Genomic DNA, 57,513 nt, shown 5'->3' with positions numbered 1-57,513 from the left:
CTTCGCCGTGAGCGTAGTCGAACGGGAGATGGGAGAGATGGAGTAGGCGAGGGAGATGGGGAAGGTAGGGGAGGTAAGGGAGGTAGGGGGCAGGGGTTGACGGAGAACGGAAAATCTAAGGCGCAAAATTCTCCGGCTCATTTGTTGCCGGGTGCGCCTGATTTGTATCTGTTGCCGGAAATTGATCTAGAGACAATCTTGTTGGAGTTGGAGTCATTGCGGCCGCAGGTGGCGGTGATCGATAGTATTCAGGCACTTTATTTTGCCACGCTGAATTCGGCTCCGGGGTCAGTGGCGCAGGTGCGTGAGTGTACGTCGGCACTGATGCAGGTGGCAAAGCGGCAAAGTATTAGCTTATTTATTGTTGGGCATGTGACCAAGGAAGGGGCGATCGCCGGTCCTAAGGTGTTGGAACATCTGGTAGATACGGTGTTGTATTTTGAGGGCGATCGCTTTGCCAGCCATCGATTGTTGCGATCGGTAAAAAATCGCTTTGGTGCCACCCATGAACTGGGTGTGTTTGAAATGGTGGATAGCGGATTAGACGAGGTAGTGAATCCGTCAGAATTATTTTTGGGCAAACGTGATGAAGAAAATCCGGGAACTGCGATTATTGTGGCGTGCGAGGGCACTCGTCCATTAGTCGTCGAGTTACAAGCTCTGGTGAGTCCTACCAGCTATCCCTCGCCGCGTCGCTCTACCACAGGAATTGAATACAATCGCTTTTTGCAAATCTTAGCGGTGTTAGAAAAACGTGTCGGCATTCCTTTATCTAAGCTCGATGCCTATGTCTCGTCATCCGGTGGGCTAAATGTGGGTGAACCCGCTGCCGATCTGGGGGTGGCGATCGCCGTTGCTGCTAGTTTTCGCGATCGCGTCGTGGCTCCCGGTACAGTCTTAATCGGTGAGGTCGGTCTGGGGGGACAGGTGCGATCGGTGTCGCAGTTGGAAGTGCGCTTAAAAGAAGCAGCAAAGCTGGGGTTTAAACGGGCGATCGTGCCCAGTGGACAGACCTATCCTAAATTGGAGATGGAAATTGTTCCGGTGGCAAGAGTAGTGGATGCGATCGCCATGGCATTGAGCAAATAGATTAAACCCAGAGACAACTTCTACACCGCAAATTGTTAGAGCATTTTGTGAACAGAAATAGAGGGATTTTATGAACAAAAAACTAGTAGAATCTCTAGCCCAAATCATCCTTTCACTGTCAGTAGAAGAACGGCAATGGTTAGAGCATGAACTCCAACACTCTACTATTTCAAATCAGGTACCAGATTTAGAACTGCGCTTAAGAGAATTTGAAGAAAAATATCAAATGCCATCAGAGTATTTTTATCAGCATTTTCAGGCGGGTGAACTTGGAGATTCAATCGATTTCTTTGAGTGGAACACTTACTACGAAATGTTGAATTATGCCACAGTCAAAGCATCTTAAAATCGATGGCTTTAGTGCAATACATCGCTGCTGTCAAAGCAAAGCTGGTTGACAGTCCAATTATTGCTGCTATAGAAATTGTGGTTAAACATTTTCCAGATTTACCTAATTTTCCCCATCATATTCACATTGATTCAGAATCGAATGTAGAACCTGGAAAATCGCGAAATATGATCGAGTTCATCGAGTTCCTTGAATCTGAGTTGAGGTCAGTTTAGTTCGAAATAATTCGCGACAGGGCAGGTTTAACAAATCTCTGATCATCTTACAATCGGCGTTTCAGCACTTTTCGAATACAGCGCCCGCTTTCGACCCCATGCGACACCCCGTTTTAATTCTGGGTTAGGCTATATTCAATTTCAACAGCATTCTAAACCTGCATATCTTCCCATCGCATCCCCTCATCTCCTCATCTCCTCATCTCCCTCACCTTCCCCATCTCCCCCATCTCCCGTTCGACTACGCTCACGGCGAAGCCCATCTCCCTCATCTCCTCACCTCCCGTTCGACTACGCTCACGGCGAAGCCCATCTTCATCATCCCCACATCCCCCCTCACCTCCCCCTCCGCCCATGTCTGACCTTGACCTGATTCGCCAACTCGGAGACCGCCTGGGTCGCCCCCTGCAACACATCTCGGAAGACCAATTTGAACGGCACACCCAGGCAAACAATCGACGAGATTGGGGGAATCCAGATCTGATCACAGGGGATGCCTATACCCTAGCAAAAGATGGCACTGTCAGCGGACTGTTTTTGAAACCTGTGACCAGTCAGATTCTGGTTGACTTTCCCTTTGACCAACTTAGGCATTTAAAGTACCTTTATTTCAGGAAAGTTCATTTACCCAGCTTTAACTTTTTAAGTGAGTTAACCGAACTGACTACGCTTGATTTAAGTTCCAATGAAATCACTGATTGTTCTTTTTTAAGAGAACTCAAAGAACTCAAACAGCTTGACTTGAATTTTAATCAAATTAGCAATTATTCATTTTTAAGAGAACTTAAAGGACTCACATCACTTTCCTTAATTGGGAATCGATCTACTAATTTTTTATTTCTGAAAGATCTCAAAGAGTTTACATCACTTCATTTAAGTGCTGGTTACATAAGTAGCAATCACATTACTGATTTTTCATTCTTGAGGGAGATCGAAAGGCTCACTTCTCTTCATTTAAGTTCTAGTAAAATCACTGATTTTTCCTTTTTGGGGGAGCTCAAAAACCTTAAATCACTTAATTTAGATTTTAGTCAAATTACCGATTGCTCTTTTTTAGGGGAATTCAAAAGCCTTAAATTATTGAATTTGAGTAACACTCAAATCACCGATTTTTCCTTTTTGAGAGAACTCAAAAATCTCACATCGCTTGATTTGAGTAGTAATAGCATCACGGATTGTTCCTTTTTAAGGGAACTTAAAAGCCTTACATCACTTAATTTGAACCACAATCAAATCACTGATTGTTTCTTTTTAAAGGAACTCAAAAATCTTACATTGCTTAATTTAGGTAGTAACCAAATCACCGATTTTGCATTTTTAAGAGAACTCAAAAATCTCACATTGCTGAATTTGAGCAACAATCAAATCACCGATTGCTCCTTCTTAAAAGATCTCAAAAGTCTCACATCACTTGAGCTATGGAAAAATCACATCACTGATTGTTCCTTTGTAGGAGAGTTTAAAGAACTCAGACGGCTTGACCTGAGTGACAATCAAATCACCAATTTTGCATTTTTAAGAGAACTCAAAAATCTCAAATGGCTTAATTTGAATAACTATAGCATCACTAATTTTTCATTTTTGAGTGAGCTAAAAGATCTCTATTGTCTTCATTTGCAAAATAACGGTATCACTGATTGTTCTTTTTTGAGGGAGCTAACCGGGCTCATATCCCTTGATCTAGAGAACAACAAAATTACAAAAATTCCCCCGTGGTTGGCTGAAAGTAGAATGGCAGTCAAAATCAACGAAAAATATGCTTCCGACTTCATTAATCTCACCGGCAATCCCATCGAAGAACCCCCCCTGGAAATTGTCCGTCAGGGCAATGCCGCCATTCTCAACTACTACGCCCAACTCGCTACCCAGGGCAAAGATTATCTCTACGAAGCCAAAATGCTGATTGTGGGTGAAGGGGAAGCGGGTAAAACCACCCTGGCGCACAAAATTCCGCAGCCAAACTGTCCCTTGCCCCATGTGGATGACCGTACTAAAGGCATTAGCATTCAAGCCCATACGTTTCCTTGTCGGGATAGAGATCAATCTGAGACTTCTGCAACGCGAACCTTCCAGCTCAATATCTGGGACTTTGGCGGGCAGGAAATCTACCACTATACCCATCGTTTTTTTCTTTCCAAGCGGTCTCTCTATGTTTTAGTGGCTGACAACCGCAAAGACGATACGGACTTTAACTACTGGCTCAACATCATCGAATTGTTTGCCGGCAATAGCCCCCTGATCATCGTCCTCAACGAAAAAGGCGAGGTGCAGCGCAGCCTCAACCGGGCTGACCTGCTCAGCCGTTATCCCGACAGCATCAAAGACATCATCCCCATTAACTTCAAAACTCAGGAAGAACCCGATCCAGCCAAAGCCCAGCAACGCCTCAAACAGATTCATACACTGATTGGGCAGATCGAACACTGTGCCCAAAACCTGCCCCACATTGGCGAACCCGTTCCGGCTCGCTGGGTCGATGTGCGCCACGCTATCGAAACTGACGATCGCAACTATATCTATCGCTCTCAGTTTGATGAAATCTGTCAGGCTCACGACATCACCAGCAGCGCAGACATCGATACCCTGCTGGGCTACTTTCATGATCTGGGTATTTTGCTGCACTTTGCCGATAATCCCTTCCTACGCGATCGGGTTATCCTCAAACCTACCTGGGCAACCAATGCTGTCTATCGCATCTTTGATGACGACGGCATTAAAGCCAAAGCCGGACGATTTAGCCGCCAGGATTGCGCCCAGATCTGGAGCGATCCGCAGTATCGCCATATGCACGATGTCTTGATCGAGCTGATGAAAAACTTTCGGCTGGTCTACGAAATCGGCAACACTGGCGCACTGGTCGCGCCCCAACTACTGCCCCCCAACACCCCCACCTACCCCTGGAACGAAACGCAAACTAGCCAGATGCAACTGCGCTACGATGCCTTCATGCCCAAGGGCATCTTCTGGCAGTTTGCCGTCACCATGTATCGCTACATCGATAACCACGATTGGGTCTGGCGTAATGGCATGGTGATCCGTCGCGGCAACACCTGGGCAGAAATCAAAGAAGACCTGAACCTGCGCCGCATTTCCCTGCGTTTCTCTGGTCCCAGCATTGCCGAGTTTCGTGCCGTCATCGTCGATGAGCTAGACAGCATCAGCCAGTCTTACCATCGGCTGCACTACGACAAAATGATTCCCTGCCATTGCCAAGATTGCACAGATAGCAACCCACCGCATTTCTTCACATACACAGACCTGAAAAAGCGCCAAGAACAACGCAAAAAGACCACGATCGAATGTGTCAAAAGTGGAGAAGATGTCCCTCTCGGCAGCCTTCTGGAAGGCTACGAAGTTGAGGAAATTGTCGCCAGCCTGCCCGACAAACAAGGCGATGAACCCACCCCGCCACCCGACCCTTCACCTACCCCCAAACCTGCGATGCAAACCATCAAAATCTTTCTAGCATCTTCGTCCGAGCTAAAAAGCGATCGCGAGCAGTTCGAGATTTTTATTAGCCGTCAGAATGATTACTACATCGATCGCGGCATCCGCTTAAAGCTGGTGATCTGGGAAAACTTTCTGGATGCCATGTCTAAAACGCGATCGCAAGATGAATACAACAAAGCCATTTCAGACTGTGATGTGTTTGTCAGCCTGTTTCACACCAAAGTCGGGCAATACACCGACGAAGAATTTCTTACTGCACTAGAAACCTTTAAGAATAGCGATCGCCCCTTAATCTATACCTATTTCAAAGATGCAGCCGTCAACATGAGCCGCATTACATCCGAAATTGTGAGCTTGCTCACCTTCAAACAAAAGCTCTCAGATATGGGACATTTTTATCAAAACTACGCCGATATCAACGATCTCAAACATCAATTTGGTGAACAACTCGTCAAATTCCTCCCCAAATTAACCGAAACAGAACTGTAATCGGCTTTTGCAACAGATTGGCGATCGCGATCGATATCTACACCAAAAGTTTCTAGAGCATTTCGCTAATATATAGAACTAGTACTTTGTCAGCGTTAAATTTTAAGGTTGCGATCGCTGATCGCGCTCCCTCAGACCTCCGAGGTTTTGAAAACCTCAGAGGTCTGATGTCTCTATGGCTATGTTGGACTGATCGACCCGGCAAGGATCCGTCTTCGGGGTATCAGCTTAAAGAAATTTCACGATAAGATAAATAGCAAATGGGAAAAGGATTTGAGAGGAGCGCTGACACATGTTTCTGGATGAGTTTTCGCCATTATTTAAGGAAGTAGCGGGGCATCCGATCGCATTTCTGGGAGGGTTCTTTTCGGGGTTACTGCGTTTGAACTTAACCGAAGACCCCGTCAAAAGTTGGCTCGATCAGCAGTCTGGTGCTGCCTCCAGCACGACAACAAGCGATAGCTTCAATAACAAAAACAGTGGTCCACAATCGATCTCGATTGAGTAATTAACGCCCAATCAACAACAGAGGGGAGCGCTTTGCGCTCCCCTCTGTTGTTGATTAGATATTTAGCTCAATATTTTGACTGAGGACTGGGAAACCCTGGGTTTCGTAGTCTAATTTATCCTTGGATGCAGCTATTCCGCTAAGTATAGGGGGCTGATTAACTCGTCTAACCACATTTCGACGTGATTGTAGAGACGAGATGCTGTTTTAGTATTCGACCCCTCGGTTGCCAAAATGGCGATCGCCCGTTTGTAATCTGCGATCGCACAATTCCAGTCGCCGCGCAGATGATAAGCTCGTCCTCTTTCCGCATAAATATGTTCTTCTAAGCCATTCCCTAGACACAATGCCAAGTCAAAATTTTCGATGGCTCGGTCATACATTTCTAGGTCGCGGAACGTAATCCCCTGGTTGATCCAGGCGCGAATATTAGCAGGATTTAGATCAATGGCAGTGTCATAATCCAAAACGGCTTCCATAAACTGCCCTTGAGCCGCGAAATAATTCGCACGGTTATTGTAAACGCTATCTAACCAGGGACTAATTTCTAAGGCTTGGTCGTAATCCGCGATCGCTTTAGCGAGTTGACCGTCCTGGAAGTAAACCAGACCGCGATTGTTATAATCTTGCGCACTATTCGGATTGCGTTTGAGGACTTGGGTAAAAAGAGCGATCGCTTCGCTGCGATTTCCCTTTTGGGCTTCGATCAATGCCCGGTGGCGCATCATCGTTTCCCAGTCCGCCTGAGACATCGGGGATGCCGTTACTTTACAGGAGGTCTTATTAACAATCCGATGGCGCTTAGGATGCCAACCCTTGCTTGGACTTGAATCAGACTGGGACGAAGTCACGGTGGTTACTTCGGCAGCGTTTCTCAGGTTCTTATTGTTATCTCGGCGATTCGCAGGTGAGCGCATAACTATGGCATCCTCACAATGTTACAGAGCCAACGGCATCGAACTTTGGTTAGAGTGAACCCAGAGTTTTGGTAAAAAGAAAACCATCCTTAATCACTTCACTCATACGGAGGCTCTTTCCGCAAAGAACTCTAAAGTTGAACTCTAATTTTCTAATCTTTAGTTTCTAGTGTTTTTTGAAATGAGATGCAGGCACCTGTGTCACTTGATAATCTGTCTTTCTGTGGAGAAATGTGATGTTGAAACTACGGAATTGCAGATTCGCCGTGCAACAACATGTGAAATTCTCAAGCGGTTGATGAGCAATGGAAACACCCCTCTTATCAGTACCATTAAGGAGGTCTACTAGCCGTATGTTTTCGGAAAATTTACTGACCCATCATCAGAAAAACTACATATGACATTGCCGTTGCGTTCAGAATTAAAGCAATTTCATCCACCGCATTACCCGGTCTCATCAGCCCTAACAGGATGCGCAAATGAGGTAGGGCAAGCTTTATACGTCATGGTCTATTAATTTGTCTGGATCAATTATTCACGCATCATCTCACCTCAGAGATTCATGAATCTTCATCTTGACTTGATGAACTGTCTCTTCATGATGCTCACAGTTACGTTTGACGGACTAAACTCAATCCAATCGTTATGGGTGTGAGATGCATCACATTTCTCTCATAACTGACTCAATCTTTAGGATTTTCTTCACAGTAATCAAGCTTTCTTTACAAAGAAACTCTGAGGAAAAATCAGGCTTTCTGAACAAGTCTGAATCGCGGAGAGGTGACACGGTAGAATGCTGGTGAAACCGATCGATTTAATCCATCCATCGACATAACAAGTATCCATTGACATTTCACTATGACAACTGCAACAGCTTATTCCAATGCGCCAGATCTCTCTACAGAAGATTACTTGGTTGTCGGTTTAGCAACCTGTTTTATTAAAGAAGATGGTGAAATTCATCAGGTCAAGATTGTTGAACCGATTCCTTCAGCAGCATTAGAGGCGATCGCCAAAGGCATTCCCACGTCCTATCAGATGGTGTATGGAACCACTCTAGGCGCGGTTTTAGCGGGGGATGAATTGACGTTGCCCACAGCATTCCCAGACACGGCTCAGTTTTGTGATGAGTTTAGTACACGGGCGATCGCCGCTACTCGCACATACAAGTCTCGTCCTTCGGCTCAAACCATTGTTCCTTGCGGCACTGTTAAAGACGATTTCAACTTTTCTGTAGAACGGAAGCGAGTACTGAATTCAGAACGAATTATTCGCACCGAAGATAACGTCAAGCAGCATCCCCATACGCATCAAGTGCTGTAAACCACACTGCTTAATAGCGGCAAAAATTGACCGTGACACCTTCGGTGTCACGGTCAATTTTTTGCCCAAAATCAGCAACACCAGTGCTGTAAACCGATCCAGATAAAATGGGTAAACGGGTTGGCTTTACTGCCCCTTTTACAATACAAAAGGGATTGCGAAACCTGGGTATGAATTTTGACGGTGCCGAATGGCGTCCAAATCCATTCCTGCCAATCAGTAACGCCCTACGGATCGGGGACTGAGTAAGATCGAACATGGAATCATTTGTAGGGGCGAACGGCCGTTCGCCCCTACAACACATCATCGAGGTCACTTAATTCCCATTCCTACGGGGGGACTAAATAAAACCAAACATAAACATCCGGGTTTTATTTAAGTTGTCATCCTCAGTAAAAAACGTGTTAACGGGTCATTCTTGATGTTGAAACTCTATGGTGGTGCCCGGAGTCGGGCATCTATCGTTCAATGGTATTTGGAAGAACTTACGGTTCCCTACGAGTTCGTTTTGTTAGATATGCAGGCTGGCGAGCATCGCCAACCTGATTTTTTGGCAATTAATCCTGTTGGCAAGGTACCGGCGATCGCAGACGGCGACTTCAAACTATGGGAGTCGGGTGCCATTTTGCTATATCTGGCAGAAAAGTATGGTCCGAGTCTGACATTAGAGCAACGCTCAGAAGTAGCGCAGTGGGTGATTTTTGCTAACGCCACTCTGGGACCTGGGATGTTCTCAGAAGCCACTCGTGAAACTGAGACGCCGCGATTGTTAACGGCGCTAGATACGGCGTTAAGCCATCAGTCCTATTTGGTAGCAGCACAGTTTAGCGCAGCCGATGTTGCGATCGGTTCAATGCTGGCGTATGCCACGTTGCTGCTAAAGATAGAATTTACCGACTATCCTGCGATCGCCAACTACATGAAGCAGCTTGGCGAGCGACCTGCATTTCAAAAGATAATCGGGGGTCGATCGAAGTCCTAAACTATCCCGTTTACTTGTAAAGACGTGATCAATCGCGTCTCTTCAAGATTTCCATTAAAAAAAGGGTAGTCCTAAAAAAGTCATGATTTTTTGTGGCGCGGGCGACGCCCGCGCCACAAAAAATCATGACATGAATACCATTACCAAAAAAAGAGCGATGACGAATCATCGCTCTTCCCAAAAACCTCTTTTCTATGAAGCTTATCTAAAACCAACCGAAGCTTGCCAAACAAACGCCAGCAAGAAGAAAAATAAAGGAATTAGAGGCAGAACATCCACCAAGGGGTCGAAGATTGAGTAGGCTTCAGGTAACTTTGCTAACAGCAATGCCGCTTCCATGAATATGTAGACCTCTCCAACACAGATTTCATAATTGCTGCATATCTTAACATGACTGGGGATACAAGTTTAAGCTTTATAAAACGGGTTAACATCCCTCGCGATCGCTCAGGAAAACGATAAGCTGAAGGGTGTGCTGACTCTCAGGCTTATTTTCCCAGGAACAGGTTTTGGCATGACTGAGGTTTTCATCGTTGTAGGTTCAGTCATCCCTCAATTTTTTTGGAAAGGTGGCATGGATAACACTGCTTTCACGCAAGCAACTCGGTACGCTGTACTGATGGAATCCAAATTGCCCCTGGTTTCTAACAGCCGCCCAGTCAACGGATGATGGGTCTGAATGTGTGGGCAATGACGTTGAACCGCCTATAGAGTGAGTATTTCAAAATCATGATGACTCACACATTTGAACCACAACCAGTCAACGAATATGCAGCCTAGTGGTCTGTCAATTAAAAATTGATGGTTAAAACGGGCGATGTGCCGCGCTTCGCGCGGCACATCGCCCGTCAGAAAATACTTGATAAAGCACTAGCAGCTTGCCAGAGAAATAGATTTAGGGGGATCTCCGACACGCTCCTAATCTGAGGGTAATTTTGTAGTTTTCATTCTATTTAGCCTATGTCTTCCAGAGTTAGCGGCGTTTTACTCCATCCCACATCATTTCCAGGTCGGTTTGGGATTGGAGATTTGGGGTCAGCAGCCTACCAGTTCATTGATTTTCTCTATCACAGTGGGCAGCGACTCTGGCAGATTTTGCCGTTGGGTCCTGCTGCCTATGGCAATTCCCCTTATATGTGTTACTCGTCAATGGCAGGAAATCCGCTGTTGATTAGCCTGGAATCGTTGCAAACCCAGGGGTTGTTAGAGGCGTCGGATTTAGACCATCTGCCCCACTTTTCTGACGATACGGTGGACTACGAGCGGGTGATTGAGCTGAAAATGCCACTGCTGGTAAAAGCGGCTGAAACCTTTAAGGCAAATGCTGCGGAAGCCGACCAGACAGCCTATGAAGAATTTTGTCAGAGTCGGGCGTTTTGGCTCGATAACTATGCGCTGTTTATGGCGTTGAAAGGGGCGCACAACGGCATTGGTTGGAATCAATGGGGTGAGGCGATCGCCCAACGTCATCCAGATGAGATGGCTCAGTGGCGCGACAAGTTGAGCGATGAAATTTATCATCACAAGTTTTTTCAATTTGAGTTTTTTCGGCAGTGGTCACACCTGAAGGACTATGCCAACGAAAAAGACATTCAGATCATTGGCGACATTCCCATTTACGTTGCCCATGATAGTGCCGATGTTTGGGCATATCCCGAAAACTTCCACCTCGACCCAGAAACGGGCGAACCGGCGTTGATGGCAGGCGTTCCCCCCGATTATTTCAGCGAAACCGGACAACTGTGGGGTAACCCAATTTATAACTGGGAAACAATCCAGGAATCAGGTTTCCATTGGTGGATTCAACGTGTGCGGGCGTTGCTCGATTATGTAGATTGGGTGAGAATCGACCATTTTCGTGGATTCAGTGCTTACTGGGCAGTTCCGGAGGGCGAAACCACTGCGATTAATGGGGAATGGATGAATGCGCCGGGAACCGAGTTTTTTGAAGCACTGCTCAAGGAATTGGGCAAGCTACCCATTTTGGCAGAAGATTTGGGCGTAATTACTCCCGATGTCGAAGAATTGCGCGATCGCTTTCATTTCCCCGGCATGAAGGTGTTGCACTTTGCCTTCGGTTCTGATCCGGGCAATCCGTTTTTGCCCTACAACCACGGTCGCAATTTTGTCGTCTATACCGGCACCCACGACAACGATACAACCGTAGGGTGGTTTAATAGCCTCAACGACTGGGAACGGGGCAGAGTGTTGCAATATCTCGGTTGCACCTGCCCCTTTGGCATCCATTGGGATTTAATTCGGGTAGCAATGACCTCTGTTGCCGATCGAGTCATCTTCCCCCTGCAAGATATTTTTGGGTTGGGCACCGAAGCACGGATGAATTTCCCTGGATTGGCGACGGGTAACTGGGCATGGCGCTATCGTGCCGATATGCTGACTCAGGAATTAGGCGATCGCCTGCGGTCGATGACCGAAATCTACGGGCGGATGAAACAATAATGTGCAAGATGGTTGCTGGCACGTTGTGCCAGCAACCATCTTGCCTCGGCAAGAATTAGTAATTCCCAAAATTATGGATCGATTGGTGTGGCTGGCGATCGCAGCTGTCGGTGGCATAGCGGCGATTCTGGGTAGCTTGATGGTGCTGGGTTGTCTGGTACTATGGCTGATTCCTGCCAAAACGTTGGGGGCTGAGCCTGCTACGGTATGGCAAAACAAACTGAAACTCATGGCGATCGCGTTAGTCCTCTCGCTAAGTGGCATTGGCGTACTGGCGATCGTGCCGTTTCCGGGGCGATCGGCGTTCCTGCCCGAAGATTTTGATATTACGGCGTTGCTGCGTTAGGAACACATCCCGGTTTTACATATCCTCGTCGCCTAACTGTCCTGTCTCCGCGAAAACCCGATAAAGTAAAAGAATGTAAACATTTCTCATCCGGAAGGGTTGAACAGTTCATGCGCGTAATCTTGATGACTGGCAAAGGAGGCGTTGGCAAAACCTCTGTAGCAGCGGCAACGGGGCTGAGATGTGCAGAACTGGGTTATCGCACCCTGGTCCTGAGTACTGACCCAGCGCATTCTTTAGCCGATAGCTTTGATATGGAATTGGGGCACGATCCCCAACTGGTTCGCCCCAATCTCTGGGGGGCAGAGCTAGACGCCCTGATGGAGTTGGAAAGCAACTGGGGTGCGGTCAAGCGCTACATTACCCAGGTTTTGCAAGCCCGTGGGTTAGATGGGGTCGAAGCTGAGGAACTGGCAATTTTGCCTGGAATGGATGAAATTTTTAGTCTGGTGCGCATGAAGCGACACTATGACGAAGGCACTTACGATGTTTTGATTATTGACTCGGCACCCACTGGAACAGCACTGCGGTTATTGAGTTTGCCAGAGGTGGCAGGTTGGTACATGCGTCGCCTGTATAAACCGTTTCAAGCCGTATCAGTTGCTTTGCGTCCGCTGGTAGAACCGTTATTCCGCCCGATCGCCGGATTCTCTTTGCCCGACAAAGAAATCATGGATGCGCCCTACGAGTTTTATGAGCAAATTGAGGCGCTGGAAAAAGTGTTGACCGATAACACGCAAACATCGGTACGGTTGGTGACCAATCCCGAAAAAATGGTGATCAAAGAATCGCTGCGTGCCCACGCTTATCTCAGCCTGTACAACGTGGCAACAGATATGGTGGTAGCAAACCGGATTCTGCCCGATACTGTTGTCGATCCTTTCTTTCAGCGCTGGAAAGAAAACCAGCAAAAATATCGTCAGGAAATCCACGACAACTTCAGCCCCCTGCCGATTAAAGAAGTGCCTCTCTACTCAGAAGAGATGTGTGGTCTGGCAGCTTTAGAACGGTTGAAAGAAACCCTGTATGGCGATGAAGACCCCGCCCAGGTTTACTACAAAGAAACCACGATGCGGGTGTTGCAAGAGCAAAATCAATACAGTCTGGAACTCTATCTCCCTGGCATTCCTAAAGAAAAAATCGAACTGAGTAAATCGTCAGATGAACTCAATGTGCGGATTGGCAACCATCGGCGTAATTTGGTCTTACCGCAAGCCCTGGCAGCGTTACAACCCGCTGGCGCAAAAATGGAAGGAGACTATCTCAGAATCAAATTTGCTTGAGCGATCGCCCTTTTCCCTAGCTTGAAATGGAGGATACTGGTGAGAGCCGCACGGCGTGCGGCTCTCACCAGTCTTGAGCGTTTATTCCCCATGGAGCGATCGCCCCTGCCGATTAGACAAACGGATCGAGAAACCCTGACAGCCTGGTTATTTCTGTCACCGGCGCTGCTTCTCTTAGGTATCTTTGTTTTTTATCCAATTGGCTACCTCTGCTATCTAAGTTTCACCTCAGGCAGCTTTACCCGTGCCGGGGTGCAGTGGATTGGCTTAAACAACTATGGGCGATTGTTGATAAATCCCGATTTTTGGCAGGTCTTGGGGAATACGGTCTACTTTGCGATCGCCACTCTGCTTCCCAGCCTAGCCATTCCTCTCAGCTTAGCCGTCCTCCTCGATCGCACTGTTGCTTTACGGGGAATTTTGCGGACGGCTTACTTCATCCCCTCGATTACATCATTGGTTGCGGTAGGACTGGGGTTTCGCTGGCTGTTTCAACCCGACGGTCCAATTAATCACATCCTGGGTCAGGTCGGCATCGCACCAATCTCCTGGCTGAGTAGCACCACCTGGGCAATGCCCGTCATGATTGTCCTGAGCATCTGGACACAATTGGGCTTCAATCTGGTTGTGTTTTTGGCAGGCTTACAAACCATCCCGCAAAATCGCTATGAAGCAGCAGAGCTAGACGGAGCCAATGGCTGGCAACAGTTTTGGTATATCACATTGCCGGGATTGCGCCCCACCCTGATGTTTGCCACTATCACAACGGCAATTTTTACCCTGCGCAGTTTCGAGCAACCCTATATCATCACCGGAGGGGGTCCACTCAACTCGACCAATTTGCTGGTGTTCTATATCTATACCGAAGCCTTCGGCCAGTTCGATTTTGGCTATGCCGCCGCCGCCGCAACGGCTTTATTAATCGGGGCAATGCTTCTGGTCTATGTGCAACTGCGCTGGGTGGGCGATGATCCCTGAGCCAAATCTGACCTGCCCCACACCCCAACCGGGACGTTATGAGACATCAAACCCTTTATCGCCGTTTCTTTTTTGATTTGGGTTGAAACCCATGGCTGGGTTTAACCGTTGCAGGGCGATCGCCAGCTTTTGAATTGCCAGCTTTTGAATCGTTATTTTTGCGATCGCCAGCTTTTGAATCGTTATCACTCGATACGTCACTAGCGGATTGAGCCGCTTTTCCCGACTTCAACACCACATACTTAGCATTCTGCTCTCGCACCCGCGCATCATCATCGTTATAAAAGAAAGAGAGCAAAGCAAACCGACGCCCCTGGGTTACTGGCGTTGCCTCATGCAATAACGAACAGGAAAAAATCACAGCCTCTCCTGTTGCAGGGCGATATAGCCGCGAATCATATTCTGGGAAGCGCAAACATCCCCCCTCATAGTCACCCGTATTCAGATTGAGGCTCATGGCAAAGCGTCGATGGGCAGTGCCCTTCGTTGTATTGTCTCGATGACGATGAAAAAACCCTTGATCCGATGCTTCATAGCACGCCACCAAATGCCGCTCAAACCGGGTAATCGTAAATTGAAATACTTTTTCAATCTCTGGCTTGACTCGACGTAACACTAATTCATTAATCGTCTGTAATAGAGACGCCTCCATAATCGGAAAGTCACGCCGTTTTTTGAACCCATAGTCGAGAATCTCAACGGTTTTGCCCTCGACCTGCCGCATAAACCCAGAATCTCTGCCCCCATTAGCTTCATACAGCTGAATCAAATGCTGGCAAAACTCTGGCTCAAACACTTGAGGAATAAACAGCACAGGTGCTTGCCGATTTGCCAGAGTCGGTGGCTCAAATACAGGCAAACGCTTAGCAAACTCAAGGACTTGCCTTGCATGGTGGGCGGGCTCGTCAATCGTAAAAGTCCGAACAATATGCAAATTTTCGTCTAACACAAAGGTCGTTGGTGTATAGCTACCGCCCTGATGCTTCGCTTCAGCAAGTTGGCACACACCATACAACGTGCTGACCTGTCGTTCAAAATCCCACAGCAATTTAAAGAACGTAGGGTGGCTGATCTGGTCTTTAAATACCCGATCATCCGGATCGATCGTGACCCCAAAAAAGGGAATCTGGGCATCTGTCAATTCAGATTGCAATGCCAGAAAGTCGTTTAAGATCTGCTGGCTGCTACCAAACTTACAACTTCCCAGGAAACTCAAAATGACCCGATAGCCCCCTACCGTATCAAAGTTGTAATTTGCGCCTGATGTTGCAGCAACTGTAAACCAGGGAGCCGGATCACCTGTTGTTAGATGGGACATGGCAAAACGTCTTCAAAATCAATGCGATTCGTAACTAATTTGGGTGGAATGGTAGGTAGGAGGTTCAACATGAATACTGATTCTGACGGAACCATAGCGTTCTTCTAACCTCTGCTCAACCAGCTCAGTAATGTTATGAGCGGTCTCAACATCCGACGCATCCACAATCAGGTGCATTTCGATAAATACCTGACGCCCCAAAACGCCTCTAGACGCGATGCTGTGACAGTTAATCACTCCCGGCACTTGCATCACCAAATCATGAATCGCTTCCGGGGCGATCGCCATTTCATCGACTAACCAGGGCAAATTTTCCCGCAGCACATTCCAGCCACTCCAAAATACTAATAACGCAACAGGAAATGCCAACACAATATCAAGCCACTGGAAATCAAACACCCAGATGCCGACCAACCCTGCCAGCACACTGATCGTTACCCAAATATCACTCATCGTATGGTAAGCATCCGCAATTAAGATGGGGCTGCCCACCCGATTTCCCACCGCGCGTTCATAAAACGCGACAAAAATGTTCACGCCCAGCACGATGAGCAAAAGCCACAACTCTGTCGGCGAGATACTGACAGGCTCTCCACCCGTGAGAATGCGCTCCGACGTTCCCCGCAAAATCTCAAAACAAGCAATCCCTAAAAATGCAGCGATCCCCAAGGCACCTACGGCTTCAAACTTTTGGTGCCCGTAGGGATGCTCTCGATCGGGTTCGGGTAACGAAAATCGACTGGCGACTAACCCAAGAACATTATTGGCACTATCGGTGACACTGTGCAGGGCATCTGCCAGGATGCTCAAAGAGCCTGTCCCCAAACCAATGATTACCTTCAAGAGCATCACAAATAGATTCAGTACTAGCGTGATGATCAAAACCTTACGAACTTCAGAACGCTGATCGATATTCACAAAACCACCCCAAAATCAAGCATTTTATGATCTGTAATTTTTCTATAAAGACGCCGTACTCATTGATAGGTTGGGCTTAAATTTAAGTGGGCACAGATTATTCAGCAATGTTTCATCTTACGGTCTTGTGAGATGGTTGCAATCGATTTTGTCGTCGGTAGTAACCTTCGTCCATAGCTTATAATCCAAACCCTGCAAATGACTATAGCCATCCTCAAGCCGGTATGGATTTGGCTTTTCTAGAGGCACGTCACACCCCCAAAATTCAATCATCAAACTGGTTTATGGATGAATACCGATGGGCACACTAGTGTACCAGGGGCTTTGCTTCTGCACACACCCATCTCAACTTCATCCAGCAGCACTCGTTACCCATAGAGATTGGAATTGGGGATGCAGGGGGCACGGCTCCCAGGCAGGGGGCACAGCCTCCATACCCCATCATGACCAAACACTCAATCTCCATCGGTAGCTCAGGCTTAAGGAATTAAGAACAGTACCGAAATAAACGTGTGAGCCGTGGTTCGCACTTTCTAAAAATTAGATGAGTAATTATTTGGCTTCATCTACTTATAAGGTATGTTCTAAGATTCATTAGACATCGTAAGGTCAAACTGTTGGCAAAGTTTTGCAGAGAACCTAAATCCTTTCCTCGGCACTCAACAGTATGTTTACAGCTATTTAGGAAACTCATCAATTCTTTACCATCAAGCATTACCAATTGCCCGTTGAGTTGTACCTCACATGTCTGGATGTTTTTAATGGCGTTGCGATCGCAACGTTCTGCAAATTTATCCTTCAATGTTTAGCCACCCCCCATCGGTTCGAGATGGTCGTTCGTGAGCAGCGCAATTCAACTAATGCATCGTTTAAGAGGATTGACGAATGGCAACTAAACGCATTTTAAGAATAACTGACCCCAGAGCTGTTTTAAAACGGCGTCCAGTCTATGCTGGCGAGCTGACTGACGCAGAAAAATTCCCGGTCGCAGATGGAACAGAATATGCCATCGAGTCGTATGCCTATGCGGACTCGTTTGGAGATTTTGATGAACATATCAAATTTACGTTGCAAGGTACCAGCGTTAAAGGATTCAACACCTGGTTTGTGTTCAATCGCTTTGCAGAAGTAGAGTTTGATGGGCAAATTGTCTATCCCTGGGAAGAGCAAACGGCAGCTCAAGTTCTCAAAATTACACAAGATACAGTACTCAAGCGTCGCCCTGTGCAGTCATCTGAGCTGGCAGCCGATGAGATGTATAAAGTGCCCAAGGACATGACTTTTGATTTGCATTCCTACGCCTATGCGGATGCCAAAGGAGAGTTTAACGACCACATCAAATTTGCCATCAACAACCAGGAACAATACATCAAGGGCTTGAGTACCTGGTATGTATATGAGCTGCATGCTCAAGTGGAATATGACGGTAATGTCGTCTATCCTTTGCCCAAAGAAGCTACACCGACCGCAGCACCTGCCTCTACACCGGCACCGGCACCGGCACCGACACCAGGGTCATATAAAGGGCAAAAGCTAACCCTACCCGGAGGTAAAGGCACGGTATATACCGACCAACCGATTGTTGCAGGGGGGGTGTTTACGTGGGGTGAAGCCACCCATGGAGGCTCTCGCATTCCGCAAACACCGGAACACGCAGACAACATCATTGCTGCTGCAACTCAGCTAGAAAAGTTTAGGAAGCAAATCGGAAAACCCTTCCGTATTACGTCCTGGTATCGTCCTGAACCCTTTAATAGCCGTGCAGGTGGGGCAAAACGCAGCCAGCATCTGGCAGGCAAAGGGGTAGACATTGTCGTGGCTGGGTACATGGGGCGAGATTTGGGCAAACTGGCATTGCCCTGGTGGCCCGGTGGTCTTGGCATTTATCCCGGCAATAGAAAACATATTTTGCACCTGGATGTCGGTCCCAAGCGGAACTGGGGTTTTTAGTCCCCCATAGCGCTAGGCGATCAGACTCCAGCGGATGATGTGTTGAAAAGCGGCGCGAAGCACCGCTTTTCAACACATCACTTGTTTTAAATCGATTTGCAATTTTGGGGTGCGATCGCCCCCTGGCAACTTTCCGGATAGGTGAGAGCCGCCTGGGAATAATTGAAGAGATTGCACTTGACAATTTATCCCATGGCAGATCAAGAACAGTTTGAGCTACTCAACAAAGGCGTAGAAATTTGGAACAGTTGGCGACAAGTTGTTCAGGTGCAACCCGATCTGAGTCTGTCTGAGTTAAAGGGTGCGACGCTGAAACGAGTCAACCTCAGCGAGACCAACCTGAGTGATGCCAACTTAAGCGACGCCAATTTTACAGAAGCCAACTTCAGCCGTTCGATTTTAATTAACGCCAACTTTAGTAAAACAATTCTGCAAAAAAGTGATTTGTCCGAAGCCTATTTAATCGGAACTAACTTTTCGGATGCGGTGTTACACGAGGCAAATTTGGGTGACGCTATTCTCATCGAAGCCAATTTGAGAAAAGCGCATTTGAGAAAGGCAAATTTGTCGAAGGCGAACCTTCATTTAGTCGATCTGATCCGAGCAGTTCTCACAGAAGCCAATCTGGCAGGTGCCGATTTAACCGAAGCAACGTTAATCGGTGCCATTTTGATCGAAACGAATTTACTTCACGCTAACTTTTCTCAAGCAAATTTAAGTTTGGCAGATCTGAGTCGCTCTAACCTCAGCCAGGCTAATCTCACAGGTGCCGACTTGAGTAGCAGCATCTTAGTGGGTGCCAACCTGACAGGAGCAACCCTCAACGCCGCTAATTTTAGTGGGGCAAATTTGAGTGACGCCATTTTATTAGACACAAACTTACAAGATGTGAATTTTGAAGGTGCCAATCTGCAAGGCACGGTTTTACCCAGTGGTGTATCTTAGAGGCGATCGCTGTATGACTAGCCAAGATCTGGATTTACTCGAAATTTTGCTCAAAGGGGTAGATAGCTGGAATGAATGGCGACAAACCCATCTGGTGAAATTGGGCATCAAACCCGACTTTACGGGATTAATGCTGCGAGACACGGATCTTAGCGGCATTCATTTACCCAGAGCGATTCTTAACCAGGCAAACCTGCGCAAAAGTAACTTAAGTGGCGCGGACTTAAGCCGTACAGAATTACGCAATGCCAACCTCAGTTATGCCAACTTGCAAGGCGCAGACTTGCTCTATGCCGATCTGCAAGACAGCGATTTTCATAAGGCAAAACTGACGGGAGCAAACCTCAGCCTGATCATCGGCAGATCGCTAGATTTGCGCTGGGCAGATTTGCAAAATGCTAACCTCACCCAGGCAGACTTAAACCAGACAGATTTTCGCAGTGCGGATCTACGAAATGCAAATCTGAGCGAAACAAAGTTAAATGGCGCAAATTTAAGCCTGGCTGACCTCAGTAACGCTAACCTTTCGAGGGCAAGTTTGCGGGGTGTCAATCTGTGTGGCGCTGATTTGAGTAATGCGAATTTGACAGGTTCAGACTTAAGTGGGGCAAATTTGACAGAAGCGTATTTGAGCGGCACCAATCTGCGTCATGCCAATCTGCGAGATGCCAATCTCAAAAATGCCGAAGTTTATCAAACCGATTTGTCTGAAGCCAATTTGCAACATGCCAATTTAGATGAAGTAAATCTACACAAAGCCATCTGGTCTAACCGTAGCGGCATTTCAGGTCCCTTACGATGATCGTTTTGGCACAAAGTTTATGTGAGAACCCGCGTTCCGCGCGGGTTCTCACATGACCTCTTGATTTATATAGCAGTATGCAAGTTCGTTAAGTACAGAAACGGTGTTGTGGGGCGCTCCGCGCCCCACAACACCGTACTGAATCAACCTGCACAGCGCTATATATCGCCTTTATGCGCCAACGGTGGCTTCTGCCAGGTCAGAAGGAGCCAGGTTATTGTGCAAAATTTGACCATCCCGGAACCAGACAATACGCCGGGTCAGTCGGGCAACTTCGGGTTCGTGAGTCACCATAACGACGGTGATGCCGCTATTATTTAATTCTGAAAAAATCCCCATGACTTCCTGGGTCGTATGCGAGTCCAATGCCCCGGTGGGTTCATCCGCAAGAATCAATACAGGTTGGTTAACGATGGCACGGGCGATCGCCACCCGTTGTTGTTGCCCCCCCGATAGTTGATTGGGTCGATTGTTCAAACGATTTGCCAAACCCACACGGGTTAATGCAGCCGATGCTCGCTCTTTGCGTTCTTGGGGCGAAACACCCGCATAGACCATAGGCAACATGACATTTTCTAACGCGGTCAACTGGGGCAATAAATGAAATTGCTGGAAGACAAAGCCAATCTTGCGATTGCGGATGTGGGCTAACTCGGTATCCGATAACCCTGCCACATCAACCCCATCGAGATAATAAGACCCTGAGGTTGGGCGATCGAGACACCCAATCACATTCATTGCTGTCGATTTACCCGAACCGGAGGGTCCCATAATGGCACAATATTCTCCGGGTTCGACAATCAGATTGATGTTAGATAAAGCGCTGACTTCAGTTTCACCAGCACCATAGATCTTATAGATAGCTTCGAGGCGAATAATCGGTTGAGACATAGTGGGTGACAAACGGGAAACTTCATTAACGTGTGATTCTTTTAGAGAGGAGACGCAGAGCTGTGGCTCGCTTCAAAAGAATCAGGTTTGATTACATCATGACCTTAAGCACTGCGCAGTGCCACGATGGGGTCGAGTTTGGCAGCCTGGCGCGCCGGAAAGACACCAAAAAATAACCCGATCGCACCCGATACACCAACAGCCATGATCACGGCGACAGAAGAAACTCCAGCTTTAAGTGGCGTGATTGCGGAAATCAGGCTAATGCCACCGACACCAATCACCGTACCTACCGCACCGCCGAGGGCAGCAAGAATCACGGCTTCAATCATAAACTGCACCAAAATATCGTCTTGAGATGCGCCGATCGCCTTGCGGAGTCCAATTTCTTGAGTGCGTTCGCGGACAGAAACCAGCATGATATTCATAATGCCGATGCCGCCGACGAATAGGGAAATTCCGGCGATCGCCGCCAGCATCAAGGTCAGCGCTCCGGTGACATTGCCGACAATCGTCAGCGCATCTTTCTGAGTTCGCACGGTAAAGTCATTTTCATTGACGACTTTGTGGCGCAATCGCAGCAAGTTAGTGATCTGGAAGTCGGCAGCTCCAATGGAATTTTCATCTCTCGCCATGATCGAAATAAACGTGACTTCAGTGCCATAGGGAGATGTATTTCCCGTAATTCGACTGGTCATGGTGGTCACAGGAATGATCACAACATCATCCTGATTACTGCCCAAAAACGCTCCCTTCGACTCCATCACCCCAATCACTTGGAAGCTAATGTTTTTGACCCGAATCTGTTGACCAATCGGATTCGCATTGCCAAAAAACTTTTCTGCAACTTCGGAACCAATAGCAGCGACGCGATTATTCCGTTGCACATCCAGATCGGTAAAAAAGCGCCCCTGTGCCACGTCAAAATCACGGACGATCGTAAAATCTGGGGTGGTACCTACGATTAACGTACTGGCAGTACGATTGCGATAAATCACGGGTTGCTGGCTTTGCAGTTGGGCGGCAACAGCGTTGACCGAAGGCACCTGAGAGGCGATCGCATTGGCATCTTCTAACGTCAAATTACGCGGCAATTCAAACGTATTTTCTCGCGCCTCACTACTTCCCGGAATGATGAATAACACGTTGGGACCCAACGACTCAAACTGCTCAGACGCATAGCGTTGCGCCCCCTGCCCCACCCCCACCATCGTAATGACCGAGGCATTGCCAATAATAATCCCCAGCATCGTCAGGCTACTGCGCAGCTTGTTGGCAGTCAGCGTTTTTACCGCCATCTTGACACTTTCTAACAGATCCATGCGGCATCACCTTACTGGCTTTGTTGATTATTTTGCTGATTCCATTCCGAATCTTCCGGGATATCTACAAACACCTGCTCTCCGGGCTGAAGCCCTTCTAGAACTTGGGTTTGATCGCCCACCGCCGTACCAAGTACCACCGGACGAAACTCAGGTTGGTTACTGCGATCGGGCACCAGCACACCCGTTTCTCCATCTTTCGTCACAATCGCCACCGTCGGCACCACGATGGCATTGGGCATATCATCCCCAATAAACGTGACATCTACATTCATACCCGACAGCAATTTGTCTTCCCCGGTCACCAACGAGATCCGCACCTGAAAAGACGTAACATTTTGTTTGACCACCGCTTCCGGTGCAATCAGCTTGACTTCACCCTGAAACACCTGATCGGGATAAGCATCCGCTACAATTTCGACCCGTTGCCCGACTCGAAGCTGTTGAATATCAACCTCAGGCACCTCTGCCAAAATCTCTAACCCTTCTGCCAGGGCAACGATCGCCGTAGACGTGGCTGACGTTGCCTCCGACGCCGATGTTGTCGGTGTCACAAAGGCACCTTCGGTCGCATACTTTTGCGTAATGATGCCGTTAAACGGTGCGCGAATCACCGTATCTTCCTGACGCACCTGGACTTCCTGCAAGCTGGCTCTGGCTTCTGCTAATTGGGCGATCGCTTCTGCAACATCTTCTTGACGGCTACCACTCTGGGTTAAGGATAGAAGTTGTTGCGCTTCGCGTAAACTCGCCCGATTTTGTTCGAAACTGGCTCTCGCCGTTTGCGCCTCATTTAAGACAGCATCGAGATCATCTTGAGAGATGGCTCCTTCACTTGCCAGGGTGCGATTGCGATCGACTCTGGCATTGGCGAGTTCCAGGCGAGCTGCCGCTTCATTGACTCTCGCCTGGGCTTGCTCTACGGCTGCCTGGTTTTGGGCAATTTCCTGAGGACGATTTCCGGCTCTAAGCCTTGCCAGTCGGGCGTCTGCCTGCACAACTCTGGCATTTGCCTGCGCCAGTTCTGCGGCGATCGTGCTACTTTCCATGCGGGCAATCACCTGACCCTGGGTAACGCGATCGCCCTGTTCCACATACAGTTTTTCCAGAATTCCCGTGGTCTTAGGACTCAAGTTAACCGTCTGCACGGGTTGCACAGTTCCGCTTGCCGTAATCCGCACGGTCAATTTTTCCGCCTCAACGGGCACCGTCATCTGGCTAATATCGACAGGTGTGGCATTCTGGCGAATCATGACGACGGCAATTCCGCCAGCTCCAATCACACCCGCAGCAACCACCCCCAACAGCCAGGGAGCAGGTTGACGAACTTTACCAATCATAGGAAGTTGCATAAAACTAGACATTTTTGCTAGGGGAGGGGTTTGAGATGGAGATACGATCCGGGGGTTAAGGGTGCGTTGCTGAGGCTCAATCCGATCAAGGGGGTATTGAAGGCGGAGCAGTGGATAGGCGGCGTTTCAGACTGACGAAAAAGGGTTGAAGACGGCTTAAAGACTGAACGGATGCTGACCTGGCATTCTCATAGTGAGCTACTTAGGAATGAGAATTAAATAATGTCGATGATTGGTTGTACGAACGGTCATTCGCTCCTGAAAACGATTCAACCGTCGATTTGATTTAACCCACGATCCTTAACTTCTGGACTTTGCTTCACGTTCGCGCTCATCTTGCCATCGCTGACTTAGCAGAGGGAGTTCTCGTTCCCAAAAAACGTGGACGTCGTGCATTTCTTGCAACCGTCCCCGCAAATGGGGCGCGGTGTTTTCCATGAGTGTTAACCCTCGCTCAGCCAATTGACGAAACGCTGCAACTTGAGCCAACCGTTGTTCGGTCATTTGCATCCAGGCATTGGGCTTGATCTGGAAGTAGTCGCGGCGATCGCCCGGTAGGCTAATCCGTTCGATCAAACTGATCTGAATTAACAGACGAGTCATGGTGCTGATCGAACCTTTGCTGGCTTGCAGCACCTCGACTAGCTCAGCACTCGATTGCCAGGGTGGGTCAGAGATCAACAGCCGACCGAAGATACGCCCAGCCATGCGGGGTAGACCCACCAGCTCAAACATCAGTCCAACTTCTTCGATGAAGTGAATCAGCTCAAAGGATGGTTGATTACTCACTTGGAGTTGCATTTGCGTAACGTTTCTTAAACAATCATAACATATCATTTTGTTCAATAAATACTGAACAAAATGAACCTCTAGCTTACGAGACCACCCCCAAATTTCTCCCGATTCCTTGTTTTGCCTCTAGGGCTTTATCAATATCCAGATGGGGGGTGATGGTAGGACGTTAGACCTCGGAGGTTTTGGAAACCTCCGAGGTCTCAGGGAGCGTGATCAGAGACCGAAAACCCTGAAAGTTAACGCTGACGAAGTCTTAAGTCATTAATGCTATTGAGCTATGTTTCCAGTTTAAATCGGAGTCAGGCGATCGCACCTCCTCCGACCGGACTCATCCGAATGACCGACAGAGCATATAGCAACCGTCGAGACGGTTAAATCAGGCGGTTGTGTGAAACCCCTGCTCCGAGCGGGAGCAATCAACGCTACCCACTGACATCACTACCCCAATTTCTTTACCTTGACTGCCTAAGCTGCACGTATGGCGATCGCAAATTAGCCTCACGCAAAACCAGCATCGCCCAGACAGTTCACTTGCTTTTTGAGAATCGGAATCGGTTATGGATAGACGCACATTTCTTCTGATCACGGGGGTCGGGGCTTTGGCTGCTTATGCGCCAGAATTTCTTAAATCCAGTGATGCCGAACCCTCAACCCCAGGAACGGCGATCGCCCAGGTTCCGAGCTATCGAGTCGTGGGAACGCTCAGTCAACTCGATCAGGCGACTGCCAGCATCGAATCCAGAATCGGCAATACCCATCTGGTAGTGATTCGTAATGCTGCTGGCAACCTGGTAGCATTCAATCGCCGCTGTCCCCACGAAGGGTGTAGAGTCGATTGGCAAGCAGATCAAAATAAATTTGTTTGCCCCTGCCATGCAGCGGAATTTTCTGCTGCCGGTTCTGTTGTCAGAGGGCCCGTCCGTTCACCGTTGCAAACCTATCCCGTTAGAGTAGAAGGAAGCCAAGTTTTCGTCCAGGTTTAGCCCTGATAATGCGTGTGTTGAGCAGTGGGTTATGAAAATTCTTTTGGTAGAAGATGACGAACGCATCGCCAATGCTTTGGCAGAAGCCTTGACCGATCAAACCTATGCGGTTGATGTGGCAGGCGATGGTCAAGCAGGGCTAGATCTGGCGGAGGCGTATGAGTATGACCTGATATTGCTGGATCTGATGCTACCGAAGTTAAATGGTATTCATCTCTGCCAAAAACTGCGGCGATCGGGCAAACAACTGCCGATCTTGATGCTAACGGCAAAAGATACCAGCAGCGATAAGGTGGTCGGTTTAGATGCCGGAGCAGATGATTACGTTGTCAAGCCGTTTGATTTACAAGAATTACTTGCCCGAGTACGGGCTTTGTTGCGACGTGGCAATCAGGCATTACCCCCGGTGCTGGAATGTGGGCTATTGCGGCTTGACCCCAGTACCTGTCAGGTTAGCTATGCCGCAAATCCGGTGCATTTGACCCCAAAAGAATATAGTTTGTTAGAGCTATTTTTGCGCACCAATGGTCGAGTGCTCAGTCGTGGTGCCATTATCGAACATTTGTGGACGTTTGCTGATGTGCCCAGTGAAGAAACCGTCAAAGTGCATTTAAAGGAATTGCGTAAGAAATTGAGAAGCGCCGGGGCATCGGCAGATTTAATTGAAACAGTTTATGGTTTGGGATATCGGTTGAAAACAAGTGACGACTGATCAGGCTCAATTTCGATCATTGCGGTGGCGGCTACTGTTGTCCTTTTTGGGAGTGATGGCAGCTATTTTGGGCATCTCTGCGATCGCCGTCTATCAACTATTTGCCCGGAGTCTGTATGAACAACTCGACGATCGCTTGATGACACTGGCAGAAGCGGCTGCCCAGAGCATCAAAGACGTGAAAGAGGAGTATCAAGAGCACTATTTAGGCATCCAACCGGGTGACGAACCCGACGACCCAGACGATTCTGCCAATACCGCTCAAACTGAACCGACCGATATTCCCTGGCAAAACTTTCGGGCACCCCAAGGAGCTGAATGGTTTGATGAACATGGGCAACCACTGATTAAGTCAGGTGGGTTATTTCTCAGCAGCCGTACCGTTGAAAAAAGAAGCCTGGCAATGCCCCATACGGTCGGGCATATTCGCACTCTAACCATTGCCGTCTATGGCGATCGCTATCCAAACCATCAAACCCAGATTCAAGGCTATGTGCGCATCAATGAATCAATTCAACCCATCGAAGTTGTCCTTGAACACCTTCAGTGGGGCTTGGGGATTGGAGGCTTAGTAGCATTGGGTTTAACCGCCGCAGGTGGGATGTGGTTAACCCGACAATCATTGCAACCGATTGAGCAAAATTTTCAACAATTGAAACAGTTTACAGCCGATGCTTCGCACGAACTGCGGACGCCGTTAACCGCGATCAAAACCTCGGTTGACGTCATGCAAAGCCATCCCGAACGGATTCATCCAGCAGATGTCAAAAAGTTAGATGCGATCGCCAGTGCTACGCGGCAAATGACCCATTTAGCAGAAGATTTATTATTACTCACGCGCCTTGATACTGCCCAACCCAGTGCTCATCAGCGGTGGTTAGCCATCCCTGTAAATGAATTATTGCAAGAGTTGATCGATAACTGCGAGTTGCAAGCCCAGCTCAAAGGTATTGCCTTGCAAGCCGATCTAGCCGACGTCGGTTCTGTCATGGGAGATAGTAGCCAGTTGACACGATTGTTTAGCAATCTGATTCAAAATGCTCTTCAATATACATCAGCAGGGGGTCACGTTCGAGTGACGTTAAGTCGTAGCGATCGCTGTGCCCTTGTTCGCATAGAAGATACCGGCATTGGCATTGCCACCGAAGATCTACCGTTTGTTTTCGATCGCTTTTGGCGCGCAGACCGTGCCCGATCGCATCGAGAAGGCGGTCTAGGTTTAGGATTGGCGATCGCTCAACGCATTGCTCAGAGCAGTGGTGGCACCATTTCAGTCGGCAGCCAATTAGGCAAAGGCACCTGTTTTCAAGTCCGCTTACCGGCGATCGCCAAATTAGACTAACATCAGGCGATCCATTCCGACTCGATGGCGATGGCGATCGCCGAGCCTGTGAGACCTTACCCTAATCCCAAACCTCAGGTTCATCGGCAAGATTCCAGCTGCGATCGCCTGTTGTAGTGCGATCGCAAGTAGTGTTATGGACATACTTCAGATCACCTGCTCAACCGTCGCTCTATTATCCTCAAAGGAATGGAGTGAATCAGTCGGAGATGATGCGATCGGCACCTCAATCGGCAATGCTTGATCAAGAGCCAGAGCCTGATCCAACGGTTGCGCTACACCAGGTTCAAGGGCAAGCGGGCGGGGTTCATCCGGTAGATCGGTTGAACGTTGCACGGGGACTGGATACAACCATCCTGCAAAAAGTCGCGTCATTTGCGGCATGAGAAAATAGGTCATCGTCGGAACAGCGATCGCTGTCACCACCATGACACGCAACACCAGCGGCAGCAGCACCAGTTGATGTTGCAGCAATAGAGAGATACCCGTGATCAATGGAAAAACAGCTAACCACGTCACCACCGCCATTTTGTAGCGAGGTGGGGGAACAATGGCAGCCTTTCCGGGCAACGTAAACCAGGTTTCTAAACCCGTCAACACTTGAACGTTGGGCGGGCACTCCGTTAATGCTTCTGCTTCAGCAAACCATCGCTGGCGATCGTCTGACAGTTCCCAACGCCGGAGATTGCTAAGCCGATCAAACTTAAAAATGACCCGATATTCCGGATCATCGCGACTGGCGGGACGAAAAATACTACTGCCCAAATATCCTGAAAACTGGCTACACGCGGCTGTGACTCCCAGCAAAAATGTTTCAAATGCAGCTTCACATCCCGGCTTTACCCGACGTGAAATCACCACCGTAACCGAGGAATCTGGGGTGTTACTACTGATTTCAGACATGAGAGAAATCATCCCCTATTACAGGCACAGCTCTGGAGCTATCTTGCATATTATGGCAAACCCCTCTGTACCCTGTTGTATTCATTTCATCTTCAATTTCAGCACCCCCAAAGTTTTTAAATGCCCCGATCGCATACCAGGCATAGGCACGAATTGTGCCATGAATTTCTTTGAGTTTAGCGACCGTATCATCAGTAATACCCATCAATTCCCGTTCGTCCTCGTCAACTCCGGCAGGTGAAGGCAGGTCGGTTGGTAGGTCTACAGGCGTCTTAGATTCAACATAAATGGTGTAGGTCATGCCATCGTTCGGTTTCCAGAAGAACGGGTCGAATTTCGGACATACGCTGCCTCAAGGGAAAATTTAAGGCTATCGTATTGCTTAAATCCCTGCGGTGATCTGATTCATCAAGCAAATTTAAGCTCATGGCTTAATAGTGCGATCGCACTGTAGAGAGCAATCAAAATTCAGGAACAAACAATTCCCGTTTATTACCTGCATAGTGTTTGTAGATAATCTCTGGTGAATTACCGACTAACCTCGCTACATCTTTAGCATCTAATTTACCTGTCTCAAGTGCATGGGTAATAAAGGTATGACGTGTTTGATAAACCTTTCGGTATTCAATCCCTAACCCTTTCAGAACAGTCTTCCAGGTTCGATTTCTGAAGTTATTAAGGTCGATTGCTTTACCCTCAGGAGACAAGAACACCAAAGTTTCAGGCTCAGCATTTTCAGGTTTGATCGATCTCAACATTGCTTTAAGGGAATCATTACAGGGAAATTTTCGACGCTCTTGAGTTTTCAGACCTCTTCTGATCTTTCTGCCAGCATCAGTATTGATCATGACCTGCTCAAACACTACCTGTCTGAAATCAGAGGAGATATGCTTCCACTGAAGCGCGATCGCTTCAGACGGTCTACAACCCATCATGAACAGAAATTTGATCAGTGAAGTATAGCGACTGTGCTTAAATCCAGATGCCTTTGGACAAAATTAATTCGTTTCAATGGCTTGAATAATGGCATCTCGCTCTTCCAGGGTGAATGGGCTGATGTCATTAATTCCTTCACTCTTGGCTGATTTTGGCAGCTTGATCTCCGTTGCCATACCTGAGAAGGGATTTTCCGAAATCATGCCTGATTTCATCGCCCAATCACAGCACGCGGATAGTCGGGTGATAAACCGTTTTCCTGAATCGATAGGGATTGCTTTCAAAACAAAGTCTCGAATCTTTCCAGCCTGATCCAGGTCATGCGTAGGCAATTTTGCAACATAGCCAGAATAAACCCCATACATATATTTCATTGTGTTGGGAGAGCATTGAGGAGTTTTGTACTCAATAAATTTAGCCCATAGCTCATCCACACTTGGTTTTGGGGTAAAAATTGGGGTAATAGGATCAGCCGTGCTGAGAACAGATTGCGGTTTATACTTCTCAATCCCCTCAAAATGCCCAGATAGAATATCTAGCTCGATCTCTCTAGCTTTCATTTCTGCTAATTTCCGATGCTCTAAAGTATCGGAAAAACCAAGTGAAACGTAGTGACGCTTGCCAGCAAACCTGAAACGCAGTTGCAAGCGATTGTTAGAAACAAGAATCTGAACCGAACCCTTAGAAGCCTTGCCTGTCAGAGTTTTTGAGTACATGGGTGCAATCTTGCCAGTACGTTTGTCTTACACCCAAATTACACCCAAACACATCTAAAAAGCCCCAATCTTAAAGAGTTTCTGAGAAATTTTGAACTATTGACCGAGTAAGCACTAAAACACGAAAAGCCCTGAAACACTTGAATTTAGGTCTTTTCATCGTTAAAGCGGGTGATGGGACTCGAACCCACGACATTCAGCTTGGGAAGCTGACGTTCTACCACTGAACTACACCCGCACGAAAAACTATTCTGCGTATTCCAGGATAACATTTCAGGGGCGATCGCCTCACCTGAAAATCGTCTTCCCTTGAAATTCGTAGAAACTCACATAGACCTTTCTAAATTCGGTAGAATTAAAATAACTCGTACTGAATCCGCTTTATGGAATTATTTGTAGGAAAGGTCTGATCCCAGAAATATTTCTTCAAATAAACAGAAACGGATGGAATGCATTGGAACAGCTGATTTTTAAGCGTTTCCAGCGTAAGCAAGAGGCGATTAATACAAATCTTACAATTGCTTTAGCTCACATTCCATGATGCTCAGTTACGCTAAGTTAACAGTAGACGTGTGAACTGGTGCGTTTAATATTCACCAGCTCACTCGACTGTATAAGCCCAGATGATTTCTAGTTTTTCTCGGCACAAGTGAGTACCCAGGATGTTTAACGCAACTGAACTCTTGATTACGGACTTTGTTACGAAGCTCAAGGAGGGCTATCGCCATACCTACGGAGGGCTAAAGTCCGACTATGAGGACATCATCGGCTGGATTGGAGCCATGGCTCTAGAGAACATCGCCAACAGCGATGCTTTGTACCACAACGTCGAACATACTATTCTTGTCACGCTGGTCGGGCAAGAAATTTTGCGGGGCAAACATATTCGCGAGGGTGGGGTCTCTTGCGAAGACTGGCTGCATTTTGTCATATCCCTGGTCTGCCATGATATTGGCTATGTCAAAGGGGTTTGCCGCTCAGACCGGGATGGTTGGTATGCAACGGGGCAAGGAGACACGCGTGTAAACCTACCCCCCGGTGCATCGGATGCGAGCTTGACGCCTTACCATGTGGATCGGGCAAAGCTGTTTGTTGATGAGCGGTTTGGTAGCAATAAGCTAATTAGCTCGGACACGGTCAAGAAAAATATCGAATTGACCCGCTTCCCGGTACCCAGAGATGATGATCATCAAGACACCATGAACTATCCGGGGTTAGTACGGGCGGCGGATTTGATTGGTCAGCTTAGCGATCCCCGCTATCTTAAAAAAATTGGCGCACTTTACTACGAGTTTGAAGAGACTGGCGTCAGTAAAGACCTGGGCTATCGTCATCCTGGGGATCTGCGCAAAAACTATCCTAAATTTTATTGGAATGGGGTTTTTCCGTATGTTAAGGATGGGTTGCGCTATCTCTCGCTGACCCAACAAGGGCAACAGATCATTGCCAATCTTTATTCCAATGTGTTTGTGATTGAGCACGAACCGGAAAAGGAAGAGGAAAAGCACGAGCAAGCGATCGCCAGCTAAGCCCTCAAGTTACATTCTTGAAAGAGCTGATTTTTGATCCCCGCAGGGAAGGAGAAGTCAGCTCTTTGCATGTATAGCCATGCCAACTGGTTTGTGAGAGGCGCACCCCTGCGGGGTGCGCCTCTCATAATTTCGGGCTGCTATCGATGTCTTGATCGAGCAGATATCCCATCGCCAATGTTCGATAGGTGTTGATCTGATATTGTTGCCAATCATCGCTTAACCCCAATTCTTTTGCCAAAATAGCTACTACTCTGGGAGCCGCCTCAATGCTCGCCATTGCGTCCAATACTAGCGATCGCGTTCGTCGAGACAATATATCTTCGACCGTGCGTGCCATTTCATAGCGGACTGCCCAATAAACGGCAGCTTCGGTATAGGGTAAGCGGGGATGTAGCAAGCGATCGGCTCCAGGCAGTTGCCGAACTGCGATCGCATCACTGCCATAAACATCCCAAGGAAATGCGTCTGGGGTTTGCGTCCAGCCATGCAGGTGCAAGTGTTGGGTGATAGAGGGTCGCGCAGGTAGAAATCCCTGGCGAATCGCTTGATTGATCCCGTCTTCGCCCATTTTGCGGTAAGTTGTCCATTTGCCCCCTGTAATCGTTAACAGACCCGATTTAGAGCAGACGATGGTATGTTCGCGGGAGAGGGCTGCGGTTGATGTGGTTCGGCTGGCGTTAACCAGAGGACGCTGTCCGACAAATACACTCAAGACGTGCGATCGCGTCGGTGCAGGGCTGAGATAGTGAGCAACCGTTCGCAAAATAAAGTCAATCTCTGCTGCCAATGGACGTGGCTCATACTCTGGTTGAGTCACCGGGGTATCAGTCGTCCCTATCAACGTCTTGCCATGCCAGGGCAAAGCAAATAAAACCCGTCCATCGTCGGTGCGAGGAATCATTAAGGCGCAGTGATTGGGGAGAAATTTCGCATCGACTACCACATGCACCCCCTGACTGGGAGACAACAGATCAGGAGCCGATGAATCATCCATGCGGCGAACCGTATCGACAAACACACCCGTTGCATTCATGATGGTGGCACCTGTGATATCCAGAGACTCTCCAGTTTCAGCATCCTGCACCCGAACCCCCACAAGCGTTTCTCCCGACTTGATCAAGCCCATCACGGGTGCATAGTTCAGTGCCATACCTCCCAGATCGATCAAAGTTTGCATCAAGGTGATGGCTAAACGAGCATCATCAAATTGACCATCATGATACAAAATGCCACCCCGCAAACCAGAGGGATTCAACGTGGGCACTTGCTCCAACGCATCCTGTTGGCTGAGGAATCGACTTTGCCCAAAACTCAACCGTCCCGATAGCACATCATATAGCTTCAACCCAGCACCATAATAGAGCTGCGACCAGCTGGCATACCCCGGTACCAACAAGGATATATCCTGCACCAGATGGGGCGCATTACGGCGGAGCAATCCCCGCTCATGTAAGGCTTCTCGCACCAGTGGCAGATTGCCCTGAGCCAGATAACGTACCCCACCATGAATCAGTTTAGTCGATCGGCTGGATGTACCCTTAGCAAAGTCATACTTCTCCAAGACTAATGTTTGATATCCCCGACTGGCGGCTTCAACAGCAGTTCCTAAGCCAGTGGCACCGCCACCCACCACAATCACATCCCACTGACGATTCTGGCGGAGGGTCGCAAGACAGGTTTCACGAAGCAGTGGCGTTTTCACAACCATACGTTATCTCTTTCATTCCAGTCTGCCATAGTGTGAGCATTGCTGGCTTTGGGGATGAATGTGAACGTGAAACCTTCGGTTTCACGTTCACATTCATTCCTCTCTCAAGCAAGAGCACAATTCCCAATGGTTTTGGGGAGAGTGCGGCGGAGCCGCACTCTCCCCAAAACTATATTCAAGTTTATGAGGATCCATTAAGGTTTGGGTAGAGATACTTCAACCGGGCGACGACGAGCTTGTAACACCATCAGAGCCAATGCACCTGCTACCAAGCCCCAAAACGCCGAACCAATGCCAAACAGTGTTGCACCCGAAGCCGTCACCAGGAAGGTGATCAGTGCCGGTTCTCGTTCAGTTTCCTGTGCTAATGCAGTTACTAAGCCATTACCAATCGTGCCCAATAAAGCTAATCCAGCGATCGCCAACACTAATTCCTTGGGAAACGCCGCAAACACTGCCGCCACCGTTGCACCAAATAAACCAATCAAAATATAGAAACATCCAGCGGCGATCGCTGCCACATAACGCCTTGACGGATCTTCGTGGGCTTCTCGTCCCATGCAGATAGCCGCCGTAATCGCCGCCAGATTCAGCGCAAAGGCACCCAAGGGAGCCAGCAGCAACGTTGCGGCACCCGTCCAACCAATTAACGGCGAAATTGGTACAGAGTATCCAGATGCCCGAATCACGGCTACCCCCGGCACATTTTGTGACGCCATAGTCACCACAAACAGGGGTAACGCTACCCCAATCAATGCACTCAAAGAAAACTGCGGCATCGTCCACAGCGGTTTTGCCAGTTGTAAATGAATCGTGTCAAGTTGCAGCAGTCCTTGAATCGCCGCAATCACAATACCAAGCACTAAAGCAGCCACCACCGCATAGCGCGGCAAAACCCGACGCATGATCAGATAAGTACAAAACATAGCAAAGACCATGCCAAATTGCGTTTGCATTGATGTAAAAACATCTAACCCAAACCGCAACAGCACACCGGCTAACATCCCCGACGCAATCGACATTGGAATTTGATTGATTGCTCGTTCAAACCAGCCACTAAACCCGCAAACCGTGATCAATGCAGCAGAGATCAAAAATGCCCCGATCGCCTCCTGCATCGGCACCCCTGCCGCCGTTGTAATCAGCATGGCGGCACCCGGTGTAGACCAGGCCGTGACCACCGGAACCCGATAGCGCAGGGACAAGACAATGCAGGTCAGACCCATGCCGATCCCAAGGGCAAACATCCACGAAGCAATTTCAGCCGGTGAAGCATCCAGTGCTTGCGCTGCCTGAAAGACAATCACCGCTGAACTGGTAAACCCCACTAAAACGGTCACAAAGCCTGCGATCGCCGCAGACACAGAGAAATCTTTAAGTAACGTCATCGGTAATGTGTAGAACGCAGAGCATGTCCGCATCCTATCGCACACCCACCTAGCCGTATTGGACGAAATTGCCCTGACGATATTGCCCCGGTGTCATACCAAACGTCCGCTTGAAACAGCGATTGAGATGACTTTGGTCATAGAACCCATGTTCCATAGCCAGATCTGCAAGTGGTTTGGCAGTATGAAGCGATCGCTTTACTTGCAATAATTGCCAGTGCCGTTGATAGCTGTGGGGCGGCAAGCCAACTTGTTGATGAAACGTACGAATCAAATAATAGGGGCTGAGTCCGGCAACTTGTGCCAGCACATTGATAGAAATGGCTTCAGTATAGTGTGCTTCCAAATAATCTCGAATCATTGCCACTGCTTTCGTCTCAGATCGCCATGAAGTATGAGATAACGAGTGATGCGATCGCAACCCGCGACTCGACTCCGTATAGTTCAAAAACAAATGGGCAAAAAACTGGAGCAAATAAGATTGTTGTTCCAGCAATGACGTCGGTCCACTCAACCCTCGAAACAAGCGATGGAAAGAACATTGCAACACTTGATCCGACACCACAGGCTGATGAAAGTAAGGCAAACTGTTACCATCCCACTCCAGTTGAGCCAGGATGCATTCCACCCTGGATACACTCACATAAAGATTACGAAACGTCCAACCCTCAGTAGATTTAGCTTGTCCCGTATGCACGGCACCCGGATTAATCAAATTGAAACGACCAGGATAAGCACAGTGGGTTTCTCCGCCATGCAAAAAGCACCCCAGACCCGCATCATTCATCCCGATCGTATATTCTTCATGAAAGTGCTTGCCAAAGTGATGACGAATCAATTGAGCGCTAAACAACTCAATGCCAGATAGACCAGGGTTCCATAATTTGGCAAATTCTGCATGGGTAGGCATAGGACATGAAAGCAATGATTGAACGCGAGATATACTTTCCACTAGCAAGTTAGCGATCGGGAAAATGCTGTAAAGATAGCGGGAGGCACATCATCATTGTCACATTGCACGAGGTGTAGAGTGGCGGGAAGACGGTGACTCATATGGGATAAAGTTTGTGCGATCAGCTATTAGAGCCAAACAAATAGAGTGAATCTTTGATTCATTTTGAGAGGTTAGGGAGTAAGGAATTCCCGCACTATATTTACACAGAATTTGAATAACGAAGTATATTGCTTTACGCCTTCTTCTAGCCGAGTTTTAACGGAGCTTAAAATTGGGTAAATCAGTTTTATCTAACTCCTGAACTAGAGTTTGTATCACTCGACATATTTGAATGACTAGAGCTACCAGAATCTGGAGACGAAAAGCTTTCTCCTTTACTCTCAGACGACATATCAGAACGATTTGTATCAACAGATTGCAAGCTCGAATTTGATTCACTCCGAAAATCAGATGCATTGACACTATCAGGATCACTGCTGTTAGGGGAAGTGAAATCACTGGCACTGCAACTCTCGGTCATTCCATCGGTATCCGCATTGACAGCATCTGGACTTTCAGAGTTCAGATGCTCTGCATAGCTTTGCATTTCAGCATTATTCCAAGAAGCTAATACTGAATCAACGCTTGTTTCATGATGACCTCCAACAGTCGGATGAGCATGTTCCGCATATGTGCCCCCTGAGATTTCTCCTTCAACCCCTTTTGGAGAAGCTGCCTCCGTTGTGACGGCACACCCTTCCGCATTGGTCAGGTTGGCATCAGGAGGAATGGAGGACTCCGTGACTTCACCTTCCGATTGAATGGCTGACTCAGGCGCATCAGCATGAACGGCATTACCCTCTGCATCAGTCATGTTGGCATCAGAAGGAGTATAGGACTCAGTAACTTCACCTTCAGTTTGAACATCTGACTCAGGTGCATCAGCATGAACGGCGTTGCCTTCCGCATCGGTCATATTGGCATCAGAAGGAGTATAGGACTCAGTGACTTCACCTTCAGTTTGAACATCTGACTCAGGTGCATCAGCATGAACGGCATTGCCCTCTGCATCGGTCATGTTGGCATCAGAAGGAGTATAGGACTCAGTGACTTCACCTTCAGTTTGAACATCTGACTCAGGTGCATCAGCATGAACGGCGTTGCCCTCCGCATCGGTCATATTGGCATCAGAAGGAGTATAGGACTCAGTGACTTCACCTTCAGCTTGAACATCTGACTCGGGCGCATCAACATGAACGGCGTTGCCCTCTGCATCGGTCATGTTGGCATCAGAAGGAGTATAGGACTCAGTGACTTCACCTTCAGTTTGAACATCTGACTCAGGTGCATCAGCATGAACGGCGTTGCCCTCCGCATCGGTCATATTGGCATCAGCCGAGGTGTAGGACTCAGTAACTTCACCTGCGGACTGAGAACCCATATCGCCTCCAGTTTGAAAGTCAGACGCATTGACAGAATCAAGACTTTCACCATCAGGTAAGGCAAAATCGCTAGGATAGCAACTGTCAGCTATTCCATCGTTGTTTGCATCATGACCATCACAGCGATCGGAGTAATCAGCGCTTAGTTGCTGTACTGCATCTATAGAGGCATTACTTTCACCTATAGGGTTAGGAAAAACAAAGTTTGCAACTACGCCTCCAACTGCGCCTCCAACTAATTGTGCAATTGCTTTACTTGCACCAAGTTGTTCTGCAATCTCAACAACTACAGCCTTAACCGGCATAGAGACAGAAATTCTTTCTGCTACTCTCACTATCTCATCTGTAACTTTGTTTGGTTCACCCATAATTTACCTCCAATTAAATTTAAACAGTTTCAGTTTCATTCAAAGAGTTTTAGTTCATCTACACTAAAACAGGAAAATTAGGAAACACACCACTAGCTTGAACTGCAAAGCATAATGAAGCTTTTCGCTTCTCTTCAGCAGAGGCAAGATTAGATAAAACTCGGCTCCTCGCAATATTCGATAGCTTGGCAGCGATTTGTCCCACATCTTTTTCTGAAGAGCGCATTAAGGAGTCTTTACATTCTCGATAAAACCGTTCATCTCGAACTAAAAATTCAACATGATAACGATATCTGCATCCTTGACCGGAGCAAACTTTATCACATCCCTTAAAGGGATAAGTTGCACACTGAAACACCCGATTAAATTCAGCTTGAAGGGTTGCTGTATGGTCTAACGTTTGACCAGAATCTGACTTAGCTTTTAGCGAAAGGGGTAATACATCGTTGAACATGATTTCGGCAAAAAGTTGTTTAAGCCGTTCAATGTCAGTGTAGGTTGAACCAAATTGGCTGCCTCTGATTTCAAACAACCACTCAATACCGTAAACCAGGGTAGTCTCTAATAGTCCTGAAATATTGGGTTTTGAGGCATATCTACGGATAACCTGAACTAAACCAGGAAACTCGTCGTGCAGTGCTTGTGGGGCTACTATTCCAGAGATGACGTATCGTGCAAAAACCTCTTGAAACTCCCGATGACTGATAATTCGATGAGCCTGGTTATAGTTCTTTTGTAGAAGGTCAGCGGCGACGGAAGCCCAAGGGAAGAGACGAAACAGTGCTGTGTTTTGAGCTTTAAACACAGCCATTGCCTCATAAACCTTGGAATCGCTATTTCGACCAGTCACTGTGCCTTCAACTTTTTGATAAGGAAGTTTTATTCGGATTGGGCTATCATCACTTTCCCCAAATATAGCGGCTTCTCCAATGGAGCATGATCCCAACCAGCGCATTTGGTCTAACTCTAGGTTCATTGCACCGCCGATCAATTGGCGATCTTCTTCGGCGATCGTCCGGTGAACGATTTTAAGGTTGGTATTCTTCAGAATATCGGGGGTTAGCTTAGATGGAATCTGCTCTGCCACAACAATTCCCTCGCCGTATGCCCGAATCTCAGCGAGGATGTTAGAGAAGGATTCCACCGCCTTACCTGCCATGTTCGCTGTCTCCAAGTCAGTGACCTGGGGAGTTTTCTTTAACAGCCGATGGGCTTCCTCGACGACAGTAACGTGCTTCAGGTTCCCGTTTTCCGTATGCCCGCTGGAGCGATAATGCTCGTAAACTGACATCAGGATCAGACCGATCAAAAAAGCTTTCTCATCGTCATCCCCAACCGAATCAAGCTCAAGAACCGTGGGAGTCTGGAGCAGAATATCAATTGGCAACGAAGTGTGGGTGTCCAACATCATCCCCTTACCGCCAATCCGCAGGCTATTGATCCGGGTTTTGAGGGCTGCTTTAATATCCATTGTAATCTTTGCCTCGTAACCAAGCTTGTCAACCACTTCATCAACCTTGCTGTATAAGTCAGTAAGTGTTGGGTAAGCATTGCTACTATCTCCACGCCAATTATCGTTTGTTATCAGATCCCAACCCTTATCCTCGTAAATCTCATGGATGCACTGCTCCAGGACGTGGGGCATAGGAGCATACATGACAAAACTGGCATTAAAAACGGATTTTAGGTGATCGATATGAGTCTGCACTGCCACCCCAGGCAAAATCTGGAATGGATTGAGTCGGAATGGGGAAACGGTTTCCTTCCCCAATGTAAAAATGCGTAACTTGCCCTTCAGTTCATCGCTTTCGAGAAGGGCACGGTATTCAGTCTTGGCGGGTTCGATCACCAGGAATGGGATGTCACGGACTGCAAGTTGTCTCAAGAGGTGAAAAACAGTGTTTGTTTTGCCACTACCCGTAGTACCGACAACCATCGTGTGCCGCGTTAACGCATTTGGGCTGACGGTATAACTCACGCCAGTAGGCTGACCTCGATTGACAATCTCCCCAAGTTCGATTTCATGCTCTGCCTTTTCATTATGGGGAGTAACATCAAATTTAGCTTGAGGGCACACAAAGAACCCCTTAACCTCCTGAGTAGGCAAGTGGATCATTGCGGCTAACTCTGGGGAACTCAGAAGGCTTAAATAATAGGATAGATATTGAAACCTTGAATCTTTGATGGGTGGTTCTGGTGGTGACGACGGTAAAGCCATTGATGCGACTTGCTGACTGAGACCACCTAAATTCAGAGTCCTGATTGGATCAGGCAGAGATGCTGCACCACCGAAAACAGCAGTAGAAATTGCTTTAGCCCGGTCAAGAGTTTGTGGGGTGTCTGCCAGTAGATAACTGATGGTGTGCCACATGCCCTGAGATTTACCCGACTGAATCTTTACCCCGAAACGGTTTAGCAACTGCTTGTATTTCTCTGCAATTGGATTGCCAAACTTGTTGCTGCTGGACTCCTCAAAGTCAGAAACCTTCTTCAACTCACTAAGAGTGTTAACAGATAGTTGTTGAAGGCTTGATAACTCCAGTGGTTCGGCGGCAGTGACATAAGCCCAGTTCGTTCCATATAATCCTCGGATTAGGCGATCGATCTGCTGGTCTCCAACCTGATTAACTTTTGATTTATTGCTAGGGGTTCCCGTAATTAATGCACCATAGGGTAGCTTATTGAATAAACTTGCCCAGGAGTTAAGATCAATGGCTTGAAGTTCAATTCCTGGGTAGGTGCTATGTAGCAGTGAAGGCAAAACTGCTCCATCAGATTTTGAAGGATTAGATGTGCCAACAAACAAATGAACTTCTGCCTGTAAACCCACAACTGCAAACACAAGGGAATGCTTTACACCATGAATACCAGCCAGTAAATCGCTCATGTAAAACGCCCTGTTATCTTGAGAGCGTTCCAGATTATCAGCAGATGCAAATCGAGGTACGCTGATAATTTGGGACAGGTAAAAGGAAGCACCATTTCCAGGCTGTAGCCATTTAATACTGCTTGAGTTAAGGGATGAGATTTTCTCAAGAAAAACTCGCTCAATGTAGTTAATATGCTCTGTAGAAAAGCTCATTTTAGTTTTCTCAATCAGTATGTTAACCCAAGACATTAAGTTGAGATCGCTCTACCTAAAGAAATATCAACTTGTTAAATACTACTTTGGGTAAAGTACATCCAGTTTTTTTAAATAGTCGTCCCAACATTCAGATCGTGCATCGTCGCTAGAAGCATTTTTCTCACACAGCAGTCGCTCACGGTAAAGCTGATTATGTCTTTCAGCTCTTTGGTTTTGTGGCAAAACAAAAAGAATATAAAGAATAAAAAGAATAAAAAGAGACAACGAGAATAATCCAAAAATGACAAGAACACAACTAAGTTCACCAGTGTAGAAACCAAGATGGGTTTCGGTGTCACCTTTAGTCACTGATACTTTTTTTGGCTTTAATGTACCGTTCTTATCAATAAATCCAGTGACTTTCACATGATCTCCATCAACAAGAACTCCCGCTATTTCAGGGGCCGTCAAATAAACTGGAATATAATCAACAGAATTGCCTCATTGTCTATTTTTTCGATTCTAAAAGATAAGATGTCTTTTCCTTGAGGAATTCTATCCCATCTCACATTTCTGGCGACACCTTCTATCCATTTCAAACTTTTTTGCTTGCCCATAAACACTCCAATTCAGCTCAAATTTTTCTATGCAAATATTGAAATCAAAATAAAAGGAATAGGAATAACTACAATAAAAATGCTTAAACAACCTGAATTATTTTCAAGATGTTCAAGGGGGTAATCTGCTTCGTTTTTATGTGTAATTTTTATGTGGCCACCAGTATTTATAATGAGAATGCTGCTTGGAATTACAGTTTTTGTTTCATCCACTCTGCCTGTGACTTTCACCTCGTCGCCATCAGAAATAACCCCCTCAATTTCACGAGCTTTTAGATATATAGGCACATAGCTAATGTTTCCATTGTTATCTATCTGTTCGATTCTAAAAGTTAGAATCTCATAGCGATCGTAGCGATCAATTCTTATTTCAGAAGTTTCACTCTTTTCAGTAATAGAAAAATTGGAAGTACGGCTAGAACCTGAAGAGCGGACTCCATAATTCTTCTCTTTCCACTCAAGATTTCTAACAATTCCTTGAAAAGCAGATTCCTTTCCTCTGTAAGAGGTACTTCTGCTTGTCATGAAAGCTTCTTCAGAATCTAGACTTAGACGAGGAGTAACTCTATTATGCTCTAATCGATCGCCATGAGATCTGATAGTATCTCCCAATCGTTCAATAGAAGACTCAATACGAGATGTAAGTTTATTTTGGAAGTTTTCGTTATTATTTGAGTAGCCACAATTTTGGCAAGTTCCTCCTCTAAAGAGTTGCTCACAAACAGGACACTGATTTCCAAATCTACCCTCCATTGTGCTAGTTCCTCTATTGAGATTCAAGATATTTTCTGCATATCAGGTAAATAACCGAAAGTACGACCAGAAGAAGAATGGCACCTCCTACAGCCGTTGCAGCCAGGACTTCCGAAAGTAGAACAATTGCAATCCATCCTCCTAGTAAAATTATTGGAGAAGTTATTATTAAAAGTATAACTAAGTCAAATGGTTCAACAGCCCCACGATCAATTATATGAATTTCAGATGGAATACCAATTCCGCCAATATATCCATTGGTTCTGAAATTATATATTTCTAGGGGAATCAAATTATTGTGTGAATCAAACCACCCAGCAACTTTTACTTCGTCCCCATCAACCAAAACACCTGAAAGATTGCTTGACGGAAGCTCCGGAGCTTTCGCAAAAACTGGAATATATCGAGTGATATTACCTTGTTGATCCGTTTGCTCAGTCGTAAAAGATAGAGTTACATATCCAGATGATGAATCTGTACTTGAAGGATTACCCATTGCCCAATTTACATTTCTGGCAACACCTGTCTCGATTATCAAGGGTTTTCTGTTGTTACTTCTACTTGTTATTAATACTTCTTTTCTAGTATTTGAAATATCTTCTATAATTCCTGGAACCGAGCATTGCTGGGTAACATTAAATAATTTTCTGACTCTTAATACATCACTGCTATCCAATGCACCTAAAATTTTTACTTCATCACCATTAGATAGAATATCTGAGATGGCATTACTTTTTGACTTTAGAATCACTAATAACTGATTAGTGCCAGTACTTTGCTTATCCGGTTGTATCAGCCAAAAATAGAAGATATAACAACCCCAATGAGCAATGCTGGCACCTTTCGGTGTCACATTTTTTACAATCCCTTCAAAGGTCGTTTCTTGAATGCCCATCGGCTTGCTCTCGTGACTCAGCAACCAGCAATTGTCTTTCAGAATATGTGAAGTTTTTCTTGTCTGCTGTATTAAACAACATTTCTTCAGAAACTCCAATCCATACTAGTTAGTGATGACTTTTCAATTGCCAGTGCCGTTACTCTTTAGTACTCCTGTCCAAGAATCCACTCTACGATGCGCTACTCTTTCAGATCGGCTATGCAAACGTCCCCTATTCGCCACAATCCGAAAATGACAGGCAGCACCGAGGCGATCAAAAATATAAGAATTACTGGGCTTCGAGGCGAATCTCCTGCAAGATTTGGGCGACCTCATCTTCCGAATGATGATGCCGTGCCAAAACCTTTGCGGTTGAATCCAGTACCTGAGTTGCAAACAGTTGGCTTAAATCCTGACGTAGACATTTGCCGATATAGAACTTGAGTAACGCATCCAATGGCATATCTCGTTGCTTTGCCATCTTCTTGAGCGATTCCAGTGTATCTTTTGGAATCTGAATTGAAACCATTTCAGACTCTCGTGGATGAACTTTTAACTCCAAATTTTCTGCCAACTCAAAAGATTCATCAAGATTGCTCATATAACCTCCGCTCAGTACGAGTGGCAACACGGGCTGAGATCATTCTAATCCTTTTGCCTCGTTCAATGTGAACCACAAGTAGCAGTCGTTCAGTCAATGAATATCCTAATGCAAATTCTCGCTCTTCGTGATTTGCTGAGGCATCACCAACCACATGAAAGGGATCAAGAAAAACCTCTGTAGCTTCTTCAAAAGTCACGCCATGTTTCTCAAAATTAATCTGGGCTTTGATTCTATCCCATTCAAATTCAAATCCCTCTAGTCGATACGTGATGTCCATAACTCGATTCTACGCCGATCCTCGGGCTTTGCCTTACCTGTAGCGGGTCGCTTTCTAATCTAACAATCACAGGCAGCAGCAAGGCGATCGCTGCTTTAAACTGGAGAGGTATGTGCGATCGCTGACAATACCAAGGCGATCGCACCAGGAGACGCGATATGATGGCTGTTTCCCGTAATGGTATTTCTATTCGACTACCTGATGAACGTTGGCAGCATATTGTTGAACGACACAATATTTTGGCGGACAAGCAGCAATTTGTTCTTGAAACCATCTCCAACCCCGATCGCATCATTGCTGGCAATGAAGGTGCTCTAATGGCTATTCGGGAATTAGAACTTGATCGGTGGCTAGTTATCGTTTATCGAGAAGACAATGAAGATGGTTTTGTGATCACTGCATTTCCAACTCGCAGAATCAACGCTCTTAGTAGGAGGCAACAACTATGGCCGTAGCTAATTTTCAAGAAGCACAGGATTATCTTAAGTTCTTGCCTATTTTACAAGATTTACCGAAGCGTCCATTTCTGCTTCTTTATGACCCGGACGCTGATGTACTTTATGTTGATTTCTACAGTCCACCGAAATCTGCTAGTGACAGCGAACTAACCGACAACGATATTGTCATTCGTTATGATGATGACAATGAAATTGTAGGACTGACTATCCTCAATATTAGTAAGCGATAACGTTCCTAAACGGATACAAATCTAACCTTCATCCTTAAAATCAAATAGCGATCGCTACTTCAAGCTTATTTATGCCATGATTGTTTGTGGCGCGGGCGACGCCCGCGCCACAAACAATCACGACGGTTTTAGGACGATCCAAGCCATATCTTAAAACGTTACGACACTACGGATTGATTCACCCTTGTGCATCAAATCAAAGGCGTCATTGATTTGTTCAAACGGTAAAACATGGGTAATCAAATCATTGATATTGATTTTACCATCCATATACCAATCCACAATTTTGGGAACTTGGGTACGTCCTTTGGCTCCCCCAAAGGCTGAGCCTTTCCAGACACGTCCGGTTACGAGTTGAAATGGACGGGTACTGATTTCTTCTCCGGCTCCGGCAACGCCAATAATGACGCTGACACCCCACCCTTTATGGCAACATTCCAGCGCTTGCCGCATGACATTGACATTGCCAATGCATTCAAAGCTATAGTCTGCACCGCCTTTGGTCAGGTCTACCAGGTGCCCGACTAAATCACCCTCTACGTCTTTGGGGTTGACAAAGTGGGTCATGCCCAATTTCTCGGCGAGCGATCGCCTGGAGGGATTAATATCGACGCCAACAATCATATCGGCTCCGACCATGCGACAGCCTTGAATCACATTGAGCCCAATGCCTCCCAAGCCAAACACCACCACATTGGCACCTGCCTCCACTTTGGCAGTATTGATCACGGCACCAATGCCCGTAGTCACCCCACAGCCGATATAACAAACCTTATCGAATGGGGCATCTTCACGAATTTTAGCAACGGCAATTTCTGGGAGAACAGTGTAATTGGCAAAGGTGGAGGTGCCCATATAGTGATGCAGCAGTTTGCCATCTAGGGAGAAGCGGCTGGTACCATCGGGCATCAAGCCTTTGCCCTGCGTCGTGCGGATTGCCTGACAGAGATTGGTTTTACCGCTGAGGCAATAGTCACAATTGCGGCATTCAGGTGTGTATAGCGGAATCACATGATCGCCCGGTTTGAGGCTTTTCACCCCTGCTCCAACTTCGACAACCACACCGGCTCCTTCGTGCCCCAAGATGGCTGGGAATAGCCCTTCCGGGTCTCTGCCCGACAGGGTGTAGGCATCGGTATGACAGATGCCCGTTGCTTTGATTTCGATTAAGACTTCGCCTTCTTTGGGGCCTTCGAGCTGAACCGTTGCAATACTCAAGGGTTGACCCGGTTCTAAAGCGATCGCCGCTTTCACGTCCATAACATCGACTCCTATCCTCAGATCTGCGGTAGGTAAGATTATCAGTCGGATTCAAACGCTGTAATAAGAAATCTTCCTTAAAAGCAGCCACTCGACCTGCTACGCTGTCTTAGGATCGTGGACTCGATAAAATCGCCGTTTATTTTGGCAAGCGCGGCGACGCCGCGCTTGCCAAAATAAACGTCCGGGATTTATTTAATTTATGATCTTTAAAGAACCCTTCATTGTGCATAACTGTGACTGCGACTCCTCCATCCACCATCAAATTTTTGCAATCACCAACGCAAGACGCATGGGTAGAGCAGGCGATCGCCCATCTCGATATGATCTTGCTCGATCATTCCCATTGCGAACGTAAAGCAGCTAGTGCGGCGTTGAATCTGATGTTTCGCTATCCGTCTAATGCCAAAATGGTACGCGCGTTAACGGCGATCGCCCAGGAAGAATTAGAGCATTTTGAGCTGGTTAATCAATGGCTTGATCGGCGTGGCATTCCCTTAGCGCCGTTGAATGCACCGCCCTATGCGGCTGGATTGAAAGCCCAGATCCGAACGAAAGAACCCCAGCGATTGTTAGATTCATTACTCGTGTCCTGCTTGATTGAAGCCCGCAGTCATGAGCGCTTAGGCTTACTCGGAAGCTATATTACGGACGTAGAATTGGCGAAATTTTATCGCAGCCTCATGGCATCAGAAGCGCGTCACTATGGCATTTATTGGACGTTAGCCACAACGTATTGCGATCGCGATAGTGTGACACAGCGATTAGAAGAATTAGCCGTTGTTGAAAGCCAGCTTTTGGCAACGTTGTATCCAGAACCCCGGATTCATAGCTAGACCATGAGCCAATATATACTTGCATTCGATCAAGGTACTACCAGTTCGCGGGCGATCGTATTTGATCGCCAGGGCAACATTTTGTCGCTGGCGCAGAAAGAATTTCAGCAAATCTTCCCACAATCGGGTTGGGTTGAGCATGATGCCGATGAAATCTGGTCGTCGCAGATTGGGGTTGCCAATGAAGCCCTAGCCCGAATTGGCATTGCTGCCCGTGATATTGCAGCGATCGGCATCACCAATCAGCGAGAAACAACGATTGTGTGGAATCGCATGACAGGTCGCCCGATTCATCATGCGATCGTCTGGCAAGATCGTCGCACCGCAGGTGTTGCTGATGAATTGAAAGCAGCCGGTCATGAAGTACTGTTTCAACGTAAAACTGGATTGGTGATTGATGCCTACTTCAGCGGCACTAAAATCAAATGGTTGTTGGATCATGTTCCCCAGGCAAGAGCGCAAGCAGAGCGAGGTGAACTCGCCTTTGGTACGGTCGATAGTTGGCTGATCTGGAAGTTAACGCAAGGGGCACTTCATATTACGGATGCCAGCAATGCCAGCCGCACCCTGCTTTACAATATCCACACGGGCGACTGGGATGATGAGTTGCTGGCACTGCTAGACATTCCTCGCTGTCTGTTGCCGCAAGTCCGCAAATCGTCTGAAGTTTATGGACAGACCGCAGCTGGGGTATTGGGAGCACAAGTGGCGATCGCAGGAATTGCCGGAGACCAGCAAGCTGCCACCTTTGGGCAAGCCTCACTGCAAACCGGAATGGCAAAGAATACATATGGCACAGGCTGTTTCCTGTTGCTGAATACGGGGCAAACACCAATCACCTCCCACCACAAACTGCTGACAACCGTTGCCTGGCAGCTTCAGGATCGGACAGACTATGCGTTAGAAGGAAGTGTATTTGTCGCCGGTGCTGTGGTGCAATGGTTGCGCGATGGACTGGGTATCATTCAACGCAGCGAAGAGGTAGAAGCCCTGGCAAATCGTGTGCCCGATAATGGGGGAGTCTACTTTGTGCCTGCCTTTGTCGGCTTGGGTGCGCCCTACTGGGATAGCTACGCTCGCGGCACCATTGTCGGACTATCCCGCGGTTCCACAGCTGCCCATATTGCCCGTGCGGCGCTGGAAAGTATTGCCTATCAAACCGCCGATGTAATTGATGCCATGCATCAAGATTCTCATCTCTCGCTTTCAGAATTGCGGGTTGATGGTGGTGCGTCGCGCAATGACTTACTGATGCAGTTTCAAGCCGATATTTTGGGTGTTCCGGTGGTGCGTCCCAAAGTCACAGAAACAACGGCACTCGGAGCTGCCTATCTGGCAGGTCTGGCAGTCGGCTATTGGGACAGTGAAGCAGAAATCGTTCAACTCTGGCAAATGGATCGACGGTTTGAACCGACTCTGAGTTCTGATCAGCGATCGCACTTGCGGGATGCCTGGAAACAGGCAGTCGCTCAAGCGCAGCATCGATAACACCAACAATGACACCATTTCAAATGCATATTTAAATCAAGTAGCAATCAGCCAAATCAAAATCACCAATTAATTAACGTGTAATTCTTATTGAGAGTGCGATGGCAGAGCCATCGCACTCTCAATAAGAATTGGATTTTTCAATCCAGGGTTCTCAGGCTACGCCATGAGAAGAAGAACCTCGTGTTGCCAACCAACGCTCAAAAGAATGATTGCTTTCACCACTATGTCTACCTGCTAGCAACCCTTCAATGCCGATATGTTCATCTAAATCAACCCACTCGATGGCATACCCGTCTCCTAAAAGTTGCCAATTTTGCAGTTCTTCTGTTGAAGCATGCAATAAGCGTGGATACCAGGCTAAAGGAACGATTAAACTTCGTCCATCGACTAAATCTATCAGTAGCTTCTGATCAATGACTGTAATTTGAGCGGCAAGGGGTTCTATCTCAAGCGTCAAAGTAGTCATGCCAAGCCTCCAACAGTGTTTGTTTGTGTTCCTCCACAAGCTGTAATAGCTTGTTTATTTCGTGCTCTTTGAACCCTCTATTCTTTGCCAAAGAAACAGGATTCAACCAAAACTTAGCTATTTGTCGATCGCGCCTAACATGAATGTGTACAGGTTCACCTCTATCAGAACTGAAAAAGATGAAGCTGTAAGACTCAACTTGAAGAACCGTAGGCATAGGTGAAGATGCAGCTGATCTGACCCTAGTCTAACCTGCAACTATCTAGAAATTTAGCACCTGCCATAGCAGTCCTACAGCGCTTTGCGCTTGAGTAAGCCATAGTTATTGTTGTGAGAGCCGCGCTCCGTGCAGCTCTCACAACAATAACCGGTTTTAAGCAATTAAAAATCGCTGTAAATGAGTTGTAAGCTTCTATTTACCAAATCCTTTACCACGGGTTCCGGTCGATTTGGTGACACAGGTTTGTAGTTGCTGAAGCAATGTGTCATGGTCAAGGTTTTGCCCAATCAAAACAATCTGATTTTTGGGTGTGGTTTTCCAATCATCATCGTCGAGGGTAAACCGTTTACCGCTGAGGTGGAAAATGTGGCGACGGGGGGTGCCATCATCATTACGGCTTTCATCAAACCAGAGAATTCCTTTTGCTCGGAAAACACTGGCAGGTAATTGATTGTCGAGGAAGTGTTGAAATTTCTTGATGGCAAAGGGGCGATCGCTCTGAAAGGAAACCGATGTGAACCCATCTACTTCTAAATGATTGGAATGGTGATGGTGGTCATGGTCGTGCCCTTCGTGGGTGCAATGCCCGTGGTCATGATCGCACGCAGAATGATCATCGTGATCATGGTCGTGGTGAGCATGGTCATGATGCGCGTCAACATCGTGACCAGGATGCTCGTGGTCGTGATGCTCATGATCGTGATGCTCATGATCGTGATCATCGTGATGATGAACTTTATTCTCTGGTTCAAAGTACTGGTCAGAATCAAACAACCCCACACTGAGAATCAAAGGTAAAGGAGCTTTGGAATGGGACGTCCGCAGAATTCGTGCCCCTTCCTTAACATCACGAATCTTGACTTCCAATAAATCGAGATCGGCTTCATCCACCAGATCTGCCTTATTTAGCAAAATGATGTCGCCATAGGCAATTTGATTATGGGCTGCCTGACTGTTGAACAAGTCCAAGCTATAGTTTTCGGCGTCCACGACAGTCACAATGGAGTCGAGCCGAGTCATATCTCTTAGCTCGGTTCCCAAAAAGGTCAGGGCGACGGGTAATGGATCCGCCAGTCCGGTCGTTTCGACCACCAGATAATCAATCTTGTCCTGACGCTCCAGCACCCGGTAGACCGCTTCTACCAGATCATTATTAATCGTGCAGCAGATGCAGCCGTTACTGAGCTCCACCATATTATTTTCGCTGTCATCCATCGAGACGATTAACTCGTTGTCAATCCCGATTTCGCCAAACTCGTTGACCAAAACAGCGGTTTTCAGTCCCTCCTGGTTGGTCAAAATATGATTTAGCAATGTGGTCTTCCCACTGCCCAAGAAGCCTGTAATGATGGTAACGGGCAGACCTCGCTTGGGGTCGTCCATGGATTGCGGTTGGGGAGTAACTGCTGACTGCATAGTGAGATATAGAAAACGTCAGAATATAGAATTCATAAGGGGGAGGTTGCCGTATCTCAGATTTTGGGTCTGGAATCGTTGCCCATCCCTTTGTGATCACCCTCTATTATTACGTATTTAATCTGGCTTGTTGTTGAGAGTTTTTTGCTCTCTACCGTCCAATCCTCGGCACAGCTGCATCCTAATCTGAATGTGCATATGAACCCGACGGGTTCACACTTAACAATTTCATACCTAAAACCAGCAACGTCTCATCCTTTCACCCCTAATTTCTAAAATGACCCTCACTGTTTACAACACCCTCACCCGCCGCAAGGAACCCTTTGAACCGTTGGAACCGGGCAAGGTGAAGATGTATTGCTGCGGGGTCACGGTCTATGACTATTGCCATTTAGGTCATGCGCGTTCTTATATCGTTTGGGATGTAGTGCGGCGATATCTGCGCTGGCTGGGCTATGACGTGCGCTATGTGCAGAATTTCACCGATATTGACGACAAAATTCTGAATCGGGCACGGAAAGAAGGGTCTACCATGCAGGCGATCGCAGAACGCTTTACCCAAACCTATTTTGAAGATATGGCACGGCTCAATATTCTAGAAGCCGATGACTATCCCCGTGCCACCCACACATTGGATGGGATCAAGCGGTTGATCCATGAGCTTGAGCAAAAGGGCTATGCGTACCCTGCCGATGGCGACGTCTATTACACCGTGCGCAATTTTGCTGACTATGGCAAATTGTCGGGGCGCAAGTTAGACGATTTGCAAGCCGGTGCCAGCGGTCGGGTGGACGGCGATCCCGACGCCCCCAAGAAAAAAGATCCGTTTGACTTTGCTCTCTGGAAAGCTGCCAAACCCGAAGAACCTTCCTGGGAATCGCCCTGGGGTGCCGGTCGTCCGGGTTGGCATATCGAATGCTCGGCAATGGTGCAGGAATCGTTTAAGGCTCCAGATGGGCGCTTGGCAGAGACCATCGATATTCATGTTGGGGGGGGCGATCTGGTCTTTCCCCATCATGAGAATGAGATCGCTCAGTCTGAAGCCGCCACGGGGAAACCGTTGGCTCGCTACTGGATGCACAACGGCATGGTGAATGTGGGCGGCGAGAAAATGTCGAAGTCGTTGGGCAACTTCACCACGATTCGGCAGTTGCTGGACGATGGCGGCTTGTTGCCGATGGTGTTGCGGTTGTTTGTCTTGCAAGCCCACTATCGCAAACCGATGGACTTTACCGATGAGGCGATCGCCTCTGCCAGCAATGCCTGGGAGACGTTGAAAGAGGGACTGCTATTTGGTTATAAGCATGGCAAACCACTGGGTTATACCGATGTGGACGACAGTTCCTTTGGCAAGCCCGACTCTATGCGCATTCCGGATGATAGTGATGCTGTGCAACGGTTTCAGGTGGCAATGGATGACGACTTCAACACCCCTGGAGGCTTAGCCGTTTTATTTGAACTGGCAAAAGATCTGCAAAAAGAAGGCAACCGTCTGGTGCATGAGGGTAAAACGATATCTGATGCCCAGACGCTCCGATCAAAATGGCAAACTTTGGTTTGCTTAGCACAAATACTGGGCTTAGAAATATCTAAACCCATAACTTCAACATTACGATATGAGCTTGATCCTGTAGAAGGTCATGGAGAAATGCAGGTGTCTCCAAGTGACGCTGAAATCGAAGTATTGATTCAACAACGCTTGGATGCCCGCGCCGCCAAAAATTTTGCAGAAGGCGATCGCATTCGAGATCAACTGAAAGCCCAGGGCATCGTGTTGATCGATAAACCGGGCGGCATCACCGAATGGCACCGGGGTTAAGCGCTGTTCATGATCGGGATGATATTGCCGAGAAAACCGCAGGTTTTCTCGGCAATATCATCCCAATAAAGCTGAAGATCTGTTCATTTTTTTGTTCAATTCCATGCCAGTCACCTAAGATTCTTTCAAGGTTGTTCTACTCCTACCGCGAGGGATGTCATGGAAATGATTGTCAGATTCATCCGCAAACTCTTCCTTACCGTTGCTTTGACCGCTCTGATCGTCGCATTGGTTAATCTACAAGGAATGGCGATCGCCCAAGCTGACACCAGTCAAGCCACCTTGAGCGATCTATCAGGCGCGTCTAGTTTGAGTGGTCAGGCAACGCTGACCGAAACCGAAAATGGACTCAGAATCAATGTATCGGTCACAGGTGCGCCTCCGGGCTACCACGGCATCCATGTTCACGAGATGGGTAGTTGTGATGACAACGGCAACGCAGCAGGCGGACACTACAATCCCGCTGGAGTGAAACACGGTTCTTTGATCAACGAAGGCTTTGAACAAGCCCATGCCGGAGATCTGGGCAACATTGTCATCTATAACAATGGCTCAGGGTCTTATCGCGCTACCATCCGAGGATTGAGCGTCAACGAAGGTCAATATAATCTCGAAGACCATGCTCTGATCATCCATGCCGATCGCGATGACTTCAGCCAACCCACGGGCAATGCAGGCGCTCGCATTGGCTGCGGTGTCCTGTCAACCGGACGATAAACCGATGATCAGAGACGATCAGCTTTTAGGCTGATCGTCCCCATCAACTGATATTTTGAAATTTCATCTCAACACTAGAATTACATCTACCCTATCAATACATAAAATAAGTTTCTTCTGTAACTTAAAGAGGCATACTTTATTCCAAAGCTATTTAGTAAAAGACAATTACATTCTCCGAAAATTAATTACATTGATATAAAGAGAACAAAACGATACGCATCCTGTGATTTGTATCACTTAATTTCATGTTGTCATCACAGATAGTGATGTTTTACAACTAGAGGTAGAGCACAACATTGCAAATGCAAGAATACCAAAAAGTTTTGATCCTAGCTGCAAATCCAAAAGATACTCTACGCTTACGTTTAGATCAGGAAGTTCGTGAAATTAGTGATGGATTACGACGAGCCAAAAAGCGGGATCTATTTGAGTTAGAACAGCGTTGGGCTGTGAGAACTAGAGATCTACGTCAAGCTCTTTTAGAAGTTGAGCCACAATTTATCCATTTTTGTGGACATGGTTCAGATGCTGGTGGATTATTCTTTGAAAACGATGCAGGACAATCACGACTTGTAGAGCCTGAAGCTTTAGCTGGACTATTCAAATTATGTTCTTCTCATGTAAAATGTGTGATTCTAAATGCTTGTTACTCTGAGACTCAAGCCGAAGCAATTAATCAATATATTGACTATGTAATTGGAATGAAACAAGCAATTGGAGACAAGGCTGCAATCGAATTTTCAGTAGGTTTTTATGATGCTTTAGGAGCCGGACGTAATATTGAGGATGCTTACGCATTTGGTTGTAATGCCATTGCTTTGGAGGGAATTTCTGAATACCTAACTCCTAATCTCAAAACAAGGTCTAGTTGTAAAACAACATTATCTTTCAACTGGGATAATGAAGCTTATGTATCACTTCATCTAGTTCAGAAGATTTTGGAAAAATTAGATCTTCCAAGTAAAAGCTTATATTCTCACTGGTATCCACAATTCAAAATAAAAGCACCAAACTTTAACAGCAAAGTTGCTTCGAAGGAAATTATAAAACCAGTAGATTTTTTAATTGAAGATCTTGGTAGAAATATAAGTTTTTTAATTGAGGTGAAGTCAGCCAACAATCAAATCAACGATATAGCACGATTTCAATTAAAGACATATCTTCAGTACTCAGGCATAAAATTTGGCTTGCTTATCGATCCTTACTTAATTGAAATCTATGAATGGAAACATGAAAGATTTACCTTGAAAAATAAATTCATCATAGAAGATCCAAACAAGATCGAGCCAATATCAATTTTTCTTAGAAGTTTCTTGGACTTTATTACTGATGAGAACAATTGCAATTCACACATCTAAAGGAGGAGTAGGTAAAACTACTCTAACTGTAAATATTTCTTATGAGTTAGCTAAGAGAGGTTATAAAATTCTAGTTATCGATCTGGATGATCAAGCTAATAGTAGTTTGTATCTGGGAGTAAACAAAGCCGATGAATTTGATAGAGCTAAAAGCTTGGATGAGGTCAATCAAATTTTGCATTCTTTTAATCAGCGGAAAGAAATTATAGATTTTTTACAAGATGATTTTGATTCGCCAGACTTTAATTACAAACAATATATAAAAGAAGATTCTCCATTCAATGAATTTATTCGCCGTTCTGGTTCTACTGGAAAGATTGATGTTTTACCAGGTAGCTATAGAACGAAAAAAGATGAGCAACTGACGCAAGCAGCAGGTGGTGGTGGTATTCGTGAAAGTCGGCTCAATAGAGTTTTACAAAAACCTGAAATTGTTAATACATATGACTATGTAATTATCGATACACCTCCGAATCGAACAATGGTTGGAACTAATGGTTTATATGCTGCTCGTTATCTGATTATTCCTTCTCAGATGGAATACTTTTCAGTATTTGGTGTTACTTCAGTTGTTACAAGTATTAAGAAAACAGTCCATGTCGATACAGATGGTAGGCGAGGAAAAATCTTAGGTGTTGTACCTACGATGACTGACTCAAGCAAAGTAAGTAAATTGTCTAAACAGTTATTGCAGCAAATGCTGCCACCTGAAATCGAAATTTTGCCAGAAATCAAACGAACTACGTACTTTGCTACGGCTGTTAAGGATCGTCTTCCAATTTCAGCGTTTGCAGAAAAAAAGCCTAAAGAAGGTGGTCCAGCAGCGATGCAATTGTCAACTTTAACTGATAAATTAATTTCAATAATAGACCAAGAAGAAAATGTAAATGTAAATGTGAAAGGTTCGACAAATGACAAGTAAAATTGAAAGCGGACACGGTCTTCTCTTCTTAAGCCAAATCAAGGTTCCACAGGAAAAATCTAATACTCCAAAGAACACAATTAAAAGACTTGTTGACAACTTCAATGATTGGGGGTTTAATTTCGCTTTACCAGTTGTTTGCCTTACAGATGAAGAAGAGAAATACTATTTACTGACTGGTTTACCTCTATATGAAGCGGCTAAGGAAGCTGGTCTTAAAAAGCTTTGGGTGTTTCTTGTTGCAAGTAAACAGTCAGAGGCAAAAAAGATTATTGAAGAAGTTCAATTGCAGTCAAGTCTTAATGAACGCTTGATTGAATCTAAAGATTTAGAGGAATTCCGAAAATTTTTGAATGATGAGAAATCTTCCCTTACGTCGATACCTGGAATCAAAGATGGATACAGCAAACTAATAAGAAATAAGCGTCCCTTTGAATCGATCGAGGAAATGCAGAAAAGCCTGGGTGTTAAACGGTGCTCAAATTGGCTAAAAGCTTATAAAGGATGTCAAAAATGATTCGTCGATTTTCTGAGAAAAATATTACTAACCTACAGTTTGTCAAAAATTAACATTTTTATTCCTGCAAAAACCATAAGCTGAAGTTTTTGTCTAGAAGAATCTTGTGTTCTTACCTAAATCTAGTATTTAGTCACTTATTTAGTGACGGGTAAGATAAGGCTAAAGCTTATGATTGACAATTTATTGGCACAGAATCAACTCGTCATTCTTTTTTTTGTAGACCACTAGTACTACTTCGCAAATCAAATACAGATCAAATCCAAAGCAATCGCACTCTCAGTTTTTACCCTTTCGCAACAGATACGTCTGGGCTGGAGCCGCTGACCATTCCCACATCGACCCTGCATAATTTCTCGCATGCAATCCGACATCACTCAGCACAGCCGTTAACCAGGCAGAGCGAATGCCACCTGTGCAATAGGCGATGATCTCGGCATCGGGGTTTATACCTGCGGCTTCGAGTTTGGCGAGGATTTGATCCCGAGGCAAAATGTTGCCGTTGGCATCTAATAAATCTCGGTAGTAAAAATGAATCGCACCGGGAATATGACCGCCACGAGTTTCACCATACGGCGTCGCGCCCTCAAACTCGCGGGTTTCACGGGCATCAATGATCACCACATTGGGACGGGTGAGGAGCGATCGCAGCTCATCCCGTTCGATCGCCCAGGTATCCATGCGGTTGACCACAAAATCACCGGGAACCGTTGCCATATCAACGTCCTGTTGGGGTGCAGGAACACCCACTGCTGCTAACGCCGCATATCCTCCATCGACCAACACAGCCTGCCGATGCCCCAGCGATCGCAACATCCAGACAATCCGCCCATCTTCACCCCACCCCCCCGCTGTATCACCCACAACCACCACGGGTCGATGGGTCGAGATTCCTACAGCTTGCAGTTTTTGGGTCAGGAGAGCATCGTCACTGAGCAACTGTCCCCGATGGGGCGACTGGGATTGAGAAAACTGTTGCCAGGTGACTCGTACTGCTCCAGCCAGGGTGGAATTGCCCCGACCTCTAGCATCCAGTAGGGTTGCACCTTGTCGCACTAGTTGGGTTGCCTCATCGGCACTCACAACCCAACGCTGGTTCAGGGTTTGGGGATCAATTGGTGCCAGTGTGACGGCTGTCGAGTCGGAGATTGCAGAGGTAGACGAAGGGCTGTGAATCAGAGGTGAGCAGGCGATCGCAACGATACCAATCAACCCACCCACACCACAGACCAGCCAAAGTTTGCATGGATAGAATGACATAAGCACCTTCGGAGTTCAACTCTCACAAGCTATTTGAGATTGCGATAGCACTGATTGTCAGCAGCAATTGTTAGCGGAATTGGAAACACAAACGCTGTAGAAAGAATTAGAGTTGCGGATACTATACCCGAAGTTTGTTTTTGAAAGTACGGCATTGACGTATTTTCAAAAGCAAACTTGGGGGTTTCTCGATGCCTGGATGTGCCTGAACAATCCGTAGCGCTACCTGAAAAAATGCGATCGCAGCAAAGGAATCTGGTTATGGTATGGGTTCGTCGTTGGGTCTGGTTTATTCTTAGCTTCGCCCTGATTATTCTAAGCGCCACGGCAACCTGGGCAGATGCAGCCATTGATCCAGAAACCTGTGCATACAACGGCATTCCGCTGTATGGGGATGTGCAGATCGTGGATAGCTTTCCTGATTTAAAGGTACAGATTGTTTCGTCCTTTCCAGATCTCAAGGTAAAGGTCGTTTCGTCCTTTCCAGATAGTTGTGGACTGTGGCACTATACTGACTCCTTTCCCGATTTCAAAATTCAATTTGTTGAATCGTTTCCCGATATAAAAATACAATTCGTCGAATCGTTTCCCGGCATTCCTTAACTCTTACAGCGCTGTACAGGTTGAGCCAGTACGGTGTTTTGGGGCGCGGAGCGCCCCAAAACACCGTTTCCGTACTTAACCTACTTGCACACCGCTATA

The 57,513-nt window shown here is 46.8% G+C and carries 56 protein-coding genes, 1 tRNA gene and 1 pseudogene (1 of these 58 only partly in view); 29 read left to right on the top strand and 29 right to left on the bottom strand.

What is annotated here, in order from left to right; translation table 11 throughout:
- The 6 genes and pseudogenes from radA to ACR6Z4_RS12325 all read left to right on the top strand — a co-directional run.
- Positions 1-1,089, top strand: partial view of a DNA repair protein RadA gene (gene radA, locus ACR6Z4_RS12350; protein WP_479717572.1) — the 3' portion only. The gene continues 513 nt to the left of window position 1, outside the view; the window shows 1,089 of its 1,602 coding nt (coding positions 514-1,602); the start codon falls outside the window, past its left edge; it ends in the stop codon at positions 1,087-1,089.
- Between the two features lie 70 nt (positions 1,090-1,159).
- Positions 1,160-1,435, top strand: coding sequence for a hypothetical protein (locus ACR6Z4_RS12345; protein ID WP_479717571.1), 276 nt, complete (start codon positions 1,160-1,162; stop codon positions 1,433-1,435).
- 5 nt (positions 1,436-1,440) lie between these two features.
- Complete coding sequence (locus ACR6Z4_RS12340; RefSeq protein WP_479717570.1) at positions 1,441-1,653, top strand: hypothetical protein; 213 nt, start codon at positions 1,441-1,443, stop codon at positions 1,651-1,653.
- A 354-nt stretch (positions 1,654-2,007) separates the two neighbouring features.
- Positions 2,008-3,354 (top strand): annotated as a pseudogene (locus ACR6Z4_RS12335) (leucine-rich repeat domain-containing protein); the annotation flags it as partial.
- 30 nt (positions 3,355-3,384) lie between these two features.
- Complete coding sequence (locus ACR6Z4_RS12330) at positions 3,385-5,592, top strand: COR domain-containing protein (RefSeq protein WP_479717643.1); 2,208 nt, start codon at positions 3,385-3,387, stop codon at positions 5,590-5,592.
- Positions 5,593-5,884: 292 nt separating this feature from the next.
- The gene (locus ACR6Z4_RS12325) at positions 5,885-6,100 is read left to right on the top strand and encodes a ssl0294 family protein (RefSeq protein ID WP_479717569.1); all 216 of its coding nucleotides are present in this window, start codon (positions 5,885-5,887) and stop codon (positions 6,098-6,100) included.
- Between the two features lie 131 nt (positions 6,101-6,231).
- Here the strand turns inward: ACR6Z4_RS12325 and ACR6Z4_RS12320 are convergent, their stop codons facing one another.
- Positions 6,232-7,017: a tetratricopeptide repeat protein gene (locus ACR6Z4_RS12320; RefSeq protein ID WP_479717568.1), complete on the bottom strand. Its 786-nt coding sequence runs from the start codon at positions 7,015-7,017 to the stop codon at positions 6,232-6,234.
- 858 nt (positions 7,018-7,875) lie between these two features.
- Between ACR6Z4_RS12320 and ACR6Z4_RS12315 the strand changes: the two genes are divergently transcribed.
- Positions 7,876-8,340 (top strand): hypothetical protein, encoded by a 465-nt coding sequence (locus ACR6Z4_RS12315; protein WP_479717567.1) that lies wholly within the window; start codon positions 7,876-7,878, stop codon positions 8,338-8,340.
- Positions 8,341-8,761: 421 nt separating this feature from the next.
- Entirely contained in the window at positions 8,762-9,322 is a 561-nt protein-coding gene (locus ACR6Z4_RS12310) for a glutathione S-transferase family protein (protein ID WP_479717566.1), read from the top strand.
- A gap of 201 nt (positions 9,323-9,523) precedes the next feature.
- Here ACR6Z4_RS12310 and ACR6Z4_RS12305 read toward each other — a convergent pair whose 3' ends face one another.
- Entirely contained in the window at positions 9,524-9,661 is a 138-nt protein-coding gene (locus tag ACR6Z4_RS12305) for a photosystem II reaction center protein K (protein ID WP_479717565.1), read from the bottom strand.
- 621 nt (positions 9,662-10,282) lie between these two features.
- Between ACR6Z4_RS12305 and malQ the strand changes: the two genes are divergently transcribed.
- From malQ to ACR6Z4_RS12285, 4 genes are all read left to right on the top strand, one after another.
- Positions 10,283-11,782, top strand: coding sequence for a 4-alpha-glucanotransferase (gene malQ / locus ACR6Z4_RS12300; RefSeq protein ID WP_479717564.1), 1,500 nt, complete (start codon positions 10,283-10,285; stop codon positions 11,780-11,782).
- A gap of 25 nt (positions 11,783-11,807) precedes the next feature.
- Positions 11,808-12,128 (top strand): hypothetical protein, encoded by a 321-nt coding sequence (locus ACR6Z4_RS12295; RefSeq protein ID WP_479717563.1) that lies wholly within the window; start codon positions 11,808-11,810, stop codon positions 12,126-12,128.
- 110 nt (positions 12,129-12,238) lie between these two features.
- Positions 12,239-13,411, top strand: a complete 1,173-nt coding sequence (locus ACR6Z4_RS12290; RefSeq protein ID WP_479717562.1) for a TRC40/GET3/ArsA family transport-energizing ATPase — start codon at positions 12,239-12,241, stop codon at positions 13,409-13,411.
- A gap of 90 nt (positions 13,412-13,501) precedes the next feature.
- Complete coding sequence (locus tag ACR6Z4_RS12285) at positions 13,502-14,389, top strand: carbohydrate ABC transporter permease (RefSeq protein ID WP_479717642.1); 888 nt, start codon at positions 13,502-13,504, stop codon at positions 14,387-14,389.
- 55 nt (positions 14,390-14,444) lie between these two features.
- Here ACR6Z4_RS12285 and ACR6Z4_RS12280 read toward each other — a convergent pair whose 3' ends face one another.
- Together ACR6Z4_RS12280 and cdf31 are read right to left on the bottom strand one after the other, a co-directional pair.
- The gene (locus ACR6Z4_RS12280; RefSeq protein ID WP_479717561.1) at positions 14,445-15,707 is read right to left on the bottom strand and encodes a 2OG-Fe(II) oxygenase; all 1,263 of its coding nucleotides are present in this window, start codon (positions 15,705-15,707) and stop codon (positions 14,445-14,447) included.
- Between the two features lie 18 nt (positions 15,708-15,725).
- Positions 15,726-16,625, bottom strand: a complete 900-nt coding sequence (gene cdf31 / locus ACR6Z4_RS12275) for a CDF family zinc efflux transporter Cdf31 (protein WP_479717560.1) — start codon at positions 16,623-16,625, stop codon at positions 15,726-15,728.
- Between the two features lie 885 nt (positions 16,626-17,510).
- On the opposite strand from cdf31, the gene ACR6Z4_RS12270 reads away from it, so the two are divergent.
- From ACR6Z4_RS12270 to ACR6Z4_RS12260, 3 genes are all read left to right on the top strand, one after another.
- A complete protein-coding gene (locus ACR6Z4_RS12270) occupies positions 17,511-18,575 on the top strand; it encodes a YcbK family protein (protein ID WP_479717559.1) in 1,065 nt (354 codons plus the stop codon).
- A 192-nt stretch (positions 18,576-18,767) separates the two neighbouring features.
- Positions 18,768-19,520 carry a pentapeptide repeat-containing protein gene (locus tag ACR6Z4_RS12265; protein WP_479717558.1) on the top strand — a complete coding sequence of 251 codons (753 nt, stop codon included), beginning with the start codon at positions 18,768-18,770 and terminating at the stop codon, positions 19,518-19,520.
- A gap of 13 nt (positions 19,521-19,533) precedes the next feature.
- Positions 19,534-20,322, top strand: a complete 789-nt coding sequence (locus ACR6Z4_RS12260) for a pentapeptide repeat-containing protein (RefSeq protein WP_479717557.1) — start codon at positions 19,534-19,536, stop codon at positions 20,320-20,322.
- A 171-nt stretch (positions 20,323-20,493) separates the two neighbouring features.
- Here ACR6Z4_RS12260 and ACR6Z4_RS12255 read toward each other — a convergent pair whose 3' ends face one another.
- The 4 genes from ACR6Z4_RS12255 to ACR6Z4_RS12240 all read right to left on the bottom strand — a co-directional run bounded on the left by ACR6Z4_RS12255 (position 20,494) and on the right by ACR6Z4_RS12240 (position 24,688).
- Complete coding sequence (locus ACR6Z4_RS12255) at positions 20,494-21,213, bottom strand: ABC transporter ATP-binding protein (RefSeq protein ID WP_479717556.1); 720 nt, start codon at positions 21,211-21,213, stop codon at positions 20,494-20,496.
- Positions 21,214-21,317: 104 nt separating this feature from the next.
- Positions 21,318-22,535 (bottom strand): ABC transporter permease, encoded by a 1,218-nt coding sequence (locus tag ACR6Z4_RS12250; protein ID WP_479717555.1) that lies wholly within the window; start codon positions 22,533-22,535, stop codon positions 21,318-21,320.
- Between the two features lie 11 nt (positions 22,536-22,546).
- The gene (locus ACR6Z4_RS12245; protein WP_479717554.1) at positions 22,547-23,899 is read right to left on the bottom strand and encodes an efflux RND transporter periplasmic adaptor subunit; all 1,353 of its coding nucleotides are present in this window, start codon (positions 23,897-23,899) and stop codon (positions 22,547-22,549) included.
- Between the two features lie 288 nt (positions 23,900-24,187).
- A complete protein-coding gene (locus ACR6Z4_RS12240) occupies positions 24,188-24,688 on the bottom strand; it encodes a GbsR/MarR family transcriptional regulator (protein ID WP_479717553.1) in 501 nt (166 codons plus the stop codon).
- A 551-nt stretch (positions 24,689-25,239) separates the two neighbouring features.
- On the opposite strand from ACR6Z4_RS12240, the gene ACR6Z4_RS12235 reads away from it, so the two are divergent.
- Genes ACR6Z4_RS12235 through ACR6Z4_RS12225 form a run of 3 tightly spaced genes read left to right on the top strand, consistent with a single transcriptional unit; the run spans position 25,240 to position 27,719 of the window.
- Positions 25,240-25,665, top strand: a complete 426-nt coding sequence (locus tag ACR6Z4_RS12235) for a Rieske (2Fe-2S) protein (protein WP_479717552.1) — start codon at positions 25,240-25,242, stop codon at positions 25,663-25,665.
- 31 nt (positions 25,666-25,696) lie between these two features.
- Positions 25,697-26,377: a response regulator transcription factor gene (locus ACR6Z4_RS12230; protein WP_479717551.1), complete on the top strand. Its 681-nt coding sequence runs from the start codon at positions 25,697-25,699 to the stop codon at positions 26,375-26,377.
- 55 nt (positions 26,378-26,432) lie between these two features.
- Positions 26,433-27,719: a sensor histidine kinase gene (locus tag ACR6Z4_RS12225; RefSeq protein ID WP_479717550.1), complete on the top strand. Its 1,287-nt coding sequence runs from the start codon at positions 26,433-26,435 to the stop codon at positions 27,717-27,719.
- Here ACR6Z4_RS12225 and ACR6Z4_RS12220 read toward each other — a convergent pair.
- The 6 genes from ACR6Z4_RS12220 to ACR6Z4_RS12195 form a co-directional block, all read right to left on the bottom strand.
- Positions 27,711-27,863, bottom strand: a complete 153-nt coding sequence (locus tag ACR6Z4_RS12220; protein WP_479717549.1) for a hypothetical protein — start codon at positions 27,861-27,863, stop codon at positions 27,711-27,713. The genes ACR6Z4_RS12225 and ACR6Z4_RS12220 overlap by 9 nt on opposite strands.
- Before the next feature lie 3 nt (positions 27,864-27,866).
- Positions 27,867-28,622 carry a hypothetical protein gene (locus tag ACR6Z4_RS12215; protein WP_479717548.1) on the bottom strand — a complete coding sequence of 252 codons (756 nt, stop codon included), beginning with the start codon at positions 28,620-28,622 and terminating at the stop codon, positions 27,867-27,869.
- Positions 28,615-28,923 carry a hypothetical protein gene (locus ACR6Z4_RS12210; RefSeq protein ID WP_479717547.1) on the bottom strand — a complete coding sequence of 103 codons (309 nt, stop codon included), beginning with the start codon at positions 28,921-28,923 and terminating at the stop codon, positions 28,615-28,617. Before ACR6Z4_RS12210 ends, ACR6Z4_RS12215 begins: the two co-directional genes overlap by 8 nt.
- A 160-nt stretch (positions 28,924-29,083) precedes the next feature.
- A complete protein-coding gene (locus tag ACR6Z4_RS12205) occupies positions 29,084-29,575 on the bottom strand; it encodes a site-specific integrase (RefSeq protein WP_479717641.1) in 492 nt (163 codons plus the stop codon).
- Positions 29,576-29,620: 45 nt separating this feature from the next.
- The gene (locus ACR6Z4_RS12200; RefSeq protein WP_479717546.1) at positions 29,621-30,274 is read right to left on the bottom strand and encodes an Arm DNA-binding domain-containing protein; all 654 of its coding nucleotides are present in this window, start codon (positions 30,272-30,274) and stop codon (positions 29,621-29,623) included.
- A gap of 166 nt (positions 30,275-30,440) precedes the next feature.
- Positions 30,441-30,512 (bottom strand) — tRNA-Gly (locus tag ACR6Z4_RS12195).
- Between the two features lie 424 nt (positions 30,513-30,936).
- Here ACR6Z4_RS12195 and ACR6Z4_RS12190 point away from each other — a divergent pair.
- Positions 30,937-31,803, top strand: a complete 867-nt coding sequence (locus ACR6Z4_RS12190; protein WP_479717545.1) for an Npun_R2479 family HD domain-containing metalloprotein — start codon at positions 30,937-30,939, stop codon at positions 31,801-31,803.
- Between the two features lie 124 nt (positions 31,804-31,927).
- Here the strand turns inward: ACR6Z4_RS12190 and ACR6Z4_RS12185 are convergent, their stop codons facing one another.
- The 10 genes from ACR6Z4_RS12185 to ACR6Z4_RS12140 all read right to left on the bottom strand — a co-directional run bounded on the left by ACR6Z4_RS12185 (position 31,928) and on the right by ACR6Z4_RS12140 (position 43,838).
- Entirely contained in the window at positions 31,928-33,514 is a 1,587-nt protein-coding gene (locus ACR6Z4_RS12185) for a glycerol-3-phosphate dehydrogenase/oxidase (RefSeq protein ID WP_479717544.1), read from the bottom strand.
- Positions 33,515-33,708: 194 nt separating this feature from the next.
- Positions 33,709-34,902 (bottom strand): benzoate/H(+) symporter BenE family transporter, encoded by a 1,194-nt coding sequence (locus ACR6Z4_RS12180; RefSeq protein WP_479717543.1) that lies wholly within the window; start codon positions 34,900-34,902, stop codon positions 33,709-33,711.
- 49 nt (positions 34,903-34,951) lie between these two features.
- Positions 34,952-35,812, bottom strand: coding sequence for a helix-turn-helix domain-containing protein (locus ACR6Z4_RS12175; protein ID WP_479717542.1), 861 nt, complete (start codon positions 35,810-35,812; stop codon positions 34,952-34,954).
- A gap of 331 nt (positions 35,813-36,143) precedes the next feature.
- Positions 36,144-37,646, bottom strand: coding sequence for a hypothetical protein (locus ACR6Z4_RS12170; protein ID WP_479717541.1), 1,503 nt, complete (start codon positions 37,644-37,646; stop codon positions 36,144-36,146).
- A 58-nt stretch (positions 37,647-37,704) separates the two neighbouring features.
- Positions 37,705-40,728 carry an ATP-binding protein gene (locus tag ACR6Z4_RS12165; RefSeq protein ID WP_479717540.1) on the bottom strand — a complete coding sequence of 1,008 codons (3,024 nt, stop codon included), beginning with the start codon at positions 40,726-40,728 and terminating at the stop codon, positions 37,705-37,707.
- Positions 40,729-40,809: 81 nt separating this feature from the next.
- Entirely contained in the window at positions 40,810-41,181 is a 372-nt protein-coding gene (locus tag ACR6Z4_RS12160) for a hypothetical protein (protein WP_479717539.1), read from the bottom strand.
- Between the two features lie 173 nt (positions 41,182-41,354).
- Positions 41,355-42,080 (bottom strand): hypothetical protein, encoded by a 726-nt coding sequence (locus tag ACR6Z4_RS12155; RefSeq protein ID WP_479717538.1) that lies wholly within the window; start codon positions 42,078-42,080, stop codon positions 41,355-41,357.
- 13 nt (positions 42,081-42,093) lie between these two features.
- Positions 42,094-42,975, bottom strand: a complete 882-nt coding sequence (locus tag ACR6Z4_RS12150) for a hypothetical protein (protein WP_479717537.1) — start codon at positions 42,973-42,975, stop codon at positions 42,094-42,096.
- 271 nt (positions 42,976-43,246) lie between these two features.
- Positions 43,247-43,558: a hypothetical protein gene (locus ACR6Z4_RS12145; RefSeq protein ID WP_479717536.1), complete on the bottom strand. Its 312-nt coding sequence runs from the start codon at positions 43,556-43,558 to the stop codon at positions 43,247-43,249.
- Positions 43,545-43,838, bottom strand: a complete 294-nt coding sequence (locus ACR6Z4_RS12140; protein ID WP_479717535.1) for a BrnT family toxin — start codon at positions 43,836-43,838, stop codon at positions 43,545-43,547. Before ACR6Z4_RS12140 ends, ACR6Z4_RS12145 begins: the two co-directional genes overlap by 14 nt.
- A gap of 158 nt (positions 43,839-43,996) precedes the next feature.
- Between ACR6Z4_RS12140 and ACR6Z4_RS12135 the strand changes: the two genes are divergently transcribed.
- Both ACR6Z4_RS12135 and ACR6Z4_RS12130 read left to right on the top strand, forming a co-directional pair.
- Positions 43,997-44,293, top strand: a complete 297-nt coding sequence (locus tag ACR6Z4_RS12135; protein WP_479717534.1) for a hypothetical protein — start codon at positions 43,997-43,999, stop codon at positions 44,291-44,293.
- Entirely contained in the window at positions 44,284-44,526 is a 243-nt protein-coding gene (locus ACR6Z4_RS12130) for a DUF2283 domain-containing protein (protein WP_479717533.1), read from the top strand. Before ACR6Z4_RS12135 ends, ACR6Z4_RS12130 begins: the two co-directional genes overlap by 10 nt.
- A 150-nt stretch (positions 44,527-44,676) precedes the next feature.
- Here the strand turns inward: ACR6Z4_RS12130 and ACR6Z4_RS12125 are convergent, their stop codons facing one another.
- Entirely contained in the window at positions 44,677-45,786 is a 1,110-nt protein-coding gene (locus ACR6Z4_RS12125) for an S-(hydroxymethyl)glutathione dehydrogenase/class III alcohol dehydrogenase (protein WP_479717532.1), read from the bottom strand.
- 236 nt (positions 45,787-46,022) lie between these two features.
- On the opposite strand from ACR6Z4_RS12125, the gene ACR6Z4_RS12120 reads away from it, so the two are divergent.
- Positions 46,023-46,622 carry a MiaE family protein gene (locus ACR6Z4_RS12120; protein WP_479717531.1) on the top strand — a complete coding sequence of 200 codons (600 nt, stop codon included), beginning with the start codon at positions 46,023-46,025 and terminating at the stop codon, positions 46,620-46,622.
- 3 nt (positions 46,623-46,625) lie between these two features.
- Positions 46,626-48,110: a glycerol kinase GlpK gene (gene glpK / locus ACR6Z4_RS12115; protein ID WP_479717530.1), complete on the top strand. Its 1,485-nt coding sequence runs from the start codon at positions 46,626-46,628 to the stop codon at positions 48,108-48,110.
- A gap of 154 nt (positions 48,111-48,264) precedes the next feature.
- On the opposite strand, the gene ACR6Z4_RS12110 is transcribed toward glpK, so the two are convergent.
- From ACR6Z4_RS12110 to ACR6Z4_RS12100, 3 genes are all read right to left on the bottom strand, one after another.
- On the bottom strand, positions 48,265-48,579 hold the full coding sequence (locus tag ACR6Z4_RS12110; protein ID WP_479717529.1) for a DUF2442 domain-containing protein: 315 nt from the start codon (positions 48,577-48,579) through the stop codon (positions 48,265-48,267).
- Complete coding sequence (locus ACR6Z4_RS12105; RefSeq protein ID WP_479717528.1) at positions 48,560-48,796, bottom strand: DUF4160 domain-containing protein; 237 nt, start codon at positions 48,794-48,796, stop codon at positions 48,560-48,562. The genes ACR6Z4_RS12110 and ACR6Z4_RS12105 overlap by 20 nt, the downstream gene beginning before the upstream one ends.
- Before the next feature lie 195 nt (positions 48,797-48,991).
- Complete coding sequence (locus ACR6Z4_RS12100) at positions 48,992-50,215, bottom strand: CobW family GTP-binding protein (protein WP_479717527.1); 1,224 nt, start codon at positions 50,213-50,215, stop codon at positions 48,992-48,994.
- 277 nt (positions 50,216-50,492) lie between these two features.
- Here ACR6Z4_RS12100 and cysS point away from each other — a divergent pair, with 277 nt between their 5' ends.
- The 5 genes from cysS to ACR6Z4_RS12075 all read left to right on the top strand — a co-directional run bounded on the left by cysS (position 50,493) and on the right by ACR6Z4_RS12075 (position 55,551).
- Positions 50,493-52,034, top strand: a complete 1,542-nt coding sequence (cysS, locus tag ACR6Z4_RS12095; RefSeq protein ID WP_479717526.1) for a cysteine--tRNA ligase — start codon at positions 50,493-50,495, stop codon at positions 52,032-52,034.
- A 159-nt stretch (positions 52,035-52,193) separates the two neighbouring features.
- Positions 52,194-52,751: a superoxide dismutase family protein gene (locus tag ACR6Z4_RS12090; protein ID WP_479717525.1), complete on the top strand. Its 558-nt coding sequence runs from the start codon at positions 52,194-52,196 to the stop codon at positions 52,749-52,751.
- Between the two features lie 305 nt (positions 52,752-53,056).
- Entirely contained in the window at positions 53,057-54,112 is a 1,056-nt protein-coding gene (locus tag ACR6Z4_RS12085; RefSeq protein WP_479717640.1) for a CHAT domain-containing protein, read from the top strand.
- On the top strand, positions 54,084-55,034 hold the full coding sequence (locus tag ACR6Z4_RS12080) for a ParA family protein (protein ID WP_479717524.1): 951 nt from the start codon (positions 54,084-54,086) through the stop codon (positions 55,032-55,034). Before ACR6Z4_RS12085 ends, ACR6Z4_RS12080 begins: the two co-directional genes overlap by 29 nt.
- Positions 55,024-55,551 carry a hypothetical protein gene (locus ACR6Z4_RS12075; RefSeq protein ID WP_479717523.1) on the top strand — a complete coding sequence of 176 codons (528 nt, stop codon included), beginning with the start codon at positions 55,024-55,026 and terminating at the stop codon, positions 55,549-55,551. Before ACR6Z4_RS12080 ends, ACR6Z4_RS12075 begins: the two co-directional genes overlap by 11 nt.
- A 279-nt stretch (positions 55,552-55,830) precedes the next feature.
- Here the strand turns inward: ACR6Z4_RS12075 and ACR6Z4_RS12070 are convergent, their stop codons facing one another.
- Positions 55,831-56,811, bottom strand: coding sequence for a sulfurtransferase (locus ACR6Z4_RS12070; protein WP_479717522.1), 981 nt, complete (start codon positions 56,809-56,811; stop codon positions 55,831-55,833).
- A gap of 261 nt (positions 56,812-57,072) precedes the next feature.
- Here ACR6Z4_RS12070 and ACR6Z4_RS12065 point away from each other — a divergent pair, with 261 nt between their 5' ends.
- Positions 57,073-57,414 carry a 7(1) septoil knot domain-containing protein gene (locus tag ACR6Z4_RS12065; RefSeq protein WP_479717639.1) on the top strand — a complete coding sequence of 114 codons (342 nt, stop codon included), beginning with the start codon at positions 57,073-57,075 and terminating at the stop codon, positions 57,412-57,414.
- Positions 57,415-57,513 lie beyond the last annotated feature (99 nt).

This window comes from Calyptranema fuscum S582, assembly GCF_055793305.1.
This window is presented reverse-complemented; position numbering and strand designations above follow the sequence as displayed.

Coding starts and splice junctions, on each gene's coding strand:
- ACR6Z4_RS12265 (WP_479717558.1), top strand. CDS start 18,768: ATGGCAGATCAAGAACAGTTTGAGCTACTCAACAAAGGCGTAGAAATT.
- ACR6Z4_RS12320 (WP_479717568.1), bottom strand. CDS start 7,017: ATGCGCTCACCTGCGAATCGCCGAGATAACAATAAGAACCTGAGAAAC.
- ACR6Z4_RS12230 (WP_479717551.1), top strand. CDS start 25,697: ATGAAAATTCTTTTGGTAGAAGATGACGAACGCATCGCCAATGCTTTG.
- ACR6Z4_RS12200 (WP_479717546.1), bottom strand. CDS start 30,274: ATGTACTCAAAAACTCTGACAGGCAAGGCTTCTAAGGGTTCGGTTCAG.
- ACR6Z4_RS12075 (WP_479717523.1), top strand. CDS start 55,024: ATGACAAGTAAAATTGAAAGCGGACACGGTCTTCTCTTCTTAAGCCAA.
- ACR6Z4_RS12310 (WP_479717566.1), top strand. CDS start 8,762: ATGTTGAAACTCTATGGTGGTGCCCGGAGTCGGGCATCTATCGTTCAA.
- ACR6Z4_RS12215 (WP_479717548.1), bottom strand. CDS start 28,622: ATGTCTGAAATCAGTAGTAACACCCCAGATTCCTCGGTTACGGTGGTG.
- ACR6Z4_RS12070 (WP_479717522.1), bottom strand. CDS start 56,811: ATGTCATTCTATCCATGCAAACTTTGGCTGGTCTGTGGTGTGGGTGGG.
- ACR6Z4_RS12175 (WP_479717542.1), bottom strand. CDS start 35,812: ATGCCTACCCATGCAGAATTTGCCAAATTATGGAACCCTGGTCTATCT.
- ACR6Z4_RS12280 (WP_479717561.1), bottom strand. CDS start 15,707: ATGTCCCATCTAACAACAGGTGATCCGGCTCCCTGGTTTACAGTTGCT.
- ACR6Z4_RS12340 (WP_479717570.1), top strand. CDS start 1,441: ATGGCTTTAGTGCAATACATCGCTGCTGTCAAAGCAAAGCTGGTTGAC.
- ACR6Z4_RS12245 (WP_479717554.1), bottom strand. CDS start 23,899: ATGTCTAGTTTTATGCAACTTCCTATGATTGGTAAAGTTCGTCAACCT.
- ACR6Z4_RS12180 (WP_479717543.1), bottom strand. CDS start 34,902: ATGACGTTACTTAAAGATTTCTCTGTGTCTGCGGCGATCGCAGGCTTT.
- ACR6Z4_RS12255 (WP_479717556.1), bottom strand. CDS start 21,213: ATGTCTCAACCGATTATTCGCCTCGAAGCTATCTATAAGATCTATGGT.
- ACR6Z4_RS12270 (WP_479717559.1), top strand. CDS start 17,511: ATGGCAACTAAACGCATTTTAAGAATAACTGACCCCAGAGCTGTTTTA.
- ACR6Z4_RS12250 (WP_479717555.1), bottom strand. CDS start 22,535: ATGGATCTGTTAGAAAGTGTCAAGATGGCGGTAAAAACGCTGACTGCC.
- ACR6Z4_RS12155 (WP_479717538.1), bottom strand. CDS start 42,080: ATGGAGGGTAGATTTGGAAATCAGTGTCCTGTTTGTGAGCAACTCTTT.
- ACR6Z4_RS12285 (WP_479717642.1), top strand. CDS start 13,502: ATGGAGCGATCGCCCCTGCCGATTAGACAAACGGATCGAGAAACCCTG.
- ACR6Z4_RS12240 (WP_479717553.1), bottom strand. CDS start 24,688: ATGCAACTCCAAGTGAGTAATCAACCATCCTTTGAGCTGATTCACTTC.
- ACR6Z4_RS12290 (WP_479717562.1), top strand. CDS start 12,239: ATGCGCGTAATCTTGATGACTGGCAAAGGAGGCGTTGGCAAAACCTCT.
- ACR6Z4_RS12260 (WP_479717557.1), top strand. CDS start 19,534: ATGACTAGCCAAGATCTGGATTTACTCGAAATTTTGCTCAAAGGGGTA.
- ACR6Z4_RS12210 (WP_479717547.1), bottom strand. CDS start 28,923: ATGACCTACACCATTTATGTTGAATCTAAGACGCCTGTAGACCTACCA.
- ACR6Z4_RS12085 (WP_479717640.1), top strand. CDS start 53,057: ATGCAAGAATACCAAAAAGTTTTGATCCTAGCTGCAAATCCAAAAGAT.
- ACR6Z4_RS12315 (WP_479717567.1), top strand. CDS start 7,876: ATGACAACTGCAACAGCTTATTCCAATGCGCCAGATCTCTCTACAGAA.
- ACR6Z4_RS12225 (WP_479717550.1), top strand. CDS start 26,433: ATGGCAGCTATTTTGGGCATCTCTGCGATCGCCGTCTATCAACTATTT.
- ACR6Z4_RS12100 (WP_479717527.1), bottom strand. CDS start 50,215: ATGCAGTCAGCAGTTACTCCCCAACCGCAATCCATGGACGACCCCAAG.
- ACR6Z4_RS12145 (WP_479717536.1), bottom strand. CDS start 43,558: ATGAGCAATCTTGATGAATCTTTTGAGTTGGCAGAAAATTTGGAGTTA.
- ACR6Z4_RS12220 (WP_479717549.1), bottom strand. CDS start 27,863: ATGTCCATAACACTACTTGCGATCGCACTACAACAGGCGATCGCAGCT.
- ACR6Z4_RS12125 (WP_479717532.1), bottom strand. CDS start 45,786: ATGGACGTGAAAGCGGCGATCGCTTTAGAACCGGGTCAACCCTTGAGT.
- ACR6Z4_RS12090 (WP_479717525.1), top strand. CDS start 52,194: ATGGAAATGATTGTCAGATTCATCCGCAAACTCTTCCTTACCGTTGCT.
- ACR6Z4_RS12190 (WP_479717545.1), top strand. CDS start 30,937: ATGTTTAACGCAACTGAACTCTTGATTACGGACTTTGTTACGAAGCTC.
- ACR6Z4_RS12080 (WP_479717524.1), top strand. CDS start 54,084: ATGAGAACAATTGCAATTCACACATCTAAAGGAGGAGTAGGTAAAACT.
- malQ (WP_479717564.1), top strand. CDS start 10,283: ATGTCTTCCAGAGTTAGCGGCGTTTTACTCCATCCCACATCATTTCCA.
- ACR6Z4_RS12140 (WP_479717535.1), bottom strand. CDS start 43,838: ATGGACATCACGTATCGACTAGAGGGATTTGAATTTGAATGGGATAGA.
- cysS (WP_479717526.1), top strand. CDS start 50,493: ATGACCCTCACTGTTTACAACACCCTCACCCGCCGCAAGGAACCCTTT.
- ACR6Z4_RS12110 (WP_479717529.1), bottom strand. CDS start 48,579: ATGACTACTTTGACGCTTGAGATAGAACCCCTTGCCGCTCAAATTACA.
- ACR6Z4_RS12135 (WP_479717534.1), top strand. CDS start 43,997: ATGATGGCTGTTTCCCGTAATGGTATTTCTATTCGACTACCTGATGAA.
- ACR6Z4_RS12065 (WP_479717639.1), top strand. CDS start 57,073: ATGGTATGGGTTCGTCGTTGGGTCTGGTTTATTCTTAGCTTCGCCCTG.
- ACR6Z4_RS12330 (WP_479717643.1), top strand. CDS start 3,385: ATGGCAGTCAAAATCAACGAAAAATATGCTTCCGACTTCATTAATCTC.
- ACR6Z4_RS12325 (WP_479717569.1), top strand. CDS start 5,885: ATGTTTCTGGATGAGTTTTCGCCATTATTTAAGGAAGTAGCGGGGCAT.
- glpK (WP_479717530.1), top strand. CDS start 46,626: ATGAGCCAATATATACTTGCATTCGATCAAGGTACTACCAGTTCGCGG.
- ACR6Z4_RS12130 (WP_479717533.1), top strand. CDS start 44,284: ATGGCCGTAGCTAATTTTCAAGAAGCACAGGATTATCTTAAGTTCTTG.
- ACR6Z4_RS12150 (WP_479717537.1), bottom strand. CDS start 42,975: ATGGGCATTCAAGAAACGACCTTTGAAGGGATTGTAAAAAATGTGACA.
- ACR6Z4_RS12170 (WP_479717541.1), bottom strand. CDS start 37,646: ATGGGTGAACCAAACAAAGTTACAGATGAGATAGTGAGAGTAGCAGAA.
- ACR6Z4_RS12345 (WP_479717571.1), top strand. CDS start 1,160: ATGAACAAAAAACTAGTAGAATCTCTAGCCCAAATCATCCTTTCACTG.
- ACR6Z4_RS12165 (WP_479717540.1), bottom strand. CDS start 40,728: ATGAGCTTTTCTACAGAGCATATTAACTACATTGAGCGAGTTTTTCTT.
- ACR6Z4_RS12305 (WP_479717565.1), bottom strand. CDS start 9,661: ATGGAAGCGGCATTGCTGTTAGCAAAGTTACCTGAAGCCTACTCAATC.
- ACR6Z4_RS12235 (WP_479717552.1), top strand. CDS start 25,240: ATGGATAGACGCACATTTCTTCTGATCACGGGGGTCGGGGCTTTGGCT.
- ACR6Z4_RS12185 (WP_479717544.1), bottom strand. CDS start 33,514: ATGGTTGTGAAAACGCCACTGCTTCGTGAAACCTGTCTTGCGACCCTC.
- ACR6Z4_RS12105 (WP_479717528.1), bottom strand. CDS start 48,796: ATGCCTACGGTTCTTCAAGTTGAGTCTTACAGCTTCATCTTTTTCAGT.